At 40.9% G+C, this 57,671-nt stretch carries 41 protein-coding genes (1 of these 41 running past the window's edge); 23 read left to right on the forward strand and 18 right to left on the reverse strand.

Features of this window, described 5'->3' with window-relative positions; all coding sequences use genetic code 11:
* Positions 1 to 366: 366 nt before the first annotated feature.
* Both RMX89_RS15135 and RMX89_RS15140 read right to left on the reverse strand, forming a co-directional pair.
* Positions 367 to 2,565 (reverse strand): CHASE2 domain-containing serine/threonine-protein kinase, encoded by a 2,199-nt coding sequence (locus tag RMX89_RS15135; protein WP_322689532.1) that lies wholly within the window; start codon positions 2,563 to 2,565, stop codon positions 367 to 369.
* A 191-nt stretch (positions 2,566 to 2,756) separates the two neighbouring features.
* On the reverse strand, positions 2,757 to 3,041 hold the full coding sequence (locus tag RMX89_RS15140) for a hypothetical protein (protein ID WP_322682435.1): 285 nt from the start codon (positions 3,039 to 3,041) through the stop codon (positions 2,757 to 2,759).
* 248 nt (positions 3,042 to 3,289) lie between these two features.
* Here RMX89_RS15140 and RMX89_RS15145 point away from each other — a divergent pair, with 248 nt between their 5' ends.
* Together RMX89_RS15145 and RMX89_RS15150 are read left to right on the forward strand one after the other, a co-directional pair.
* Complete coding sequence (locus RMX89_RS15145; protein ID WP_322682434.1) at positions 3,290 to 4,042, forward strand: GAF domain-containing protein; 753 nt, start codon at positions 3,290 to 3,292, stop codon at positions 4,040 to 4,042.
* Between the two features lie 92 nt (positions 4,043 to 4,134).
* Positions 4,135 to 7,974 carry a PAS domain S-box protein gene (locus tag RMX89_RS15150; protein WP_322682433.1) on the forward strand — a complete coding sequence of 1,280 codons (3,840 nt, stop codon included), beginning with the start codon at positions 4,135 to 4,137 and terminating at the stop codon, positions 7,972 to 7,974.
* Positions 7,975 to 8,250: 276 nt separating this feature from the next.
* Here the strand turns inward: RMX89_RS15150 and RMX89_RS15155 are convergent, their stop codons facing one another.
* The 15 genes from RMX89_RS15155 to RMX89_RS15225 all read right to left on the reverse strand — a co-directional run bounded on the left by RMX89_RS15155 (position 8,251) and on the right by RMX89_RS15225 (position 27,414).
* Complete coding sequence (locus tag RMX89_RS15155) at positions 8,251 to 9,288, reverse strand: aliphatic sulfonate ABC transporter substrate-binding protein (protein ID WP_322669977.1); 1,038 nt, start codon at positions 9,286 to 9,288, stop codon at positions 8,251 to 8,253.
* Positions 9,289 to 9,501: 213 nt separating this feature from the next.
* Positions 9,502 to 10,587: a sulfonate ABC transporter substrate-binding protein gene (locus RMX89_RS15160; protein ID WP_322689474.1), complete on the reverse strand. Its 1,086-nt coding sequence runs from the start codon at positions 10,585 to 10,587 to the stop codon at positions 9,502 to 9,504.
* A gap of 90 nt (positions 10,588 to 10,677) precedes the next feature.
* Entirely contained in the window at positions 10,678 to 11,868 is a 1,191-nt protein-coding gene (locus RMX89_RS15165; protein WP_322689475.1) for an aliphatic sulfonate ABC transporter substrate-binding protein, read from the reverse strand.
* A gap of 284 nt (positions 11,869 to 12,152) precedes the next feature.
* Positions 12,153 to 13,016 (reverse strand): TauD/TfdA family dioxygenase, encoded by an 864-nt coding sequence (locus RMX89_RS15170; protein ID WP_322689476.1) that lies wholly within the window; start codon positions 13,014 to 13,016, stop codon positions 12,153 to 12,155.
* A gap of 37 nt (positions 13,017 to 13,053) precedes the next feature.
* Positions 13,054 to 14,160, reverse strand: a complete 1,107-nt coding sequence (locus tag RMX89_RS15175; protein ID WP_322689477.1) for an aliphatic sulfonate ABC transporter substrate-binding protein — start codon at positions 14,158 to 14,160, stop codon at positions 13,054 to 13,056.
* Between the two features lie 361 nt (positions 14,161 to 14,521).
* On the reverse strand, positions 14,522 to 15,550 hold the full coding sequence (locus RMX89_RS15180; protein ID WP_322689478.1) for an aliphatic sulfonate ABC transporter substrate-binding protein: 1,029 nt from the start codon (positions 15,548 to 15,550) through the stop codon (positions 14,522 to 14,524).
* Between the two features lie 468 nt (positions 15,551 to 16,018).
* On the reverse strand, positions 16,019 to 16,840 hold the full coding sequence (locus RMX89_RS15185) for a class I SAM-dependent methyltransferase (RefSeq protein WP_322689479.1): 822 nt from the start codon (positions 16,838 to 16,840) through the stop codon (positions 16,019 to 16,021).
* Between the two features lie 63 nt (positions 16,841 to 16,903).
* Positions 16,904 to 18,085 carry an acyl-CoA dehydrogenase family protein gene (locus tag RMX89_RS15190; protein ID WP_322689480.1) on the reverse strand — a complete coding sequence of 394 codons (1,182 nt, stop codon included), beginning with the start codon at positions 18,083 to 18,085 and terminating at the stop codon, positions 16,904 to 16,906.
* Positions 18,086 to 18,363: 278 nt separating this feature from the next.
* On the reverse strand, positions 18,364 to 19,845 hold the full coding sequence (locus RMX89_RS15195; RefSeq protein ID WP_322689481.1) for an amidohydrolase family protein: 1,482 nt from the start codon (positions 19,843 to 19,845) through the stop codon (positions 18,364 to 18,366).
* A gap of 182 nt (positions 19,846 to 20,027) precedes the next feature.
* Positions 20,028 to 21,512, reverse strand: coding sequence for an amidohydrolase family protein (locus RMX89_RS15200; protein ID WP_322689482.1), 1,485 nt, complete (start codon positions 21,510 to 21,512; stop codon positions 20,028 to 20,030).
* A gap of 57 nt (positions 21,513 to 21,569) precedes the next feature.
* On the reverse strand, positions 21,570 to 21,725 hold the full coding sequence (locus RMX89_RS15205; RefSeq protein ID WP_322689483.1) for a hypothetical protein: 156 nt from the start codon (positions 21,723 to 21,725) through the stop codon (positions 21,570 to 21,572).
* Positions 21,726 to 21,781: 56 nt separating this feature from the next.
* On the reverse strand, positions 21,782 to 22,840 hold the full coding sequence (locus RMX89_RS15210; RefSeq protein ID WP_322689484.1) for an ABC transporter substrate-binding protein: 1,059 nt from the start codon (positions 22,838 to 22,840) through the stop codon (positions 21,782 to 21,784).
* Positions 22,841 to 23,001: 161 nt separating this feature from the next.
* On the reverse strand, positions 23,002 to 23,331 hold the full coding sequence (locus tag RMX89_RS15215; protein WP_322678249.1) for a ferredoxin family protein: 330 nt from the start codon (positions 23,329 to 23,331) through the stop codon (positions 23,002 to 23,004).
* Positions 23,328 to 24,995, reverse strand: a complete 1,668-nt coding sequence (locus RMX89_RS15220) for an FAD-binding protein (RefSeq protein ID WP_322689485.1) — start codon at positions 24,993 to 24,995, stop codon at positions 23,328 to 23,330. The genes RMX89_RS15215 and RMX89_RS15220 overlap by 4 nt, the downstream gene beginning before the upstream one ends.
* Before the next feature lie 607 nt (positions 24,996 to 25,602).
* Complete coding sequence (locus tag RMX89_RS15225; RefSeq protein ID WP_322689486.1) at positions 25,603 to 27,414, reverse strand: iron uptake porin; 1,812 nt, start codon at positions 27,412 to 27,414, stop codon at positions 25,603 to 25,605.
* 880 nt (positions 27,415 to 28,294) lie between these two features.
* On the opposite strand from RMX89_RS15225, the gene ssuD reads away from it, so the two are divergent.
* The 6 genes from ssuD to RMX89_RS15255 all read left to right on the forward strand — a co-directional run bounded on the left by ssuD (position 28,295) and on the right by RMX89_RS15255 (position 34,195).
* Positions 28,295 to 29,443 (forward strand): FMNH2-dependent alkanesulfonate monooxygenase, encoded by a 1,149-nt coding sequence (gene ssuD / locus RMX89_RS15230; RefSeq protein ID WP_322689487.1) that lies wholly within the window; start codon positions 28,295 to 28,297, stop codon positions 29,441 to 29,443.
* Between the two features lie 98 nt (positions 29,444 to 29,541).
* Positions 29,542 to 30,369, forward strand: coding sequence for an aliphatic sulfonate ABC transporter permease SsuC (ssuC, locus tag RMX89_RS15235; protein WP_322669992.1), 828 nt, complete (start codon positions 29,542 to 29,544; stop codon positions 30,367 to 30,369).
* 116 nt (positions 30,370 to 30,485) lie between these two features.
* On the forward strand, positions 30,486 to 31,256 hold the full coding sequence (locus tag RMX89_RS15240) for an ATP-binding cassette domain-containing protein (RefSeq protein ID WP_322689488.1): 771 nt from the start codon (positions 30,486 to 30,488) through the stop codon (positions 31,254 to 31,256).
* A 255-nt stretch (positions 31,257 to 31,511) separates the two neighbouring features.
* On the forward strand, positions 31,512 to 32,006 hold the full coding sequence (locus RMX89_RS15245; protein ID WP_322689489.1) for a GNAT family N-acetyltransferase: 495 nt from the start codon (positions 31,512 to 31,514) through the stop codon (positions 32,004 to 32,006).
* A gap of 132 nt (positions 32,007 to 32,138) precedes the next feature.
* A complete protein-coding gene (locus RMX89_RS15250) occupies positions 32,139 to 33,086 on the forward strand; it encodes a D-2-hydroxyacid dehydrogenase (protein WP_322689490.1) in 948 nt (315 codons plus the stop codon).
* Between the two features lie 158 nt (positions 33,087 to 33,244).
* Positions 33,245 to 34,195, forward strand: a complete 951-nt coding sequence (locus tag RMX89_RS15255) for a D-2-hydroxyacid dehydrogenase (protein WP_322689491.1) — start codon at positions 33,245 to 33,247, stop codon at positions 34,193 to 34,195.
* A 130-nt stretch (positions 34,196 to 34,325) separates the two neighbouring features.
* Here the strand turns inward: RMX89_RS15255 and RMX89_RS15260 are convergent, their stop codons facing one another.
* Complete coding sequence (locus RMX89_RS15260) at positions 34,326 to 35,525, reverse strand: acyl-CoA dehydrogenase family protein (protein ID WP_322689492.1); 1,200 nt, start codon at positions 35,523 to 35,525, stop codon at positions 34,326 to 34,328.
* Positions 35,526 to 35,742: 217 nt separating this feature from the next.
* Here RMX89_RS15260 and RMX89_RS15265 point away from each other — a divergent pair, with 217 nt between their 5' ends.
* The 15 genes from RMX89_RS15265 to RMX89_RS15335 form a co-directional block, all read left to right on the forward strand.
* Entirely contained in the window at positions 35,743 to 35,931 is a 189-nt protein-coding gene (locus RMX89_RS15265) for a hypothetical protein (RefSeq protein ID WP_322682422.1), read from the forward strand.
* A 137-nt stretch (positions 35,932 to 36,068) separates the two neighbouring features.
* On the forward strand, positions 36,069 to 36,221 hold the full coding sequence (locus RMX89_RS15270; RefSeq protein ID WP_322669999.1) for a hypothetical protein: 153 nt from the start codon (positions 36,069 to 36,071) through the stop codon (positions 36,219 to 36,221).
* 1,661 nt (positions 36,222 to 37,882) lie between these two features.
* Positions 37,883 to 40,993 (forward strand): peptidase domain-containing ABC transporter, encoded by a 3,111-nt coding sequence (locus RMX89_RS15275; protein ID WP_322689493.1) that lies wholly within the window; start codon positions 37,883 to 37,885, stop codon positions 40,991 to 40,993.
* Positions 40,994 to 41,140: 147 nt separating this feature from the next.
* Entirely contained in the window at positions 41,141 to 42,685 is a 1,545-nt protein-coding gene (locus tag RMX89_RS15280) for an HlyD family efflux transporter periplasmic adaptor subunit (RefSeq protein WP_322689494.1), read from the forward strand.
* A gap of 175 nt (positions 42,686 to 42,860) precedes the next feature.
* Complete coding sequence (locus RMX89_RS15285; RefSeq protein WP_322670002.1) at positions 42,861 to 43,649, forward strand: peptidylprolyl isomerase; 789 nt, start codon at positions 42,861 to 42,863, stop codon at positions 43,647 to 43,649.
* A gap of 434 nt (positions 43,650 to 44,083) precedes the next feature.
* Positions 44,084 to 44,332 (forward strand): hypothetical protein, encoded by a 249-nt coding sequence (locus RMX89_RS15290; RefSeq protein ID WP_322689495.1) that lies wholly within the window; start codon positions 44,084 to 44,086, stop codon positions 44,330 to 44,332.
* Positions 44,333 to 44,874: 542 nt separating this feature from the next.
* Positions 44,875 to 47,967 (forward strand): tetratricopeptide repeat protein, encoded by a 3,093-nt coding sequence (locus tag RMX89_RS15295; protein ID WP_322689496.1) that lies wholly within the window; start codon positions 44,875 to 44,877, stop codon positions 47,965 to 47,967.
* Positions 47,968 to 48,039: 72 nt separating this feature from the next.
* Positions 48,040 to 48,480: a Nif11-like leader peptide family natural product precursor gene (locus tag RMX89_RS15300; protein ID WP_322689497.1), complete on the forward strand. Its 441-nt coding sequence runs from the start codon at positions 48,040 to 48,042 to the stop codon at positions 48,478 to 48,480.
* A 67-nt stretch (positions 48,481 to 48,547) separates the two neighbouring features.
* The gene (locus RMX89_RS15305; RefSeq protein WP_322689498.1) at positions 48,548 to 49,810 is read left to right on the forward strand and encodes a nif11-class peptide radical SAM maturase 3; all 1,263 of its coding nucleotides are present in this window, start codon (positions 48,548 to 48,550) and stop codon (positions 49,808 to 49,810) included.
* Between the two features lie 6 nt (positions 49,811 to 49,816).
* Positions 49,817 to 49,987 carry a hypothetical protein gene (locus RMX89_RS15310; protein WP_322670007.1) on the forward strand — a complete coding sequence of 57 codons (171 nt, stop codon included), beginning with the start codon at positions 49,817 to 49,819 and terminating at the stop codon, positions 49,985 to 49,987.
* A gap of 108 nt (positions 49,988 to 50,095) precedes the next feature.
* Positions 50,096 to 51,376, forward strand: coding sequence for a calcium-binding protein (locus RMX89_RS15315; RefSeq protein ID WP_322689499.1), 1,281 nt, complete (start codon positions 50,096 to 50,098; stop codon positions 51,374 to 51,376).
* Between the two features lie 387 nt (positions 51,377 to 51,763).
* The gene (locus RMX89_RS15320) at positions 51,764 to 53,764 is read left to right on the forward strand and encodes a tetratricopeptide repeat protein (RefSeq protein WP_322689500.1); all 2,001 of its coding nucleotides are present in this window, start codon (positions 51,764 to 51,766) and stop codon (positions 53,762 to 53,764) included.
* Between the two features lie 50 nt (positions 53,765 to 53,814).
* Positions 53,815 to 56,358: a glycosyltransferase gene (locus tag RMX89_RS15325; protein ID WP_322689501.1), complete on the forward strand. Its 2,544-nt coding sequence runs from the start codon at positions 53,815 to 53,817 to the stop codon at positions 56,356 to 56,358.
* Between the two features lie 3 nt (positions 56,359 to 56,361).
* The gene (locus RMX89_RS15330) at positions 56,362 to 57,390 is read left to right on the forward strand and encodes an SDR family oxidoreductase (RefSeq protein ID WP_322689502.1); all 1,029 of its coding nucleotides are present in this window, start codon (positions 56,362 to 56,364) and stop codon (positions 57,388 to 57,390) included.
* A 10-nt stretch (positions 57,391 to 57,400) separates the two neighbouring features.
* Positions 57,401 to 57,671, forward strand: the 5' portion of a protein-coding gene (locus tag RMX89_RS15335; RefSeq protein ID WP_322689503.1) for a class I SAM-dependent methyltransferase. It continues 995 nt past the right edge of the window; only the first 271 of its 1,266 coding nucleotides appear in the window; the start codon lies at positions 57,401 to 57,403; the stop codon falls past the right edge of the window.

Genomic DNA, 57,671 nt, shown 5'->3' on the forward strand with positions numbered 1-57,671 from the left:
TGATTAACTCAGCCTTGCTGGGTCATTTTGCATGGCTTAGTCTAAACTCCAGTAATCAGGTATTCGCTAAAATGAATAGCATTAATAATTAACGTAAGTTCGACAAGTCCCTTGCTTTTTTTGACCTCTTTCCCAACCCCTCTTGGACACCCAGAGGGGAGCCAAAACCCTAATTTCTCGTTGCTCCTCTCTTTACCGTAGGAGAGGGAGGTTGGGAGGGAGAGGTCGATCGAACTCACGTTAATAATTAATACAAGTATAAACCCTTGAGATTACAGATAAAACCCGCATCTGCGGGTTGCAAACCATTAATTTTTTGTATCGGCAAACGAAAGTATGTGTAGCCACGATTTCTAATCGTCAGGGCTACATCCGTTTTAAATCTTGTAAAACTGCGGTGGCTGATTGATAGCGATCGCTAAAATGATAGCAAACCATTTTATCTAAAATTGCCGCTAATTCTTCACTTACTTGCACGGTTTGCCGCCAGATCGCATTACCCGTTTCTGGATCTGGGTGGAGTTCTTGCGGTGGTATCCCAGTTATCGCTTGAATAGCAATCATTCCTAAAGCATAGATGTCACTGCATAAGCGGGGATGACCGGCAAATTGTTCTGGAGGTGCATAACCCCGCGTCCCAATGGCTACTGTGGCTAATTCTGTTTGCTCGCTACTCGACGGTTGCATCAATTTGACAGCACCAAAGTCAATCAATACCAGTCGATTATTTTGAGCGCACCTAATAATATTAGTCGGTTTGAGATCGCGATGAATCACTCGATGTTGATGAACAAATTCTAGAACTTCTAAAACTTGTTTGAGCATTTCCATCACAAATGATTCGTTTTGCACATTTTGTACGGGTGGTAATTCTTCACTTAGGGTATGTCCCTCAATATATTGTTGAATTAAATAAAATTCTTGATTATCTTCAAAATAAGCAAGTAGTTCAGGAATCTGATGATGTTTACCCAAAATCTCTAAAATTTCAGCTTCACTATGAAACAACCTGCGGGCGACTTGCAAAAATCGTGTATCTTGACGGGCTGGCATTAACTTTTTAACTACACAACTAGGATTACCGGGTCGTTGAGTATCCTGTGCTAAATAAGTCCGACCAAATCCACCAGCGCCGAGAGTTTGAGAGATTTTGTAGCGTCCACTCAAAAGCAAATCACCTGATTTTATTTCTGGTGAATCAACTGGAGGAGGAAAGTCAACAGACGAGTCGGGAATTGCTGTTTTATCTTCTAAGAGTATATTTAATTGGGCGATCGCTTCTTGTTGTTTTTCAACTTGCAGAACAATCACCTGAGTTTGCTGCTGATTTTGGTAGCTAGTATAAGCGATCGCACAGATACTACTGATCGCCAAAGCAAGAGCAGGAGGGATTAATGGCACCCATCCAGCTTGTAAAAACAAAGCAACGCAGATTACTACTAAGCCAAATAGAGTTATCCCTAACGCCACTAGCAAAAGCAGCGGATTTTGCCACCGCAATACTAAAACACCACCTAATAGCGACCAGCCCCACACCCAAATAAGTTCTACCCAGTCGGGCCAATACCAAATCAAGGGTCGCCTATCCAACACTGTACTGATGAGTTGACTTGCTATCTGTGCATGAATAAACAGAGCAGGCATTCTAGCTGGTTGATCTGGTAAAGCGCTGTAAGGCGTATAAAAGCCACCAGGAGGGATATTAGCTGCTGTAGTGCCAATAATTACCAGACGGTCTTTGAATAAACTGGGGTTGACTCGATCGCTAAGAACATCTGTGAGGCTTACTTGGTCGGCGAGGCTATTGGGGTGACGGTAATTTAATAATATTTGATAGCCCTGTGCATCCAAATGTTGGTAGCCACCAGAATTAGGTTGTAAACGCCGGAACAGGATTTTACCTAATATAAAATCTCCTTTTTTGGTGAAATCGTATGCGATACCTTGCTTTTCTAGATAATTAATTGCAATTAATGCACCAAATGCAAATTGTGTTGTACATTTCTTGTCTGTAGAGTTAGCAAATAATAAAGTGCGGCGGAGACTTTGGTCGTTTTCATTGTCAGCGACTACATCGCTAAACCCAACATTATCTATAGGGACATTCGGGGGTGGGGGAATTTCATCTCTACCCAAACTGCTGAACAAACAGGTAGTGACAATGTTATCTTGATTTTGAAGATTAGCCGCCAAATTATTGTCTTCTGGTCGGAAAAGATATAAACCAACAATTCGCGGTTGATAAGACTCTATTTTCTTTAATAGCTGATTGATTGTCCGATCTGATAGAGGCCATTTCTCTCGTTTGAGATCGTTATCAGTAATTTTTACTAGCACAATCCGCCGATCGGGTGCTTCTGATGGACGCGATCGCAACATCTGGTCATAAACTCTTAACTCCCAAGGCTGTAACCATTTGAGTTCCCGAACTCCCCAGATAAAGCCAGTGACTCCTATACTGGTAACAAAAATAATTGGCAGCCAGCTTTTGCTCTTAGAAGTTTCACGGGAATCCTGAACTTTAACAAAAGGTACGCGGAGTTTTTCTAATAGTCCACTAATCACGGCGTTGAGGCGGTAGCCTGAATTGGGTAGATGTTGTCGGCGCAAAAATCAATTTTGGGAATCTAGGTTAAAAGCTAATTAACCTAAAGCTCCTATTAATGTAGCAATTTACTTGTTAGTTAGAGACTTTGACGTATTCCTACTTTTAAAGCAAGTTTACGCCCAGCGTCAACCATAGAATCAGACAAGCTCTAATCATCTGTTGGAGATGTTTGAACGTCTTCAACAGGACTGGTAATTGGCAAAGAAATCGGATTAGTAGATGGAGTTAGTGAATCTAACTGAGGTTGTTCAAGTGATGCTTCAATGCTGGAATCAGCAGTGGCAGAGCCGACAATTTTATCATAGTTAGAAGCAACAGCTAAAAAAGCGCCACCTAAAATATAGATAGGTAATGGCAGATTAAATTCTTGCAACCAGTCAAACAGTTCTGCTAAGGCAAACAGCACTAAAAAGCAAGCAAGCCAAACCTTCATATTCTTATCCCCTGAATTGAAACAATTCTATTACTAGCTTAAATAGCTTGCATCATAGTTGATGTAATACATAATCACCAACTTACAAGGTCTATAGCCGTAGATAGATGGAGTCAAAGTTATAGCAGATGCTATATTCCAATATTTAAGTAGGTGGGTGGAAAAATTTATTGTTGAAATGAGGCAGGAGGCAAAAGGGAAGAGAGTTTTAGCCTAGTTAATTTTTCTTCACATAATTTGGTTTTATTATGCCGACTTACTTACTAGAAAAATTTACAGTAAATTTTGAGTATTTCTATCCAAAATGGCATCGCTGGTTGGAAAACTGCATTTATGCCTCAGAAAGTGGTGTATCAATCTTAATCAGAGATATTACTGAGTGCAAACGCAGCCAACAGCTTCTAACTGCACAGTATGCGATCGCTTACGTCCTTTCTGAGACAACTACGCTTGTGAATGGGGTTCTAGCTATTCTACAATCCTTGTGCGAAAGTTTAGGATGGCAAGCTGGTATTTTCTGGAGTGTAGACGATGAAGCTAATGTTGTACACCCCATGAGTACTTGGTATTCACCTGATTTGGAGAAAGAACCATTTAACCAGCACACAATTACTTTTAGTGAAGGTTTACCCGATCGGATTTGGGCAAGTGGTCAACCTGTTTGGATTTCAGAACCCGCCCAAGACGAGAATTTTTTTGCCACCGCCATCAGATTTCCGATTCGGCTGGGTAATAAAATCTTAGGTGCGATCGAATTTTTCAGCGCTCAAATTTTAGAACCTGACACCAATTTACTCCAAATGATGAGTGCGATCGCCAATCAAATTGGTCAGTTCATTGAGCAGCAGCGAAGCTCGTCATTACTGCAAGAAAGTGAGAAAAAATATGTCAGATTTTTGAAATTCCAGGTGTCTCGATTGGAGAGGAAAATTCTACCATTGTTAAATAGGTGGGTGGGAAAATTTATCGTTGAGATCGAGCAGGAGGGAAAAGAGTTTTAGCCTAGTTAATTTTTCTTTACATAGTTTGGTTTTATTGTGCCGACTTACTTAAAAATTTAATTGATAACCTGAAAGCTCGAGAGGTTACAGATTTGCGACAATATTTGGATGAACAGCAGCAAATAGAAGAAAATCTGCGTCATAGTGAAGCACGCTACCGCTCACTGGCAGAAGCAAGCGCATCCATCGTTTGGAGCGCTGGGCCTTGGGGCAACGTTGTTGACGAGATTCCGACTTGGGAGGCGTTCACTGGGCAAAGTCCCGAACAATACAAAGGATGGGGTTGGGTTGACGCACTACACCCAAATGACCGGACATCTGTAGCTGCCATTTGGAGACAGGCCTTTTTTGGACGCAGCGTTGCAGTTGCCGAGTATCGCGTTCTGCGGCATGACGGCGAATACCGTGACATGGCTATACGTGGTGTGCCCATACTTGATGAATCAGGCGAAATCCAGGAATGGGTGGGAATGTGTGTGGATATCAGCGAACGCAAGCAAGCTGAGGCAGAACGCGAGCAACTGTTGGCGCTACTGAAAACAGAACAGACTCGTTTGCTTGAAGCTAACGTTCTGCTTGATACCCTCTTTAATAACGCCCCTGTAGGTATTGGTCTATGGGATGAGAAATTGAGATACGTTCGCTTGAATGACGCTTTAGCTGAGATTAACGGTTTTCCTCAAGAAGCGCATATCGGTAAGACCGTCGCTCAAGTGCTACCTGGGGTAGATCCTGCGGTGATGGAAGCTTTACACCATGCGATCGAGACGGGAGAATCTATTACCCAAGAGGCCAGTGGAGAGACACCCGCTGCACCTGGAAAGCAACGGCACTGGTTGGTAAATTATTATCCGATTAAACTACCAAGTGATATTACTTGGGTGGGTGCAATCTGCCAAGAAATCACGGAGCGCAAGCAAGCAGAAGTCGAGCGGGAACATCTGTTTGAGCGAGAGCAAGCGGCTCGTGTTGAGGCTGAAACTGCCAAAGAGCAAGTTACCAAGATTTTAGAGAGCATAACTGACGGCTTTCTTGCCTTTGATCGTGAGTGGCGCTTTACCTATCTCAATCATGAGGGAAGCAGAACTCTGGGGCGTTCCTGCGAGGATCTGCTCGGAAAAAATTTGTGGTCAGAGTTTCCAGAACTGGCTAATACTAGCTTTGGTCAACTTTATCTCAGCGCAGTTGCTCTAGGAATGCCGCTTGAGCTTGAAGATTATTACCCACCCTTTGATGCATGGTTTGCGGTTCGCGCTTATCCTTCAGCCACAGGGTTATCACTTCATTTCCGTAACGTTAATGTACGCAAGCAGGCAGAAGCAAAACTGCGCGAGAGTGAGGCGTGTTTTCGGCTGCTGGCTGAGAATTCAACTGATATTATTTCCCGCCAGACAGTAGATGGAATTCTTCTGTACATTTCACCAGCTTGCTACACAGTATTGGGGTATCAACCAGAGCAACTAGTCGGTCATCCCAGCCAGGAGTTAGTTCACCCAGACGATTTGGCAGAGATTGCCAGGAATTACCCAGTCAATGCCGATTTACCAGATATTTATACCGTTACTCACCGCGCTCGTCACAAAGACGGGCATTATATCTGGTTGGAAGCAACTATTCGAGCTATTCGCGATCGCCAAACTCAAGAAATTTTAGAGATACAAGCGTCTTCGCGAGATATCACTAAGCGCAAACAAGTGGAAGAGGAGCAGCGTTTCTTAGCTGAAGCTAGTGGGATTTTGGCTAGATCGTTGGACTACGAGACAACCCTAGCAGGTTTGGCACGTTTAGCAGTGCCGGAAATCGCTGATTGGTGCTTAGTTGATATTATTTGTGACAATCAATTAGTCCGCCGGCTTGCAACAGCCCATGCCAATCCAGAGAAACAAGAATTGGTCGAAGAGTTACAAAATTATCCGCCTGATTTGGTACAAACAGCAGGAGTTGCGAAGGTAATACGGACAGGCAAATCACAAATTACTCATTTTATTTCTGAGGAACAGCTCCAAGGGTTAACCCACAACGCCAGTCACTTCAAAATCCTGCAAAAACTAAATCCAACATCTGGTATGAGTGTACCGCTAATCGTTCGAGGACGAGTGCTGGGAGCGATGACTTTGGCATCTTCTTCAGGTCGTTTCTACGATAACAAAAGCCTGATGTTAGCTGAGGAGCTAGCTGGCCGAGCGGCGATCGCAGTTGATAATGCCCGACTTTACAGAGAAGCCCAGCAATCTCAACAGGCGGCTTTACGCGCAGCATCTCGCACTACCCGTCTGCAAGCAATTACCGCTGCCCTTTCTGAATCTTTAACTGCAACACAAGTTGTTGAAGTAATTGTGGAGCAAAGTATAGCAGCTTTGGGAGCTAGTTTTGTTTTTGTCGCACTACTGACTGAAAGCGGTACTGAATTAGAACTTGTCCGAACTGTTGGCGGACAACAAGAAATAGTAGATTCATGGCGTCGATTCTCGATTAATGCATCCGCGCCACTGGCAGAAGTTGTAAGAACTAAGCAGCCTATTTGGGAAGAGCCAACAACAGCGAGGATTGCTCGTTACTCAAATCTTGCCAAGGAGTATGCTCAGTCCAACTACGGCGCTTGGATTTCGATTCCATTGCTCATCGAGGGACAAGCTATTGGTGGAATGTCTCTAGCTTTTACCGAAATTCAGAAGTTTAATCAAGACGATCGAGCTTTTATGCTGGCACTAGCACAGCAGTGCGCACAAGCGATGGAACGTGCCCGTCTATACGAGGCAGAACAAACCGCCCGGAAAGTAGCAGAAAACGCCAACCGGATAAAAGATGAGTTTCTGGCTGTACTTTCTCATGAATTGCGATCGCCACTCAACCCAATTTTAGGTTGGTCAAAGCTACTCCAAACCAAAAAGCTTGATGAAAAGACAATTCCTCAAGCGCTGAAGACTATTGAGCGAAATGCGAAATTACAGGCTCAACTGATTGAAGATTTACTGGATATCTCCCGGATTTTACAAGGTAAAATCAGCTTGAATATCTACCCAGTCGATCTGACATCTGTGATTTCGGCAGCAATGGAGACAGTGCGGCTATCAGCAGAAGCTAAATCAATTGAGATGCACATTAGTCTGGAACCAAATTTGGGACAAGTTTTGGGAGACTCCAACCGATTGCAGCAAATTGTTTGGAACCTGCTTTCAAATGCGGTTAAGTTTACACCAGAAGGCGGACGGGTTGATATTCGACTATCATCATGTTCTAATGTCAACTCAGCACCCAGCACTCATAACTCAGCACTAATTCAAGTCAGCGACACAGGAAAAGGTATCGACCCCAATTTTCTGCCTTACGTGTTTGAATATTTTCGTCAAGAGAATAGCAGCACCACCAGAAAATTTGGTGGATTGGGGTTAGGATTAGCGATCGTCCGTCACTTAGTCGAATTGCATGGCGGGACAGTCCAAGTAGAAAGTGAGGGCGAAGATCGGGGGGCAACTTTTACTGTAAGACTACCGTTAATCCAAAATCAATTAGAGATTAAACAGGAGAGTAGCAATTCTGAGCCATCTTCAAATTTGAATGGCATCAAAATTTTAGTAGTGGATGATGATACAGATACGCGAGAATTTATTGTCTTCTTACTAGAGCAGTATGGGGCAAATGTGACAGCAGTAACATCAGCAAATGAAGCCCTAGCTACTTTAGCCCAATCCTTACCAGATATACTTTTAAGCGATATTGGGATGCCAGAAGTGGATGGCTGTATGTTCATGCGACAGTTGAGAACACTGCCACCAGAGCAGGGAGGAAAAATTCGAGCGATCGCCCTTACCGCCTATGCTGGAGAAATGAACGCTCAACAAGTGCTAAAAGCCGGATTTAACAAGCATATTTCCAAACCAGTAGAGCCAGCCGAATTAGTAGATGCGATCGCTAACTTAATCGCTGAATAAACCTGCCTCTACCTGTTCGCCATTACTTGATATAGTTAAAACTATTTGTCAGTTTTAAATCATATCTGTAAAAATATTTGCGATCGCTTGTTCCTTTCTTGGTTTTTACTTAAACAAACAATAGGCTTAACAAGTTAGTTGAGCAACTTGTTAAGCCCCTTGTTCAAGTTAGGCAAACTTCCGCTACAGTGTAATAGCTAGCCAAGTTAATAGCTGAATAAACCACAAATGACAAATGTGTAATAGCTGAATAAACCTGTCTCTACCTGTTTACCATTACTTGATATTATCAGGTATGCTCGCTTTATATTCTAGATCGGAAAGAATCCCTTGTTTGATATCAATCTTACGCGAGATGACTTTTTCATCAAAATAAAAATCAGCAACGCGCTGCTGCTCGGCAACGATCGCAGGTGTAATTTTTCTCAATTTATAAGTACGACGGCTTGCCACCTTTAGCGCAACTGCTGGATCTAATTTCTGTTCATCAACTAAAATTTTGGCATAATCGCTTGGTTTTTTTTCAGCCGCTTCTCCTACTTTCTGTGCTTCCTCTAAAAACACTCGCACCAATTGCGGATTTTGGGTGACAAATGCACGCCTGCCAATATAAAACCCGCCGAGAGTATTAATTCCTTTTGCATTTCTCAGATTACGAATCGGGGTAGTACTTTCTACAGCAGCTAAAAGCGGATCGCCACCCACCCAGGCGTCAGCCTTGCCTTGAATAAAGGCATCGCGGGCCTCAGTTGGAGTCAAAGCAACGATTTGAATATCGCTAATTTTTAATCCTACTTCTTTCAACGCTTTTGTTAGTAAATACTGTGCATTGGAACCTACCTGAAAAGCAATTTTCTTCCCTTTAAGATCGGCTACTTTCTTAATAGGAGAATTAGCTTTCACCACAATACCTTGGTTTGTACCATCGCTGGGCGTGCGTCCAGTAAGATAGACAACTTCAGGGATGAGGCCTGGGCGTGCGGCTTGGTCAAATATTGGAGGTGTCTCTCCCACATTACCGATATCCACTTTACCTTCATTCAGCGCTTTGATCAATTGCGGCCCTGCTGCGAATGGCCCAACCCAATTCACGGTTATACCCAATGCTTTGAAACGTGGCTCAACAGCTTTTTTAGACTTGACAATATCACCAGAACTTTGATAAGCCAAGTTAATTACTTTAGCAGGCACTGCTTGGGTGGTTTGTATAAGGCTACCAGCCAAGGGAGATAATAAAGTAAACAGTCCCAATGCAGAATATTGGACAACACGCTTTAAGACTGTACGGCGTTGTGGTTGAAATGACTTGTTCATCAGTTATGATTTTCCTAGTAAGTTTTAGCTTTTACGTTGTCAATCTTACTTTCAAAAGCAAGTAAGATCATAGGAAGTTATTATTTAAACCTCCTAGAACACCAAATTATGGCAAAAAATTGAGATTCTGCTACTTAAACAAATCCCCTTGTACATTTAGTAAATTGGTATTCTAGTTTGTTTAAAAAAACAAACTTCATATTTGATTATTCTCTACTTTTCACTTATCAGTGTTGGTGGAGTAATAGCTGCATATTCTTGAGGCGTGAGTAATGCTTCTTTAACATCAATTTTTTTGGGTAAGATTTTTTCGTTATAGAACAAATCAGCAACATTTTGTTGAGCTTGCATTAGTTCTGGAGTAATTCCTTTTAGCCGATAAGTAGCACGGCTAGAAATTACTTCCTGAATAGGTAAATCAATTTTGAGTACAGGTGCTATGAGTTTCGCTACTTCTTTACGATTCGCTTCTGCCCATTCACCATTTTTCTCAATTTCTTCTAAAATGATCCGAACTAATTCGGGATTTTCCTTAGCAAATTCTCGTGTTCCTACATAGTATCCGCCTGGAGTACCTATATTGGTTGCATCTCTCAGCACCCGCGCACCGTGGAGTTTTTCTACCAAAGCTAAATGAGGATCGCCAGTTACCCAAACTGGAATAGTGCCTTGAATAAATGCGCCACGGGCTTCGACATTGGGCATACTTAAGACTTGAATATCACTATATTTTAAACCTACTTCTTTTAAGGCTTGGATGATAAAATAGTGAGAAGCAGAACCTTTTTGAAAGACTACTTTTTGACCTTTAATATCAGCTAATTTTTTAATTTGAGAGTTTTTCGGAACTGCGATCGCACTACCTTTACCTGAATTAGGCCCAAGTCTTCTGCCAGCCAAATAGATGATTCTTGCACCCGCAGCTTGAGCAAAGATGGGAGGCGTTTCTCCAACAGAGCCAATATCAATTTTGCCCACATTCATTGCTTCCATAAGTTGTGGCCCTTGAGCAAATTGTGACCACTCAACTTTCAAGCCCAAAGGCTCCAAACGTTTTTCTAAAACTCCTCTGACTCTAACTAAATCACCAGAGCTTTGATACCCTATTCGCAGTAACTTTGTTTTAAAAGCTATAGTCTTAGCGCCTGCTGGCTCTGCTTTCGGAACGCTTCCTGCATTTGTGTTAGATACAGTTGACGAACAACTGATTAAAGTAGTAGATACTACAAAACCAGGGATTACAAATAAGGCTATCTTACTGATTACTGTTGTCTTAGTTTTCACGAAAATATTAAACATTTTTGCCCCTCATTTTTTGATTAACTACTGATTTAAAAGCATTAGCTAATAACGTAAATTTTTCAGTTTCTTAAACTTGATTAGAGTTATTTACTTATTAGATTTAATTGAATCAGGTGTAAATGCTGCATATTCTTCTGGAGAAAGTACTCCATCTTTGACATTAACCTTTTTTGGTAAAAGTCGTTGTGCATACCATAAATCAGCTATTTGTTGTTGTTTTTTAACAACTTCATCGGTGATAGGTAACAGACCATATACTGCTTTACTATGAATTGTTTTGAGAGTAGGTACATCAATACCAACTTCACTAGTCTCAAGTTCTGCTAACTTATCAATATTTTTCTGCGACCAATCTTCAGCTTTGATAAACTCCTCTAGAAAAACTTTGAGAATATCAGGATGCTCTTTAGCAAATTTACGTGAGCTAGTATAAAAGCTACCAATATCCTGAAGTCCTTGCCCATCTATTAATACACGACCAAGATTTTTTTGGACATTTCTGGTAATGTAAGGTTCCCAAATTACCCAAACATCAATTCCTCCCTGACTAAAAGCCACATTTGCATCTGGAGGTGGGAGAAAAAGAGATTTTACATCACTCAGTTTTAGTCCCTCTTTTTGTAATGCTTTTAATAAGACATAGTGAGCAATAGAGGCTTTTTGAAAAGAAACTTTTTTGCCTTTAAAGTCAGCAACACTTTTAATCAGAGAGTTTTTTGGTACTAAAAAAGAAACTCCTCTACCATTAAATCGAGTCGTTGCAATATACACAAGAGGTGTACCTGCGGCTTGAGCAAATATAGGTGGTGATTCAGCTGTGGCTGCGATGTCAAGGGAACCAGCATTTAACGCTTCTAAAGCTTGTGGCCCAGCAGCAAACTCTAGCCACTTGACAGTAAAATTCTTTGCCGCCAAACTTTTTTCTAGAGTTCCTTGCTTTCTCATCACTGCAAGAGAACCAAGCTTAGAAGAAACAACTCGTAACTCTTGTTTTTGGGGAGTATTAGAGACTGTTTTACTTTGAGATTGTGTACTAACTGGGGATAGTTGGTTTTGAGTATTTTTAGTTTCTTGACTACAACCAACTATGCTCATTGGTATAGTGAGAGTGCAAGCAGCAATTAATAAAGATATATGTTTAGGCTCAATTTTATATTTGGCTTCTATAAGTTTAATATTTAGGCTAGATTCACATACTATCTTGGTATTTTTGATTTTTGATTGCAGAAATTTATTGCTAGACAAATTTAGCCTTTGCAAAGATTTGAAAAGCTCCATAATATTTTTCTAGTTAAATTTAATAATTTTCGTATTAGCGCTTTTAATGAGTGCTAACAACTCTGATTTTCAGTCTAGAGTCTATCAAGTTTGGTCTAAAAATAAAGTATTCATGAACACTTGTTTTTAACCAAAAAAATAATTTTTAGTATTTTTGATTTACAAGCATAAAGTATGATATTTAGACAAGTTTTATTGGTCAAAAGTCCAGAATAACTCTTGACTTTTGACCAATAAAAGGTATATTTAAACGCCCATCAACTCAATCTTCTGAGCTATAAATCCTAAAAGGGACGACTACCTGCGAGGCTAACCCGCTTTAATACTCGTCGCTCATTCGGATCGAATGCTTGACGATAATGTAAGGTAGCTTGATTATCCCAGTAGACAATATCACCTACAGACCATTTGTGTTCGTAGTAGAATTTGGGTTGATTTAGATGTTGTCTCAACTGTTCAATCAGTTTAGATCCTTCTTCCGGCTCTAAGCCGACAATTTCCACTTCTGTAGCAGCATCCAAGTAAAGATGCTTTTTCCCACTCTCTGGATGGGTTCTAACTAAAGGATGGGGAAAGATCGGACTGATTAAAGGAATAGTTTTGTCTAAACGATACAAAGACCGGGGTGCATTCCGATCTCGCAAAAATGGGTTGTAGGTAATTAACTGCAAATCTGCAATCCGTTCTTTGGTGGCTTCATCTAATGCCTCATAAGCTAAATTGGTATTTAACCAATAAGTATCTCCACCATGAGTTGGTATTTCCAACGCATAAAGAAGCGAACCACTAGATGGGATAGGAGTCCATTTGTGATCGGAATGGAAAGTGAGTTCTCCAGTACCGGTATAGCCACCATCAACATTGGAAATCGGAATCACTACCGGAGTTTCTCCTGGTTTAGAAGCCAATACTGGAGTTTCATCAGATGGTACAAAAAGCGCGCCAAAGTATAGAGAAAAGTTCAAAAGTTGTTCATCAGAGAGCTTTTGGTCTTTGAAAATTAGGATGTGGCGATCGCGCAGAGCTGCTTTAAGTTGTAAGATGACTTCAGGCGCGATCGGTTCACTGGCATCAAGATCGGTAACTATCGCTCCCAAAGGAGCATCAATAGACCTAATTTTCACCTTTGTCAAAGTCGAGGTAGACATAATATTCTCCTGAATTTTAGTTTCTTCTTGGGAATAACTACTTATTCGCTAGAACCTCTGAAGGAGTAATTTTGGCGTACTCTTCAGGTGTCAAAAAACCGTCTCTAACATTTACCTTCTTGGGGATAAGCCCTAAGCTATACCACTTATCTGCAACTTCCTGTTGTTTAGTAATAGTTTTATCAGTGATTGGTAGCAACCCATAGTCATATTTTTTATGCATTATTTCTAGAGTTGGTGGGTCTAGTTGAGTTACAGGAGCAAGAAGTTGTGCAACTTCTTTGGGATGATCCTTAGTCCAAATTTCTGCCTTTTCTAGTTCCTCTAGAAACACTTTGATCGCATCAGGATGAGCCTGATAAAACTGGCGTGAAGTTGAATAAAAGTTGCCAGTATCTCGCAACTTTCCACCATCTGCTAAAACACGAGCTATTTTATTTTGTACATTTCTGGTAGCAAATGGCTCCCAAATATACCAAGCATCCACCTTATTCTGACTAAATGCTGCATTTGCATCTGGCGGCGTTAAAAAAACTGATTGGACATCACTCAGTTTTAGTCCGGCATCTTCTAAGGCTTTAACTAATAAGTAGTGACCGATAGAAGCTTTCTGGAAAGCTACTTTTTTACCCTTCAAATCAGCAACACTTTTAACAGGAGAGTTTACAGGAACTAAAAGTGAAATAGCTTTACCACTGGGGCGTGTAGTAGCTAGATAAACAAGAGGCGCTCCGGCTGCTTGTGAAAATACAGGAGGCGATTCGGCTGTAGATGCGATATCCAGTCCGTTTGCATTTAGGGCTTCTAACTGTTGTGGCCCAGCCGCAAACTCAGCCCACTGTACTTTAAAACCCAGAGGCTCTAATCGCTTTTCTAAAGAACCCTGTTTTTCTAAAACTGCTAAAGCGGAAAGTTGTTTTGAACGAACAATCCGTACTACTTGTTTCTCAGTTGATTTCTCTGTAGTGCTAGATGCAGCTACAGACTCAGGGGAAGCTGATGATTGCTGAGTGTTATTTTTGGCTTCACCACAACTCGATAAGACCGTCGATAGCATTAAGCAGTAGCCCAAAGCAAACAACAACGAACGACGCGTTGTTCTCTGGTTTTTCCTGAATTCAAACTTTCCTTTTGAAGCTGGCATAGGTTATTTTCTTTATTCTTCGAGCGGTGGTCAGAACAATTATGATTAATTGCGGTCTCAACAAGCAAAAAAACTTTTGTTTATTAATAATATAGTTGAAAACTAGACTAGTTAAATATTTTTTTAACTGTAAACATCTATCAATAAGTCACGGTATTACTTTACGTCAAGCTATTATCAATATTACTATTAAATTATGTTAATTTATTAAAAGTAAATAAAAAATTGCATAATACTGTTGATTGTAAACAGCTATAACAGTTTGTTAAATACTTCTCAACTGCATCGAAAAAATAATCCAGTGTTTGGGTCTAAATTTGCGACTGATTGCATTCATAATTATGACTTCTCTTTTAATAAATCAACTCTTAGGTTTCCATACTGCATCTTTGATTTGAAAAGTTTTAGGAATCAGCTTTTGACTGTAGAAAAGTTCAACTACCTGCTGTTGTTCAGCGACAAATTCATCAGTTATATCAAATACCCCTAAGATAGGTCGCCTTTCTAAAGCCCATTTCCAGACTCCTGGTTCTTGTCTAGTTTGCGCTGCTAACAAATTAGCAACTTCATTGGGATTAGCTTTAGCCCATTCTTCTACTTTTCTTTGTTCTTCCAAAATTATCTTCACTAAGTCGGGGTGATTTTCAGCAAAATTGCGTGTAGCGATATAGTAAGCTCTTTGGGGAGCGACATCAGAACCTTTGGCTATAACTCGTATTTCATTTGCTCGCTCTTTGCGAGCATAAAACGGATCGCTAGTAGGTAAAACATCAACTCTGGCACTTTCAAAAGCAACCTGACTTTCTGGAATAGTTAGGTAAACAGGTTGAATATCATTGAGAGTTAATCCAGTACTTGCTATAGCTTTCAAAAGCAAATATTGCAGAGCAGTTCCTTTTTGAATCGCAACTTTCTTACCCTTGAGTTCTGCAAGAGTTTTGATTGGTGAATCCTTACGAACAATAACTGCTTGAGCGCCTGCGTTAGAACCAGTTGCAGCAACATAAACAATGGGATTATCACCAGCTTGAGCAAAAATTGGTGGCAGATTTCCAACGTTGCCAATATCAACACTGTTTGCGGCCATTGCTTCCATCATTGGCGGGCCGCCCCGAAATTCTATCCACTTGATAGCAATACCATCAGCAGCAAAGCGCTTTTCCAAATAGCCTTGAGCTTTAAGTAGGTTCAGACCAGGTGTACCACTCTGATGACCAATGTTGATAACCTCTATTTTTTTTGAGCTTGCAGTAGTTGGCTCAACTTGGGAATTATTGCTTTGAGTGCTTGGAGAGTTACAGCCTGTAACTAACAGGAAAGTCGTAAATGCTAGCAAAAAATAACGAACTATATTCGCAAATAACCATGACTTTCTGTAGCTTATGAACATGATTCAATGTAATTTATCGAAGTAAGTGGATATTTTTATTTTTTATTTTGTTGGACTGAATCTTATAGAGGATTCAACTTTTAAAAATGTTATGTATTAATACATTTTAGCAAAGATTGTTGGTGTGGATGATTGGTTTTTAAAGACGCGATTCATCGCATCTCTACAAGGGGGGGTTCAATTTTTTGTACGATTTATAGATATTTTGACCCATTTTATAAAACTAGTTTTATCATATTTAGGCATCATAGGGAACAGTTTTTTAATAAATGAAAATATTTTTTGGGAATGTCTAAAATAAAAAAGAGAGTGGGTATTACCCACCCTATAACGACTCTAGGAACTGAGAATTTAAGAGTTGAAAGGAAAAAATTTAGGAAGTGGAGTGAGTAGTACCCACTCCAAGGGGGTGCTAGTGGAAGATTGAAACTTATGAGTGAAACTCTGTCTTATTCGCGTTCAATTTTGCTAGTGCTTCCAAGCGACTAAAATTGTAGCTTTGAGTTCTTCTGTAAAATGTCCAGACGGCTCAACTGCTAGTAGCGCTTCTCTAAGATCCTTTTCAAATGCTGGGGCGTTATCGCCATAGAAAATTTTCAGAGAGAAGGCTGTAGTGTATAAATAGCCGAGGTAGCTATCGACAGTCCAAGATTTTTCAAATAGCACTTCATAGTTTTCTTGACGAGCAAAAGCTGAATTGCCAATTACAACTTCATGAGGAGGATCGAGTGGTTTACGAATGCCTTGTCCTCGTTGTCCAGTCCGGCGTTCTTCACCTAGCCATTTTTTCACTACTCCAACAGCAGCTTGTTTCCAAGGTAGATTGCTTTCCCAAGGATTGTCACCAGTCTGAAGCAGTGCTAATGCACCATCATCAGTTAACAATTCATAAAGGCGTTCAAGTACTAATTCGCGTTCCATCCAGTGGAAGGCTCTACCAATAGTGGTTAACTTAAATTTCCCTAAACTAGCGTCGATGAATTCTGCGCCTTGTTGTAACCAAGTGATATTATTTGCTCCGACTGCTGCTGCTTGCCGTTTAGCTTCTGCAATCATTTCGGGATCGGGATCGATCGCAACAACTTCTTCAAATTTGGTTCGCAGACCAATTGAAATTAACCCTGGGCCAGTACCTAAATCAAGGAGTCGTCCTTGACCATTGAGATGAAATATTTCGGCTAGTTTGTCGAATACAACAGGTGGGTATTTGGTTCTATATTGAGCGTAGCCTTCTGCGGCTCCCTCAAATAAACTTGGGTCGTAGGTAGGAAGTGTTTTGAGTTGAGTCATATCAATTTTAGATTTTGGATTTTAGATTTTGGATTGTAGAGACGCGATGAATCGCGTCTTTGGCTAAGAATATTGCGTGATAACGGGTAATTCATCATTGAGTACCCAATCACCGATCGCACGCAATTTGTAATCCACAGGATCGTGTAGGGTAAAGGTTCGTAAATCCCGCCAGTAACGGTCAAATCCATATTTGGTTGCTGTGGCGCGAGTTCCAGTAACTTCAAAGATGCGATTGGTAATATCTATACCTACACGAGTCGCTAATGCCTTGGCTGCGGAAACTGCGATCGCTACTTCTCCCCTTTCTTGATGAGTCAGTTCTACATCTTTATCCCACGCTGCTTGTACTTTCTCGGCTGCTTGGTCAGCTAGTGCGATCGCAGCTTGAATTTCAACCCAAAAGTCTCCGTAATGATGCAGAATATATGGGTCTTGAGTAGCACTATCTACCCCTGATGTAATCCACGGTTGAGTAGTAGTTTTAGTATATTCACGAGCGGCGGCGAAAGCTCCTTTAGTAATTCCTAAATAAACGTTGGTTTTTGTTAGCTGGGCAATAATCCCAAGAAAAGTTGAGAAGGCACTATCAGAGGGATTTGGTGGCCCCAAAATCTCATCTTTTTCTACTAGAACATTGTTAAATGTATAACTACCGCTATCAGTGCGACGTTGCCCAATATTATCCCAATCTTGATTAGAAATTAAACCTTCCCTGTCTTTGGGAATTATGAATATGAAAGGCAATTCTACGCCATCTTCCAAAGCGGAGAATACGCGGTAATCTGCAACGGAAATACCTGTACCAAAGCTTTTAACACCATTAACCCGAAAATTCTCGCCTTCTGGGTTAATCTTCAGCCTAGTATCCTTTGTATTAATCGCATTTGCCCAAAATAAGTTATTTTTAGCAGTTTCTCTATAGTATTTTTCCTTTTGGGCTGGTGTGCCGGAAACGTGACCCAAAGCCGTTAAATTGAGATGATTACCATATAACTGACCAATTGAACCATCTGCTTTTGATAGCTTTCTGACAATTTTTAAAGCATCAATCCAAGTTGCACCAATGCCGCCATATTGCTTAGGTACAATCAGTGGCAACAAACCACTTTCACGCAGTTTATTAATTTCCTCTTCTGGAACTCCAGCTTTAGCATCCCGTTCAACTGCGGATTGAGCAAGTTCCTTGGATAGAGAAGTTGCTAGGTCAACGTAATCCTTCGGTTTTGTAATATCTAGTACCATAATCAAACCGTCCTAATAATTCGTAATTCGTAATTCGTAATTCGTAATTAAGGCAAACAAAAATGCTTATGAATATAACCAGTTTCTCTGTGAAAGTGAAACAATGTCTTGTTTCATAATTTGCGATTAGACACAGAATTTAGAGAAATGTAGAGTGGGCCTTGCCCACGCTACAAGTGAACAGAGGAAATGGAACATGGAACGTTGTAATGTCTTTTGTCATTAGTCCTTTGTCCTTTGTCCTTTGCAAATGACTAATGACTAATGACCAATGACAGTTATTTCTTAGCCGCTAGATATTCGTTTGCGGCTTTCTCAACACCTGTACCCTTGAAGAAGTCTTGATTGAGACTGGTGTACAACTCTAAGGGATGGATTGAGAGGAAGTAGCGGAGGTCTTCTTCGGTAATGATTTCGCGTTCTGCCATTGAGTAGGCGTTGGCTGTAACGGCGGTGATATCAGGCACATCCCAGTGACCGGAATCTGAACCTAAGAAGGCTTTAACGCGATCGCCAAAGGGATTAGCGGCACGATTAAAAGCTTGAGCTACACGGGTATCATCTGATTCTGTACCGAAGTAGAAATGATTCAAGAAGCGATCGCGCACATCTTCTGGTTTCTCTATTCCCGCTAGTTCAAATTCATCGAGTTCGCCCGGATTTTCTGGCGCTAATAATTGATGGTGAAATCCTAAACCGTCACCAATTTTATCTAAGCGTCCGTCTACAAGTTCGCCACCGTAGCGAGTATACAACTCTACTAGTGCTTCCTTGTCGATAATCGCAGGATTGTTATTTGACAACAAATGTTGTTTGTTGCGGGTTTCCCAATGCCAAATAATATCAGCGTATAGACTAGCACCCCAAGCTGAACCACCTTCTAAGAAGGCAAACTTTAATTGTGGGAAGCGGCGGGTAACTCCACCAAAGAACAGCGATTTGCATAATGCTTCGGCTGCAAAGGCGAAGTGATTAATGTGATTGTACTGGGCGTTGGTGACAGAACGCTGAGTTGTCCAACCTTGGCTAGAAGCGTGAGTTGTGGGTACAACTTTCAGTTCTACGCACTTCGCCCAGAATGGATCGTAATCATACTGGCTATCTAAACCAAAGTTATCAATCCAAACCACTTCGTTAGCGACTTCTTTACCATACTTCTCAAAGGCAGGAATTGGACGACGGACGTAACCGGGGATTTGAATTGCTTTGAGTCCCAAAACATTCACTGCATATTCCAATTCTTCAATCCCTTCTTCGGGAGTATGCAGGGGAATGGCGGCGATGGGTGTTAAGCGATCGCTATAAGGACGGAAAATGTCAGCATGGTAAGTGTTAACTGCCCGACAAACGGCCCGCCGCATTTCTTCGTTGCCGATATTCGGGGCCATTGTTGCCAAATTGGGATACACAACGGCAAAGTCTGTACCTGCTTCTTGCAAGCGTTCGTGCAACAACTTAGGCAAGCTAATGGTAGCCAAATTCAAAGTATTTTTGGTCGGACGACCCCACCAGTTAGGGCGATTGGTACGATAAGCAAAACGTTCTTCCCAACTTTGCTTGTACCACTTAAAGCGAGAAGATCCTGGTAAATTCTCTTTAAAACGTTCGACAAGTGCAGTTCCACCAACTTGTTCTAAATAATCCAAGACTGCTGGTTCAAATTCTTGGGTATGTACATCGGTGTCAACGATTGGATAACCAAGTTTTTCCCGAATTTGAGCAGACCTAGTTTTTTGTGGGCGGTCTAGAGCGATCGTCATGATAGTTTACCCTAAATTATTCAAATGTTTATGGGCATTGGGCATAACTTCGTTAACCTCGTTCCCAGTCTCAGACTGGGAATGCAGTACTGGAGGCTCTGCCTCCCTGACTGGCGGCAGAGCCGCTTTGAGAGCATTTCCAGGTAGAACCTGGAAACGAGTTAAAAGTGGACATTAGGCAATTAACGGTCGGCTTTAGCCAAAAATTCATCTGCGGTTTGCTCCACAGCCGTACCTTTGAAGAAGTCACGATTCAGGCTGGTGTACAACTCCAAGGGATGAATTGACAGGAAGTATTGCAAATCTTCTTCGCTGATAATCTTGCGTTCTACCATTGAATAGGTATTAGCAGCGATCGCAGTAATATCAGGTACATCCCAGTGACCAGAATCAGAACCCAAAAATGCTTTAACGCGATCGCCATAAGGATTAGCTTTCCGGTTAAAGGCTTGAGCTACACGGGTATCATCCGATTCTGTCCCGAAGTAGAAGTGATTCAAAAAGCGATCGCGGATATCTTCTGGCTTGGTAACTCCTGCAACGGCGAATTCATCCAAATCACCTGGTTCTAGGGGAGATAACAAATCAGCGTGGAAACCTAAACCACTACCTAGCCGATCCAAACGACCATGTACTAATTCACCACCGTAACGGGTATATAGTTCTAACAGTTCTTCGCGATCGATATTGGCAGGATTGTTATTTTCCACCAAATGGTCTTTATTGCGAGTATCCCAGTGCCAAATCAAATCGGTGTACAAACTAGCACCCCAAGCTGCACCTCCTTCTAAAAAGGCAAACTTGAGTGTGGGGAAGCGGTGAGTTACACCACCAAAAAATAGAGATTTACACAGTGCTTCTCCAGCCGATGCAAAGTGACCAATATGGTTGTATTGGTAATTGCTAATGGAACGCCGATTGATCCACCCCATACCGGAAGAGTGGGTGGTGGGTACAACTTTCAGTTCTACACACTTCGCCCAGAAGGGATCGTAATCATATTTACTATCCAAGCCAAAAGTATCAATCCAGATGGCTTCGTTGGCTACTTCTTCGCCATACTTCTCGAAGGCGGGAATCGGGCGGCGGATATGTCCGGGGATTTGAATTGCTTTGAGTCCCAGCACTTTCACTGCATATTCCAATTCTGCGATCGCCTCTTCGGGCGTATGCATTGGAATAGCGGCAATGGGTGTTAAGCGATCGCTATAAGGACGGAAAATATCAGCGTGATACGTGTTAGTTGCACGACAAACAGCCCGCCGCATTTCTTCATTACCGATGTGTGGAGCCATCGTTGCCAAGTTGGGGTACACAACAGCAAAGTCTGTACCAGCTTCTTGTAAGCGTTCGTGCAGCAACTTCGGCAAACTAATGGTAGCTAAATTTAAGGGATCGTTAGTGGGACGAGTCCAGAAAGGAGGGCGGGCGGTGCGGTAAGTGCGGCGTTCATCCCAAGATTGCTTGAACCATTTAGAACGAGATGCACCGGGTAAATGCTCTTGAAAACGCTCTGCGATCGCAGTTCCAGCAACTTGCTCTAAATAGTCCAAGAATGCTGGTGGAAATTCTTGGGTATGTACATCAGTGTCGATGATGGGATAACCCAGCTTTTCCCGAATTTGAGCAGACTTAGTTTTTCTGGGACGGTCTAATGCAATAGTCATAGGTTCTACCTTATTTTTCAATTGGATTGGGTAGATAGTACTGATTAAGAAGGTTGTCTACTTTCTTCTTACCAGCATTTTTTTGAAGAAGTTGAGATTTTTCTTTACATATAATGTGGCGGGATTAGTAAAGGCAAAATCTCGAAAATCAGCAAAGCTGATCGTATCCTTCTCCACAAACTTGTATATATTAGCTGCAACAGCAATATTCATAAAATCTTCCTCTAAAGTGAGGAGTATCTTTGTGTAACAAGCTCAGACAGATAAAATTAACGAGGCTGTTTTTTAGCAACCCAATCTGTTAATTTAAAGTCGGATTTTGCTAAACCTTGCGAGACTAAAAATTTCTTTGTCCCTTCTAAAAGTTTCACGCCTTCGGCTGGTAATGGTTCTTCTGATACCTGTTTGAGTGGGAATGATACTTTAATGATGTTGATGGGATATTTAGTAGTTTGAGCGTGATACTGATAATATTCTTCAGAATTAGCTTTTAAATCCTTGGCTGCTTCTGTGAGAATTGCATTAAATTTCTGCGGAAAATCAGGCTGTTTCGCCAAAAAGCTTTCGGTTGCAACAACTAATGATGTCCCTGATAAACCTTGATGATTTGCCGAAGAATCAATCACTGGAAACCCTTGTGATTTCAGAAAAGGCCCGAGATCGCTGGAAGTTGCATAAGCAGCTACATCACCACGTTCTAAAGCCGCTTTTGCCTCAGTAGTCATTAAGTGAACAACTTTTACATCTTTGGCAATTTTAGCTTCAGCTAATAGACCCAGCAGGTATCTATGCATATAAGAGCCTTTTTGGGTAGCTATTTTCTGACCTTTCAGTTCAGCGAGCGATCGCGCACCATTTTTTTTCGCCACTAACCAGGCGGTTGTATTAAATTGAGTAATTCGCAGCAGTCGCGTTTCCTGACCCCTTGCTCTCAAAATTATGGCTGGTGTATCGCCTAAAGAACCAACATCTAGCTGTCCAGCAACAAGCGCCTCATTTAGATCCGGCCCGTTAGGAAATCTTGCAAAAGTAATGTTTTTAAATCCTGCTTTTTGCAACTCCCGATCTAAAATTCCTTTTTTCTTTGCCCAACCAAGTGGCCCTGTCGGTGCTGAACTACCTACATAACCTATACGTAGTGTAGAAATATTATTGGATGCAGCAACAGTGTTATTGACATTAACAGCCTCAATGGATTGAGCAGATTTAGTTTCGCCTTGGCTACATCCTGTAGTTACTAACAGTAGGATACAAGCCACAGAGGTTGATAATCTGGAAGTAAATTTATTTTTACTAATAGAACCTGTTACTACTGAAAACGACAGCATAACTTTTTTCTCCGCCGTACTATACGCGGTGTACAACTTTCTCTCAGACCTAACCCCCAACCCCTTCCTTTCTAGGGAAGGGGAGCAGGAATCAAAGCCTCTCTACCTGCGGGGGAGAGGAATGGAAGCAGGGTTCTAAGGATAAGTTGCACATCGCGTTACTATTTCATCTGCTTCAAAATTTGGAATGTTTCATCGGCTTTTGCTGTTGAGGTGCGTTTATGTCCCCAACCAACATTTTCACGATAACTACCCAGTAGCCCTACTTCTGCCAATTCTGCCTCGTTGACTGAAGTCGTTACATCGCTTTCTGGTGCAACATAAAGAGCATCAACTGGACAATACAATTCGCACATATAACAGGTTTGGCAGTCACTCTGTCGAGCAATGGTTGGCGGTGCATCAGGTACGCGGTCAAATACGTTGGTTGGGCAAATATTCACGCAGATATTACATTTTATGCACCGCGACTCGCTGACCAACTCAATCACACTGCTGCTCCTATTTTGGATTTTAGATTTTGGACTTCGACTTCGCTCAGTCGAGCGATTTTGGATTGGAAAATATCTTCTGCATTCAGTAAAGGCTGAGTTTTTACCCAGACTCGATCTAATCCGCCACTAATCAAGTGATGTTGCTGGTTAGCATCAAGTTCTGGATAGTCTTGATGTTTGTGCATACCACGAGTTTCTTTACGTTCAATGGCACTGCTGTACATCCATCGCGCTGTGGCTACCATTGCCGCAGCTTCTCGCGCCCTGGGAAGCTCTTTCTCTGATGTTACCTGGCTACTGCGAAGTTCTTGCCAAAGATGATTTAGCTTACTCAAAGACTCGGTTAAGCCTTGTTCTGTACGGAAATAGTTCTTTTCGTAGGGGAATACTTCAGCTTGGACTGCTTGAATAATTTCATCAGTTGCTAAGGAGCGATCGCTCCCACTCTCTAATACTACCTCTCCAACACCCTTAACTTGTCGTTGAGTTTTCTGTTCCCCCAAACTACGGCTATATTCAGCAGCCGATTTCCCTGACCAATAGCCAGAAGATATTGCCCAAGCAGCATTATGACTACCACCGCCAGTAAATCCGCCACAAATTAGTTCGCGTGTAGCGGCATCTCCAGCCGCATAGAGTCCCCGCACAGAACTGGCACAACTCTCATCTACAATCCGAATTCCCCCCGTACCGCGCACAGTTCCCTCTAGGCGCAGAGTTACAGGAAAACGTTGAGTAAATGGATCGATACCCGCACGGTCAAAGGGTAAAAAGAAGTTGGGCTGTGCTAAACGCATAGATGGCCGCATTGATTCCGCGGCTTTGTCTATGATGGCGTAAACTGGCTGTTGCAGTAATGTCTGGGCTATTACTGAACGTCTATGAGAACTTGCCCCTGGAATTACAGTACCGTCTTCGTAGGTGAAAGTTGCCCAATTATAAAACAGGGTTTTGGTGACTGAAGAAAAGGCGGGAGAGATGCCATAAGCATTAGAAAATTCCATACCCGACATCTCAGCTCCGGCTTCTGCCGCCATCAGATAACCATCCCCCGTCAGGACGTTGCATCCTAACGCTTTACTCAAGAATGCACAGCCACCTGTGGCGATAATTGTGGACTGCGATCGCACTATCCATTTCTCACCAGTTTGACGGTTTACACCTGTTGCACCAGCAACAGCACCATCGTCATCAACCAGTAATTCTAAGGCGGGGCTGTTGTCTAAAATCTTGACTCCAGCGCGTTGAATTTGCCGCCGCATCAGTCGCATATACTCCGGCCCTTGCAGCGATCGCCGGTAGGGTTTACCTTCATCGTCGGTAGGGAAGGGATAACCCCACTCTGCTAACTGATTGACGTTTGCATAGGTCTGATCCAGTACTCGATCCATCCAGTTGCGATCGGATAAAAACCCACCCAACGACTCCCGACTTGCCTTTGCTGTTTCTCTTGCTTCGGGATCGGGTGGCACGTACCACACACCATTTCCAGATGCAGCAGCGCATCCAGTTGTGCCGCAATATCCTTTGTCCACCAAGACAACTTTAGCTCCACTTGATGCAGCACTCCATGCCGCCCAAGTTCCAGCCGGCCCACCTCCAATCACAAGTACATCTGCTTCTAAGTCGAGTTCAAAATCGTTTGTTAACGTCTTTAGCATCTACCATTTCCCTCCATCAATAAACTCTTAAGCATCAAGTCTTCACCCCATCCATGCTGCAAAATAAATATTTAAAAATCTAGAAATTGCGATCGCTTAATACAGGTTCTATAGCACAAGCCTTGGTGGTTAGGACATCAACAGACGATAAAACTTAGATACAAAAAGGCTTTTCACCCAGTCCCCAGTCCCCAGTCCCTTGCTATAACTAGCTTGACATTGATTAAATACTTTATCTTGATCGGCAAACCGTAGTTTTTGACTTAATAAAGTCTTTCACAGTTTTCGGCAAAAAGCAAGCATTTTACCAAACAACTTCAAACGTAAATTTATGTAAAATCAACGGAATTATCTTTCTCAAGAACTTGCTTTGTAACGTCTTTTGTGTGGTAGTCGAATTTTAGTTCATAAGATACTTAAATTCGATAAGTTTGCCGTAGTTTAATAAATTTTTCTAAACGGTTTTGTCTAGATAGAAAAGACACGAAATTGAATTGTCTTTGTCTTGCGGCACTAACATTCGCTCCCTTAAGACTCAAGAATCCCCGGACTTTTGATTAAACGAATGTAAGTCCTGTTTTTATTCAGTCCGGGGAGTGCCATTCGGTTAAAACCTAAAGACAGTACGAACCCAAGCAAATAAACTATCAGGATTGCTGGAATCCGAATCAGGTGCAGTAATCCAGATCAAACCTGGCGTAACCTCAATATTATCTCCGATTTTATATTGGTAGAATGCTTCAACGTGCAGAGAAGTATCTCTGTCCGCTTGTCCTAGACCTTTTCCCAAATTTATATTATTACTAAGACTGGTGAGTTTTGGCTCCATACCAACTAAAATCCCCCCTAAAGCACCTTCACTAAAAAGATCCGGGAATGCCAGTCCTACGGCCCAATCCATAGCTTCACCATTTCCGCGCCCCAAATAGGTGTGTACCCCATAACTTATCCACCCATTGATTGCCAACTTGGAATTAACTTGATAGAACGCCTGTAAGCCATAAAGGTTGCCTAGAGTTGCTACTCCATCCACAGTGCTGTTTACCAGGTTACTCCCGACTGCTGGGCCAAAATTTGTCCCACTAAAACCTATTGTCCTTGGTGGGCTATAGGTATTAACGTAAGTTGCAGCTACCCGAAAATTCCGATTACCGGAGTAGTATATTAACTGTGCTAAAGCTAAATATCTGCCTGTAAATAAGCCATTATTAAGTGTCGGATTACCACCGTTTGGTGCGCTATACGCTATCCCGAATTGAACCTGTTTGCCTAATCCCTGGAGTACAGCAATTCCAGGGCCGCTATCTCCATAGTTATAGACCAAAGACCGCCGTGAAAATCGCGAAATCCCATTAGCACCAGTCGCAGAAGACGATTCAAAATATGGGTTAACCGGACCAGAAAGACCTATCTCACTAGCTCCGTCAGACAAGGGATAAATGTTGACTTGGGTATTTGGAAAAGGTAGAAACCGATAGCGAACACCACTGAGAATAAGAGTGTTGCGTGCAAAAGTAATACTGGAGTTATCAGCAGTTCTCCCCTCATAAGTTCCCAATAATCCAGCTCTTGTTTGTCCGAGTGATTCAATATTTCCACCTCCTATTGTTATACCTAGTGAATCTTTACCGTTAAAACTGGTGTTTAACCGTAAAGTCGTTGAGCCTTGAAGTGTGAGATTGTTAGGTGCTGGTCTCTTAGTCTCGACATTATTACCCGCCAGAAGTTCGCCAGCAACAATCTGAACTCGACCTATAAGTTTGGTTGTGGTCGTAAACTGAGTTGATTCTAACTTCGCATTTCGTGCTTCCAGGCTATCTACGCGTCCCCGAAGTTGAGCGAGTTCTGGAGAAAATTGTTCTTGTAGTTTTTTGATGGTATCCAAGTCTTCGCGTTTGACTAAATCTGTCGTTGAAGTCGCTATTAGTTCATTGAGGCGATCTAAAGCTGCATTCAACCCAGCGGCAAATTCATAGCGCGTTAGGGAGCGATCGCCTTTAAATGTACCATCTGTATATCCTGCAATTACACCGTAGCGCTCAACTAGAGACTGTAATGCTTGAAATGCCCAATCTGTCGGCTTAATATCAGATAGTTGTGAGACGGATGTTACTTGCCCTGCTCCATTATTTGGAGCTTTTTTGTTAGTTGGCGGTGTAGCTTGCAACAATTGTGATACAGGTATCACTCGATCTTGCAGCTCGTTTGGAGCTTTTTTAACAGTGACTGGTGCAATTGAAGTGTCTACTGTTTGATTGACAACTGCTTCTGGAGCTTTGTTCTCTTCTACAATAGTAGATACATCAGATTTAGGTAATTCAGCCTGACTTTTAGCTGGATGAAAAACCAGTATAGCTAGAATATCTAGCACCGAAAGCAGCAACACTATGGATCTATAATTCCAGCGAAATTTCGACATGACTCCTTAACTCCTCAACCTTAAAGATGAATAAATTCGCCCTTTATTTGACATAAAAGACAAGACAAATCATTGCTCTAATGTTTACAAAAAACGATTAGAACATAGATTCACCAGGGCTTTAGCCGCTAAAAAAAAGTGCAAAGTTCTGATAAGTATCGAAACCAGTACTAAGTAGTTAAATGCCCAATCCAAAATTCGCAGCAAACTAAGAATTCTGACGTTTAAAATAATCCTAAAAACATCTAGAATCAGACAATGACTGCCTTAGCAAGGACTTCTCTACTTTTAAGGGAAACTCAACCACACGCTATATGAACTGATCCTTCTAATACATCCTAAAATCCTTTTTTTGGGTTATGCTGTATAAAGTTCATCAATGGCTATTGACATTGACTCAAGCTTGATTTAGATTCGATTATTTGCCAATTAACATTAATTGAAAACACTATTTTCTAATCAGCTATATTTTGACAGCATCAAGCGTTACTGAAGTACGATACTTCTATCGACTTACCGTACATTCGTAGCATTATCTTTGCATAGAGCTTGGTACAATGCAAGACCTAGTACTTTTTCATCTTTAGAAAGTGCAAATTAGCAAGGTTTCTGTCGATGAAACCAGAAATGAACACTTCAAAGTCGCAAAAAGGCGAGTAATTGACACAAAACTTGTATTCTTCACGACAGCTATTGTTGCAAAAAAAGTGTCATGATGATTGGCATTGTGCGTAAAAACTCAATCTTGTGGGCAGTTATTGTTTATGAATCGTTAATCTATACTGGCGTTTTAAATAATTTCCTGTAAAATGCTGACTATAAACTACGGTAATTCGATCGACCTACCGTAGGATATATACTTGTACCCTGTCTGACACAAATGCAAATTCTCTGGTTTATTCCTACTGGATCTCATGACGGACGCTATTTAGGCACAGATATTGGCTCTCGTGTTGCCACACCTGATTATTTGCAGCAAATTGCCCAAGCTGTGGATAGTTTAGGCTACACAGGCGCATTATTACCTACAGGGAGTTCTTGTGAGGACGCTTGGATAACCGCCGCCGCTTTTATATCTGTCACCAAGCAGATGAAGTTTCTCGTGGCAATTCGTCCAGGAATTACTTCCCCAGGTGCGGCTGCACGGATGGCAGCAACATTTGATCGGATTTCTAAAGGAAGATTGTTAATTAATGTAGTGACGGGTGGAGATCCGGTGCAGCTGGCTGGGGATGGTTTGCATCTTAGTCATGACGATCGCTATGATTTAACCGATGAATTTCTTACAGTTTGGCGGGGTATCGTCAGTGGGGAAACGGTCGATTTTAAAGGAAACTACCTCGATATTAAAGGCGGTAAACTCCTATTCCCACCAGTTCAAAAACCCTATCCACCTTTGTGGTTTGGTGGTTCATCTGCTGCCGCCAAGCGGGTTGCTGCTAAACATATAGATGTTTACCTGACTTGGGGTGAACCTCCACAACAAGTAGCCCAAAAGATTGCCGAAGTTCGGCGACTAGCGGCTGAACAAGGTAGAACAGTCCGTTTTGGGATTCGCTTGCATGTAATTGTGCGAGAAACCGAGTCAGCTGCTTGGGATGCAGCCAATGAGCTAATTAAGTATGTGGATGAGGATGCGATCGCTAAAGCTCAGAAAGACTTAGCTCAATCTGATTCTGAAGGACAGCGGCGCATGAGTCAACTACATAGCGGTAGCCGAGAAACCTTAGAGATTAGCCCCAACCTTTGGACAGGAATTGGATTGGTGCGGGGTGGTGCTGGTACGGCTCTAGTTGGAGATCCCGACACTATTGCCGCTAGGATGCTGGAATATCGCAATTTGGGGATAGAAACATTCGTTTTTTCTGGATATCCCCATTTAGAAGAAGCGTATCGCACTGCTGAATTATTATTTCCCCGCCTACCTTTGCAAAGTGAACCTGCACCTTTAACACCACCAGTCTTGAGTTCTGTTGGCGAAACCGTCGCCAATGAAAAATTTGCGAAACAACTCACAAGTGCTTCATGACCTAATAATTAGTAATTTGTAATTAAAGAGTAAATTACTAATTTTGTTGGTGATGCTTCTAGATTCATCCTTTGGAACAATCTAAAATCCCAAATTCCATGACTATTACCTTTAAAAGCACCAAAAGCAAAAACAAGATATCCCTGAGCGAGGTGTTAGACAACCCGCAAATCGAGAAAATAGTTCCTTGGATTGTGCCTGTTACCATATTAATTCTTTGGGAACTTGCTTCTAGGACTGGTCTACTTTCAACCAGGATTTTACCAGCCCCTAGTGGTGTAATCGCTACAGCAATTAAACTTGGCTCAACTGGAGAACTTTTCCAACATATAGGAATTAGTGCTGGGCGGGCGATATCTGGTTTTATAGTTGGTGGCAGTATTGGGTTCGGTTTGGGATTGCTCAATGGCTTTTCCCGTGTAGCAGAAAAGTTATTGGATAGTTCCTTACAAATGCTCCGTACTATCCCTAATTTGGCATTAATTCCGCTAGTGATTCTCTGGTTTGGTATTGGCGATCAAGCTAGATTATTTCTAGTATCTATGGGGGTATTTTTTCCGATATATCTCAATACATTTCATGGTATCCGTAGTGTTGATCCTGGACTGATTGAAATGGGAAAAGTTTATGGATTAAAAACACCACAACTTCTGTGGCAAATTATTTTTCCAGGAGCTTTGTCTTCGATTCTCGTTGGTGTTCGTTTTTCGTTGGGGATTATGTGGCTGACACTAATTGTGGCAGAAACGATCGCAGCAGATTCCGGACTTGGTTATATGGCAATGAATGCCCGTGAGTTTATGCAAACCGATGTTGTGGTTTTGAGTATTGTAATTTATGCACTACTAGGTAAATTAGCAGATGCTGTTGCCAGAGGATTAGAAACAAAATTCTTGGCTTGGAATCCCAATTATCAAAAGTCATAAATGCTAAATTCACCAGAATCATAGGTTGAAAAATCTTGATTTTAAATGTGGTTTGCTTTCTTAAACATCTCATCAAATAATTAAATTCCAATTGTTCTCAAAAGGAGGTTTTGCAAGTGAGTTCAAATGTACAGGGTACACAACTAAGTATTTTGGATTTGACGAAATCTTTTGGCAAGAAAACTGTCTTAAACTCGCTGAATTTAGAAGTTGAAGCAGGTGAGTTTGTCGCTATTGTCGGACGAAGTGGTTGTGGTAAGAGTACCTTATTGCGTCTTGTGTCAGGATTAGATAGAGCAACTTCAGGTGGAATACTACTGGATGGAGAACCACTACATAGACTCAGCCGCTCTGTAACAGTGATGTTTCAAGATCCCCGCTTGCTGCCGTGGAAGCGCGTTATTCAGAACGTGGGGTTGGGCTTAGAAGGTAATTGGCGTGAAAAAGCTTTGTGGGTACTCAATAAAGTCGGACTCAAAGATAGAGCTGATGAGTGGCCTTATGTTTTATCTGGAGGACAACGGCAACGGGTATCATTGGCCAGAGCATTAGCTAGTCAGCCTCGTTTGTTGTTGCTAGATGAACCTTTGGGAGCATTGGATGCTCTAACTCGCCAAGAAATGCAGCATTTGATTGAAAACTTGTGGCAAGAGCGAAGGTTTACTGCGTTTTTGGTTACTCACGATGTGGAAGAGGCCGTGGCGTTGGCAGACCGAGTGATAGTGATTGATCAAGGAAAGATTTCTATGGATTTACCTGTGAGACTTTCACGCCCGCGAGATCGAAGTAGCGAAGTGTTTATCAATATCAGAGAAGCTGTTTTAGAACGAGTAATGAGCAATGATAATACTCAGGTAAACAACCAGTTATTACAGCTGAGTAGTTGAGATTTAAGCTTTTTGTAGTCAATCAATATTAAACTTGAGGTAGCTGCGGTAAATAGGCTACTTCGAGATTAAAGCCTGCTCTTAAAAAGCAGCTATCTATAACAATAAAAAAATTATTAATGAACAATAAAAATACCTCCCAACTCTTCTCTATACTGGTTTGGGTGATTTTTCTATATTCACGTTCTAGATAAACTAAAATATAATAAATAATCTATATTGCTTTATTGAAAGTAAATAATACATAAATATCTAATGATCGTCAAACAATTAACAAAACATGATGCAGAAGATTATAGACAGATCAGATTAGAAGCTTTAAATAAAAATCCAGATTTTTTTGGCACAACATATCAAGAAGAAGTAATTAAGACAATAGAACAATTTTGGGATAGAATTCCCGTAGATAGTAATAACTTTATTTTGGGATGTTTTGAGGATAAAAATTTAATTGGAATAGTCACATTTAACCAAGAATCAAGAATAAAACTCTGGCATAAAGCATATATCATTAGTATGTATGTTCAACAACAATATCGCGGAAAAGGTGTAGGTAAATTATTACTAAATGAATTAATTGAAAGAGCAAAAGCTATTAACGAGGTAGAAATATTATTACTTGATATTGTTAAAAATAATGTTTTAGCAAAAGCACTTTATTTATCATTGGGATTTCAAATATATGGAATAGAGAAAAGAGCGTATAAATATAACAACCAATATTTTGATCTAGAATTTATGTGTTTATAGATTAAATAATCAGCGATGAAATCTTAATAAATATTATCAGAATCTGTGCCAAGGGAAAATGGCACTCAATTTTTTGTCAAGTATAGGCAATTTCCAGATATAGCCTTGTAAATAAAGAAGAGGTAATCTACAATGAAGCTCATTTTGCCGCTCGATTTGGTTGCTGACATTGAGCCACATCTACCACCCAATACACAGATTGTACGAGTAGATGTTGAAGGAAATCTAGATGGGGATGCTAGCGATGCTGAAGTTTATTTCAGTTGGTTTTTATCGAGAAGTCCTATACTGCATAAAATACTAGAATCAGCACCAGCATTGCGTTGGCATCATGCACCAAATGCAGGAGTGAATCACATCTTGACACCAACTTATTTGCAAAGAGATATTATCCTCACTAATGGGGCTGGAGTGCATGGAATTCCGATCGCAGAATTTGTCATTACTTACATACTGGCTCATGCCAAACACCTGCCAGAATTATATGCTTTACAGGCTGAACGTCACTGGAAAAGAGGCTTTGCCATCCAAGAATTAACAGATGCAACCTTGCTAATTATTGGCGCTGGTGGTATTGGTCAAGAAATTGCCGCCCGTGCTAAACCCTTCGGCTTAAGAATTATTGGCAGCCGTCGTCATCCCCATGAGTTACCAAACTTTGATAAAGTAGTGGGTGCTGATGAATGGCGATCGCTCCTGCCAGAGGTAGATTATGTAGTTATTGCAACACCTCTAACTCCCGAAACCAAAGAATTTATTGATGAATCTGTATTGCGATCGCTCCCAAATCATGCCTACCTAATTAATATTGCTCGCGGTGGCGTAGTCGATGAATCGGCATTAACAAAAGCGCTCACAGAAGGTTGGATTGCAGGTGCAGCATTAGACACAGTTAACTCAGAACCGTTACCACCAGAAAGCCCTTTGTGGTCACTTCCTAACATCTTTATCACTCCTCATACTTCCGGTCATTCACCCAAGAGTAAACAGCGTTCAATAGCTCTATTTATCGACAATCTAAAGCGTTACCAAGCTGGTCAGCCATTACGAAATGTAGTAGATAAAGAAGCAGGATACTAAACATTGGGCATTGGGCATTGGGCACTTGTACTGAGCGAAGTCGAAGTATTGGGCATTGGGCATTGGGAATTGGTAAAGAATTTAACTTTTAATCTTCTGTCTTTCTGCCCTAATACCCAGTCCCTTTGAAAATTCAAAATGAAATGGAAGACTAACAAATGGTGAAACTAATTTTACCCGATCATCTCATTGCAGATATAGAGCCACACCTACCATCTAATATCGATGTAGTAGAGGTGGATAGTGAAGGTAATCTCGATGGTGATGCCAGTGATGCAGAGATTTATGTCAATGGATTTTACCTGAAAACCTCTACTCTTGACAAAGTACTGACAGCAGCACCCACGCTGCGTTGGCAACAGTCACCGAGTGCTGGCGTAAATCACATCCTCACGCCAACTTTTTTGCAAAAGGACATCATCCTCACTAATGGTGCAGGAGTTCATGCAATTCCAATTTCGGAATTTGTACTGGCATTTATGCTCTATCACGCCAAGAATCTGCGGAAATTGCAAACTTTGCAGAATGAGCACACTTGGGTAAGAGGAGTGTTTCTTGAAGAGTTGGCAGACGCAACTTTATTAATTCTCGGCACAGGAAATATCGGTCAAGCGATCGCATCTCGTGCTAAAGCCTTTGGAGTGACAGTTTGGGGTAGTCGCCGCCATCCCGAACCCCTACCGAATTTTGACAAAGTTGTAGGCGCTGATGAGTGGCGATCGCTCCTCCCAGCCGCAGATTATGTAGTTATTGCCACACCTTTGACTCCAGAAACTAAAGGCTCGATCGATGAAGCTGCGTTGCGCTCTATGCGTCAGTCTGCTTACCTAATTAACATTGCTCGTGGTGCGATCGTGGATGAAGCCGCATTGCTGACTGCACTACGTGAGGGTTGGATTGCGGGTGCTGGATTAGACACTGTTGCAACCGAACCTCTGCCGCCAGAAAGTCCCTTATGGTCGTTACCGAACGCTTTTATCACTCCCCATTGTTCAGCCTTGTCGCCACGCCTGAGAGAGCGCATAGCACAACTATTTATCGATAATCTTCAACGCTACCAAAACGGTCAGCCCTTGCGGAATGTTGTAGACAAGCAAGCTGGATACTAAATATTGGGGATTGGGGATTGGGGATTGGGAATTGGGCATTGGGCATTGGGCATTGGGAAGATGAGAGACAAGGTGACTCTAATGAGAACTTGCAACAAGTCTTCCCCCATACCCCATGCCCCATGCCCAATCACTTAACTTTCAACACAGACTTTCCTAAAGATTGGCAAATAACATCATTTTGTGGCGTATGTATACGGCTGCATAAAACGTCACGGTAGTGACGCTCTAAAGGATTTCTTTTTAATAAACCAGGATTGCCAGTTAATTCCAAGGCAATTTCTACAGCACGAATTGAGTTAGTTGTGGTAAGGTATTTAACAGCCTGTGCCTGTAATCCTACGTTAGGCTCATATTCGCTCTTGTCAATATCTTGAGCCAAACTATAAATCAATCTATTATTAGCAAATAGCAGTGCTTCTATCTCACCCACGGCAGTTTGGAAGCGTGGCAGAGTTGCCAGTGGCTCTTGAAGATTAGAAGGCGATCGCTCCCAAAGATATTTAACAAGCCAGTCTCGCGCACTACTAGCAACACCGAGATATAAGGCACTCACTGTCAAACTGCCCCAAGTGGAAATTATCGGATCGAAAGATGGTGCAACTGGTATGGGGTTGATATTTAGAGCATACTCTGAGGGAATTAATACATTCTCTAAAATGAGGTCATGGCTGCCTGTAGCTCTCATCCCCAAGTGATCCCAGGTTTCGACAATTCGCAAACCTGGCAGATCGCGCGGAACTAGAAAATTCCCAACTTGTGGTTCATCTTCAGTTGTCCGTGCCCAAACGACAAAATAGCTGAGGATGGGACTGCCTGTGGTGTATTGCTTATGTCCTGTTAAACGCCAGCCCTCTGTTGTTCGTTCGGCAATTGTCGCTGGCAATCCGCCTCTGGCTGGCGTTCCTAGCTCTGGTTCAACACGGGCAGCATTCAGCAGGGCAATGCCTTCAATTGATTCACGACACAGCCGTTTATACACTTCTGGATGCCAGCGACGGCTACGGGCTGCATGAGCGTGTTGAAGATAGTGCATTGTCAGTACTAATGCGGTCGAAGCATCGCCACGTGCTATCCCTTCAATCACCCGACAGATAGTTGCCAAACCCAAATCCTGGCCACCGAATTCACGTGGAATGGTGAGGTTGAGTAATCCTGCCTCATGCAAAGCTGTAAAATTCTCGAAGGGAAAGGAAGCATCTCTATCGTGTGCCCCTGCGCGGGTGGCGAAATCTTTGGCCAAAGCCTCAACTTGGTCGAAAATATTGGGGAGAGTTTCTAGACCTTGGGCTACAAAGGTGTTTGGCACTGCTTGCTCCAACTGTGACATAAGTACTCCTTCGTAATTCACTGTACTACTAAATCAGAGATGTTTTTCAATATGGAAGCATCTCAAGTTTGTAGGAATATCAATTTTTCGCACGACGCCAGTCTCCCCTCACCCCCAATCCTCATTGCCCTAACTGTATTACTTCTAATGCTCCCTAATGCCCTGTAAATACTACTTAAAATCGACCGAGATTTAGTAATTTGTGGTTTTTGTAAGTATGACACAAACTCCTTTCATCGAGCAAGCCAAGGGGAAAATTCAGCGATCGCGCCACAACTTAGGAACTGAATTCCTTACCGGTTTAGGACTTACGCAAAATATCTCTCAAACTCTGATTTCTCTGTGTTCTCTGCGCCTCTGCGGTTGGTTATTTCGTAACTTGTGCGTAAGTCCTATGGTCTTTTAAGCTAATTACCATTTAAATTAAATCTTTGCGTTTAGAACTAAGCACGAAGAAACAAGCATTTAAATATTCTCTGTTGAGAGTAATATAAAGATCCCTAGATTACACAGGGATAATTTTCTCATCAAGTAGATTTTCCAATGGATAAATATACAGCAACAGCATTGGCGATCGCAACCAAAGTGATATTGGTTGCTTTTATAGCGGTTCCTCTGCAACTGAGGTATAACTGGACTGGATATATTTTTAACTTTGAGGATGTACCTTATCTGATTAAGAACCGCTATGGATGATTTTCTATATTTTACCAAATCGATGGTGTTACACTTTGTCAGGGCACTGGCTCTATAACCACCATTCAATTTATCCATTTATTACTTGACTAGATCGGATGGTAATCTTAGGTTTTAAAAGACGAATTGGCGATTTATTGTCATTTTTTGAACTATAGACTCATTTAAACATGATGGTTATTTCTCAACTTCTATCAAGCTGTAATATGTATTGCTGCTATACCCTTGATGGGAAAAATGCTAAGATTGCCTTAGTCAACTAGTGTGTGTGCCCGATCACAACATTAATGTGTTTTACCTCACAGCTAATTTAAACAACTTAAATATTACCTCTAAGCAAACAATAGTCGCCGTTATGACTAGCATCATGTTATGCCACCTCGCTATTTAAAGATTTAATGTATAAATGGTTGTTAAATATATTTTTTTTGTTAAATATCATCTATTAGGTGACTTGTCAGAAAATTTACATTAAGAAACTACTAAAATATCTAAATTTAAGAACAGAAAGAGTGTAAGCTAATTATGTAAATATCATGTTTGTATGTAAATATGATGATGTTCGCAAGTCTCTTTTAGTCACTTGCATTTGTTACACTATAGGAGGTATAATACAAACGTTAAATAACTTGCTAGATGCTCCCTAAAAGATACTAAGCAGTGCTGGAAAAAGATCCATTCTGGAATCTCCAAGCAAACTTAAGCAATATTTGTTTAAGTGTAATTTAGCTTAATTGGTAAAATACTACTTAAACAAAATTACGATGTGCTTTTATAGCTTTATAGTTTTTATAGTCTTCTGTTTCTTGTAGCCTACTCAAAATCTTCTTTTGTTCCAGGTTGCACGAGCGGGATGAAGCTATCCCGGAGACTATCCCCTAGACTCGCCAAAGTACTAGGGAATATGCTGGGAGCTAATTGCACATTGTGTAAATTTCTGATTAACACTACAACGTTAGTCAGATGTGTAGTTGTGTTTTTTTTTGCTGTCAGGCTTTGTTCACACAACTGCTAATGAATTACGTTTTCACATAATTTACGAATCAATGCAATTTCTAACTACAATTATGTCACACCATTTAAGTCAAGACAAGGCTGTTAAAAAGTTAGGAATGTTTGAAAACATTCTTTTAAAAATTCTTCCGAGTCAGGTGTTGTTCGAGATCATGAAATAACTTTCAGCTATAACATTGTCCTGAACTAAAAAAAACTTCAGTTTGTGATTGAGGAATGAAATACTTTGCATAGCTCTTGCTGCATACAGCAAATTAGATTGCGAAAATAATTCCTCTTAACGATCGCTTACAACCACTGCTGATTGCAAAAATGAGCAATCCATATTTGTGCGGAGGCTGTCAATGCAGTTAGTTGCTTTTGAAGCTAAATGTCGTTAAACAAAGCTCTAGCTCGATATTCTAGCATTTACACTAGTTATTGCCACATCAATAACTCGCTGCAACAACTTCTTGTAGATTGCCCACTCAATAAAAATACCTTGTATGTAAAAAATAGATGCTTTACTAGCAGACTGTTTCTTTCTCAACTCTAGTTTAATCAAGCTGAGAGTTTCCTCGGTGAAAATACGGGATTAAATAATATTTTTAATGAAGTTTTGAATTGGATTCGACTGATAAGTAAATTTTTTTTGTGGAGATGAAAAAATGCCATCAGTGCTTTCTGAGCAACATCTGGGTGAAAGAATTTTGTACACCTTAGATACAAAACTCTCAGAAAAAGAATTAGAGGACTTCTTGGCAGAAATGGAGATTGTGGAGCCACCATCAGCAAAGCAATTCTGGGAATCTGCACAGGCGAATCCTGGTATATATATTATTCTTACAGGTAAAGTCCGACTATTAGATAGCTCTGAGAATTTAATTACTACCTTTGGTGCGTGGTCTGTTTTTGGTGAATTGACCTTGTTTCCCGAAGCTAACTTTAGTCCTTATGTAGTTAGAGCTTCGACAAGCTTGAAACTTGGCTATTTCAGGCAAGAAGCATTGCAAAGGTTGATAGACAAGTATCCTAACATTCGCGATCGCTTATTTGCCCGTGCAGAACTTTGGGATTTGTTGTTGTTATGTCGCCAAGTATCACAATTCCCCCGCCATACATCACAAGTTTCAGGAATGCTCAAAGCCTTATCTTTGTTTGAGCGACACCAGTTAGAAACTGGCTCTGTCAGTCCACAAATATCCCAAGATTCACAGTTGTGGCTATTGTACAAAGGTCAACTGCGGCATTCTGAAGGCGATTTTTTGACACCAGGTACAATCTTTGCTCAACCAAAACAAGGAGATTGGCAAACAACGCAACCAACGATTGCTTACATTCTGAAAAACGACCAAATGCAAACAGCACTAGAATACTTCCCGGAGTTAGGGGAGTGGTCTTTTGGCATGAGTGTCAGCGAAACGGAATTGGAGACTGAGGACGCAACGATCGGCTCAGTGCGTCGCAGGGGATTAGGTACTAGAGAAAAAACTTCCCAATCTCCAAAATCTAAAATTATTCCTTTTCCCCAAAGAGAGAAGCCGTCACAACAACAGCCAACAAAAAAATCACGTTTTTACTTTCCCAGTCCGAAAGTACAAATGGGACATTGGTGGAAGCGGATTACCAAAAGCTATCCCTTCTATGCCCAACAAAGTGCAGCTGATTGTGGTTCTGCTTGCTTGGTGATGATTGGTAACTATTGGGGCAAACATTTTAGTATCAATCGCCTACGGGATATGACCAATGTCACTCGCAACGGTGCATCCCTAAAAGCAATGGCAGCAACAGCAGAATACTTGGGCTTTGCTACTCGTCCAGTGAAAGCTACTCTTGATAAATTAGCAGAACAACCTTTACCTGCAATTGCTCACTGGGAAGGTAAACACTTTATTGTTGTCTATGAAATCACTCCTAAGCGGGTGATTGTATGTGACCCGGCTCTTGGTCAACGCAGTTTGACAAAAGCTGAATTTCAAGCAGGTTGGACTGGTTATGCATTGTTACTACAACCGACAGCTCTACTAAAAAGTGCTAAAGACGAAAGTAGAAGCTTCTGGAAATTTTTTGAGCTAGTCAAACCTCACTATCGAACACTGGTAGAAATTTTCATAGCTTCGATAGTCATTCAATTATTTGGGTTAGTAACGCCAGTATTTACCCAGTTGTTGCTCGACAGAGTACTTGTGCAACGCAGTGTTCCAACCTTAAACGCCATTGGTTTGGGAATGATTGTTTTTGGGTTGTTTGGTGTTGCTGTCAACGGTGTACGGCAATATCTCTTATTTCACACTGCTAACCGCATTAGTATCGCCTTACTCGTAGGCTTTATCAAACATACCTTCCGTTTACCCCTTGCTTATTTCGAGTCGCGTTTCGTTGGGGATATAATCTCGCGCATCCAAGAAAACCAGAAAATTCAGCACTTCCTTACTGGTCAGACACTCTCGATTGTGTTGGATATGCTGACATTAGTGGTTTATCTGGCTTTGATGTTCTCCTATAGCTGGCGGATGGCATTATTCGTGCTGTGTACTGTACCGCCATTTTTTATCTTGGCGCTGGCCAGCACAAGTATTTTGCGCCGCATCTCCAGAGATATTTTTAATGCAGCTACCAAAGAACAAAGCTATCTCATAGAATCCCTGAGCGGAATTCGTACTGTCCGCTCATTAGCAATTGAACAGACAGTGCGTTGGCGTTGGGAGGAATTGCTGAATGATTTAATCAAAAAAGACTTTAATGCTCAAATAATTGACAATCGCTTGCAGATTATCAGTGGCGTCATCCACACCTTTGTAAATACTTCATTGCTGTGGTATGGAGCAACCCAGGTAATTAATAACGAACTAACTATTGGACAACTAGTTGCTTTCAATATGTTGGTGGGTAACGTCTTGAGTCCTTTCCAACGGCTAGCTTTGCTGTGGAATGAATTACAGGAAATCGTGATTTCTACCGAACGGATTAATGATGTATTGGAGGCGGAACCAGAAGAAGACTTAGCAATTAAACCCCGCAAATCGTTGGGTAAACTTCGCGGTAACATTTGTTTTCAAAATGTTACTTTTCGTTATCACTCAGAAAGCGACACTAACGTATTAGAAAATCTCAACTTTGAAATTCAGCCAGAACAGATGGTTGCAGTCGTAGGGCGCAGTGGTTCTGGAAAAACAACTCTCAGTAAATTAATTTTAGGTTTATACCCACCGACAGATGGCAAAATACTCATTGATGGTAACGATATCACCAGTGTATCTATGCGATCGCTCCGTTCCCAAATCGGCGTTGTAGACCAAGATACTTTCCTGTTTGGTGGGACTGTTCGTGAAAACATTGCGATCGCTAATCCAAATGCTTCTTCAGAAGAAATTAGCCAAGCAGCAAAATATGCTGGAGCGGATGAATTTATTCAAAAACTACCCCTGGATTACGAATCCGAAATTGGTGAAAGCGGTGGTATGCTTTCTGGTGGACAGCGCCAACGCCTAGCTATTGCTCGTGCTTTGCTTGGAAATCCCCGGTTATTACTGTTTGATGAAGCCACTAGTCACCTAGATTCAGAATCAGAACGAATTATTCAAAACAACCTCAAAACAATTCTTAAAGGACGCACAAGTGTAATTATTGCCCACCGCCTCTCTACAGTCCGCAACGCGGACTTAATCCTGGTTTTAGATCAAGGTATTTTGGTAGAAAGCGGTACCCACGACGAATTAATCGCTAAAAAAGGTCATTATTACTACCTGAATCAACAACAGATGTCTCAAGTTAGTTGATGGGGCATTGGGCAGTCTTTTTCTTCTTTACGAGACTCTACACGAACAATTTTGAATTTTGAATACTTCGGCTACGCTCAGTACAAGTTTTGAATTTTGAATTGATTTCTCCCTCACTCCCCATCTACTGTTATCGGAAATAAAACCATGCCACATCCCAACAGATCGTCCCCACTTCCCCCAGATGAGCAAGATGAATATCAAAGTTACAAACAGCAAGAGGAATCGGTATTTGACGAGCAAACAGAGGTAGAAAATGAAAGTCAAGATTTGTACTACGGTACAGAAAAACTACTCGATGCCTTACCTCGAATTTGGACTCGTGGTTTGTTATATACGCTCATCGGCTTTGCTGGTCTATTTTTGCCTTGGGCAACTCTTTCAAAAGTCGATGAAACTGGTAGCGCCAGAGGGCGTATAGAACCTAAAGGCGCAACTCAAAAATTAGACGCTCAAGCTGGTGGAAGTGTCAAAGCAGTTACAGTCAAAGAAGGAGATACAGTTAAAGCCGGCCAGGTTTTACTAGAACTGGATTCTGAGTTGCTGCAAACGGAACTGCAACAAGTCCAGAGCAAATTGCAAGGGCTACAAAATCGGCAATCCCAACTGGAAGTGCTGAAAAATCAACTCTTAATGTCAACGAGTCTTTTAGAACAACAAAATAAATCCCAAGAATTAGAAAAATTGGCTCAACTCAACCAGGTGCAGCAAAACTTGGATGCCAAACTGAGTAGCTATAACCTCCAAAAGTTAGAAAAAGAATCATCAGTTAAACAAGCACAGCAGCAAATTTCCACCAGTCGCGACGATCAAGAATCGACTAAAAAACTTTTGGGTATAGATTCTAAGCAAGTTGAAACTTATAGCCAACTCGTTCACGATGGTGCAGTGTCTACAGCCCAAGTCGATCAACTCAAAAAACAAGAGGAAGAAAGCAAACGACTTTATAAAAAGTCTCTATCAGATATTAAACAAGCCGAATTGCGTTTAGCCCAAGAGGTAAATAATTATCAGGTAACTATCAAAACCTTAGAGTCTGATATCAAACAAGCAAAACTCCGACTGCAAGAAGAACAAAGTAGTTATAAAAGTGCCACGCAAGCCGGACAACTAGCTGTAATGAAAAATCAGGAGCAGCTAAAAGATTTACAAGCACAAATAACAGCAACGCAATCAGAAATCGCTCAGACAAAAAGCCAGCTTCTATCTACAAGATTGCAAATTCAGCAGCGCGTGGTGCGATCGCCGCTTAATGGGGTGATTTTTGAATTACCCACAACTAAACCAGGAGCAGTGGTACAAGTCGGTCAAAGGATTGCCCAAATTGCACCCGCAACAACAGACTTCGTACTCAGAGCCAATATGCCTAATCAGGATAGCGGTTTCTTGAAGGTAGGAATGCCAGTAAAAGTCAAGTTTGATGCCTATCCCTTCCAAGAGTATGGCATCGTGCCAGGAAAAGTTACTTGGATCTCGCCTGACTCGAAAGTTAGCCAAACACCCCAAGGCAACATCGAAACCTATGAATTAGAAATCACCTTAGACCAGCAGTATGTCCAAAATGGCAACAAACGTATTCCATTAGGTGCCGGTCAGACAGCAAATGCTGAAGTGATCATTCGTCAACGCCGAGTAATTGACTTTGTTCTAGATCCGTTCAAAAAACTGAAAAAGGGCGGTTTGGAGATGTAGTTAAAGATATCGCATCCAAATCAGGAAATAGGACAAGGGAGATTGGAGGAATAATTAATGCCGCGTGCTCACTTGCCCTGAGCGACTTGTGCCAAGCGTTGCGAGGTAAGCCGTTCGCCTAGCGTCTCGCAGAGAAGGGATACCCAATCCGCTTAATTATTGGAGATATAGTGTTATGCCCCACAATCTGACCATTTCTACCTCAGATATCATTCACAGTCTTAAACTCTCCTGTCAGATACCTGCTGTTGTGGAGGCGATCGCGTCGCAAAGTATTATTACCGAAGCAGCTCAAGCGGCAGGAATTACAGTCACGCCAGAAGAATTACAGCAAGAAGGAGATAACTTAAGGTTCGCCAAGAAGCTTGTCAAAGCTAAAGACACCTGGTCATGGCTAGAAAAACATCACCTCTCTGTGGATCAGTTTGAAGAATTAGCCTACAACAACATCCTTTCGCGGAAGTTAGCGAATCATCTATTTTCCGATCAACTGGAAAAGCACTTTTACGAACATCAGCTAGATTATATCGCCGCCGTTACCTACGAAGTTGTCTTCGAGGATCGAGACTTGGCTTTAGAGCTTTTTTATGCCCTAGAAGAAGGCGAAATCAGTTTTCCAGATATTGCTCGTCTATATATCTCAGAACCAGAAGCTCGTCGTGCTTATGGATACAAAGGACTCCGATACCGCAAAGATTTTCGTCCAGAGATTGCAGCTGCTGTATTTGCTGCTGCACCACCAGAAGCTCTTAAACCGATAACGACTCCCAAGGGAGTGTATTTAATTTGGGTGGAAGAAGTCATTCAACCCCAATTAGATGAACAGTTGCGCCAAAAAATCATTACAGAATCCTTTTCTGATTGGTTAAAGCAACAAATCACCATGATGAAAATAGTCACTCAAATAGACTCAGACGGTTCACAAGAGGAATTAATAGATATGTTATACACCAAGACTAAATAATTTAATAATTATCAAATGTTTTTGTCGCTAAGTATCTACCTAAGTTATGGGAGATTCCTGGAAGCTTCAAAAATATTGCAGATACAGATTTATATACTTAAAACTTAATAAGTTTTCCTTTTGAGTGTTTTGTGAATATATCTATAAAGTGCTGTATTTGCGTTACTTCAAAATTAAATTCAATCGCTATAACTCTTGCTAGGCAGTAATTATTTTCATTTCTGCTTAAATTTGTCATGCAGTTTTTTCTAACTTCAAATAGGACTATATATAATGATTTTTCAACATAAATATATTAGTTTTTTTAATCAAAAGTTCCTCAAAAAAGCATTGACTTTTTTGAGGAATAAAGTATATTAGATGTATAGCCAAACAAAACAAGTTGGTTAGACCAAATATTCCCAACAACAGTTACAAATTTTAGGAGAACTCAAATGATTATTTCTGATCTTAACTACTTGGAAAATACCACTGAAGAAATTATTGGTGGTACTAAGGGTAAGGTAATCGTCATTGTTGTGCCCAAGCCCAAGCCCCCCAAATTCAACAGCGTTGCACAAGCTGATGCAGATGCTTCAGCAAGTGGCGGCCTCAACAACGTAGCTGTAACCTTTACTAACGCCACCGTTACTCCTAATAGCGCTACTGCTTCGTCATCAAGCTATGCTTCTACTTCTAACTAACAAGTAGTAATAATTAAACTCTACTTACAAAAAGTATTAACTTCTGCAAGTAGAGTTAGGCTCGAAAGCTTAGTATATTGATAAATGCCGAAGGCTCTTTGCTCATTTGAGCCTTCGGCTTTTACCAAAAATACACCCTTTGGTCTTAAAAAAATGTTTTTGCAATAAAGTTTTACAACTTAGAACATTTAATCCTCAACCCAGTTGCAACCTGTGTTATTTACCCGCCCTGAATTAAAACTCTGGGCTAATAGTCATAAGAGAAAGATTTTACCGTAGCCTTAAGCTTCTCTTAGACCCCCGAAAGGTAGAGAAGAGTAAAATTTCTGTTAATTAAGTTTAAGAAGTAACCAAGCAGATATGATATCAATCGATATCAGTTATAAGTTTCAAAAGCTTGAGTTCCTTGCAGATATAGAAACAAAAGACATTTTAAATAAAAAAGATTGTATTTATAGCCCATAAAAGCCCATAAATGAAAGGATATAAGCTCCTAAATCTATTAATGGGGATTGTTAATTTTGAATTTGGAGCAAAGCGACGTGACGACAATTCCTGATGCTCTCCAACTCGCAAGTCAATATTATCAAAGTAAGCGCTTCACCCAAGCCGAAGAGATTTATCGTCAAATTATAGACTTAGATTCCCAGCAGTCAGAAGCATTATATGGATTAGGTCTGCTGGCGCAGCAACGGGAACAATATCAAAATGCAGAACAATTTTTTCAAGCAGCCCTGCAATTACAACCTGAAGCAGGGGCAATATATAACAGTTTGGGGTTTAGTCTGCAACAACAGGGTAAGCTAGAAGAAGCGATCGCCTGTTATGAAAAAGCACTCTTAATTCTCCCAGACAGCATAGAAGTACAAATTAATATCAAAAATATTCTTCACATTCAAGGTAAGCTGTCACCAGAAGAACAAGCCCACTATGCAGAGTTGAACGAGCAGTTTGCTTTAGGTAAGCAAAACGCAGGCGATTTCAAGATAGCAGAATTATATTATCGCCAAGCTATTGCATTGCAGCCAGATTTGGTATCATCTCATACTAATTTAGGAGAAGTACTCCAAAAACAAGGGCGATTCAATGATGCCATCGATTCTTACCAACAAGCACTGAAAATTAAACCAGACTATCATTACGCCTATCACAACTTAGGGTATCTTTTCCAGGAAAAAGGAAAATTTGCAGAAGCAATAGAAGCTTATGAAAAAACTTTAAGTATTCAACCTGATTTTGCAATCACCTATAATAACTTAGGAAATATTCTCAGGGCGCAAAATAAATTTGATGCTGCCATAGAATCCTATCAAAAAGCGATTAAAATTCGACCTGATGTTGATTACATATATTCCAACTTGGGAACAGCATTGAGAGATGATAACCAAATAGAAGCAGCAGTCCAGGCATTTGAGCAAGCCGTAAAAGTGAACCCAAACTATAATATGGCTAAATTTGGTGCTTGTATGAGCCAACTACCAGTTATCTATTCTAATATTGATGAAATTGCATTCAGACGAAATCAGTATCAACAGTATTTGCAAGATTTAGCTAAATATTATGAATTAACTAATCGGGAAGGACAGGCAAAAGCATCGGAAGCTGTGGGAGCATTTCAACCTTTTTATTTGACATATCAAGGTTTAAATGACCGAGATTTACAGCGAACTTATGGAGAAATGATTTTCCAAATTATGTCGAGTCGCTATCCCCAAGATTGCCAGCCGCTTGCTCTGCCAAATTTAGATAAAAATCAAAAGGTTCGTATTGGGATCGTTTCTGGGTTTTTATCTAGTCATTCTAATTGGAAAATCCCGATTAAAGGTTGGGTAGAAAATATAGATCGAAGTGAGTTTGAATTATTTGGTTATTATACTGGAGACAAAAAAGATTACTCAACAATGAGTGCCACCAAAACTTTTGATAAATTTGTTCAAGGTGTTCGCTCAACTGAACAATGGTGTGAGGTAATTACAAAAGATCGATTACATATCTTGATTTTCCCAGAATTTGGGATGGACCCAATGGCTCTCAAACTGGGTTGTCTGAGATTAGCGCCAATTCAAATGACATCTTGGGGACACCCTGAGACTAGTGGACTGCCGACAATTGACTATTACTTGAGCAGTGACTTAATGGAACCCGAAAATGCTCAAGAACATTACACAGAAAAATTAGTTAGATTACCCAATCTATCTATTCATTATATGCCTTTAGCAATTCCACCCGAAGAAATTAAGAAACCAGATATAGGTTTAAAAGAGGATGATATTTTCTTCTGGTGTTGTCAATCATTATATAAATATTTGCCTAATCATGATGATGTTTTTCCTTCTATTGCTAAAGAGCTAGGAAATTCTAAGTTTGTGTTTATTAAAAGCAAAAGTGAAGAAATAACAGAAAAATTTCGCCAGCGCTTAAATCATGCTTTTGCAGAATTAGGATTAGATTATCAAAATCACTGTTTGTTTTTGTCTTTCCTCAATGACAGGAAGTTTGCTGGAACTACAGCTATAGCAGATGTCTTCTTAGATAGTATTGGTTGGTCTGGATGTAACTCCACACTCGAATCTATTGCTCATAATATTCCGATTGTAACTTTACCTGGAGAACTGATGCGATCGCGCCATTCTCTAGCAATTTTACAGATGATGGGTATCGAAGAGACGATCGCTTCAAATAAATCAGAATACGTCAAAATTGCCATCCGTCTGGGGAAAGATGCTAAATATCGGCAATATATTTCTCAGCAAGTTGCAGAAAATAAACATAAATTATATGGCGATTTAAAGCCCGTTAGAGCGCTGGAAGATTTTATTTTGCAGTTGGTTAATAAACCAAGACAATTTAACGCTAAAGAAGTTGCTGAACTGTTTCAACTTGCACTTCAGGAGCATCGAGCTAATCGCCTAGATACAGCCGAACAGCTATATCGTCAAGCGATCGAAAAACAACCAGACTATTCAGAAGCATTATACAATTTAGGGATGCTGCTACAGCACAAAGGTGAATTGCAGGAAGCTCAGAAGCATTTGAGTGCAGCTTCGCAAGTTCAGCCTAACTCCGTGAAAATTTGGTTTAGTTTAGGCAATTTGCTGCAAGGCCAAGGACAGTTACCAGAAGCTGAAGCAGCTTACCGAAAAGCTATTGCTTTGCGACCAGATGCAGGGACAATATACAACAATTTGGGCTACACCTTGCAACAACAAGAGAAGTGGGAGGATGCGATCGCATCTTATGAAAAAGCTCTGGAATTTCAGCCCAACTGCATAGAAGCAGAAATCAATTTAGCGAATGCGCTGTTTGCTCAAGGGAAGCTTTCGCTAGAAAAACAAGCCTATTATGCAGAATTGAATTATCAGATGGGCTTTGCCCACCAAGAAGGAGCTGATTGGCAAACTGCTGTTGTTTACTATCGAACTGCGATCGCAATACAGCCTGATTTGGTAGAAGCCCATTATAACTTGGGGGTGGCACTGCAAGAACAAGGGGAGCTAGAAGAAGCGATCGCTTGCTATCAAAAAGCTTTAGAGTTCAATCCCCAACACCAGGAGGCCAATATCAAATTAGGAGAGATTTACCAAAATCAGCAACAAAAAGTTACACAAGTTGACTCACTAAAAGTTTCTCGCTAAACGAGTTATTTGATGCGATCGTCAATTAACATCAATCTAAACTTCAACTTTCAAATTAAGGGGGTAAAATTTATGTCATTAACAATTTTCGAGAAAGTTAAAGAGTTCATAGTCAGATTAGTTAAAGAGGAGGCTTTTTACACTCAATTGATGAGTGATAAGGTTGAGGAAGTGATAAAAGTCATGGAAGAAGGTGGCTATAATTTTTCTCAAGAAGAATTTGAAACAGCCTCAATTAAAATCTTGGAGTTAAAAGAACTAGGCCAGTTTGACGACCTTAGTGAAGACGAATTACTAGGAGCCTTTGGCGGGCTTACAAACAATAAGGATTCAGTCCTTCAGCCATTGTATGGTGTTGTAGTCTCACCTCCCGAAGAAGGTGGAAAACCACCAGTTAAAAAATGTAAATGGATTCCTAAACCAAATCCAAAGCCATGGCCACTTCCCATAGGAAAAATTCCACCTGTACAACCGTTATATGGAGCAGTTCTTAGTTCAACAGAAGTACAATAACCCGATAAAGCGATGAAGAAATAGAATTCGTTCGTTTATTTCGAGGGTTGAGATTGAGAGTTAACCTATGACATATCAGCGCAAAAGCTACGCAGTTTGGGAAATTACCTTGAAGTGCAATCTAGCATGTAGTCACTGTGGTTCCCGTGCAGGACATGAGCGCGCCAAAGAACTTTCCCCAGAAGAAGCTTTGGATCTCGTCAAGCAGATGGCAGAAGTTGGAATTAAAGAAGTTACTCTCATTGGTGGTGAAGCATTTCTGCGTCCAGACTGGCTGGAAATTGCCAAAGCTATCAACGAGGCAGGAATGTTATGTGGTATGACTACAGGCGGTTATGGCATTTCCTTAGAAACCGCCCAAAAAATGAAGTCAGCGGGAATTCGTACCGTCTCTGTTTCTATTGATGGCTTGGAAGCAACTCATGACCGCCTGCGGGGAAAGAAAGGCTCTTGGAAATATGCATTTAAGACCATGAGTCATCTGCGAGAAGTGGGTATTTCTTTTGGTTGCAACACCCAAATTAATCGCCTCTCAGCGCCAGAGTTTCCGTGCATCTATGAGTGCATTCGTGATGCAGGTGCGTGTGCTTGGCAAGTTCAATTAACTGTACCAATGGGAAATGCAGCCGATAACGCAGATATCCTCCTCCAACCCCATGAACTGCTAGATATATACCCCATGCTTGCGCGTGTGGCGCGTCGTGCTTACCAAGAAGGCGTGCAACTTCAGGCGGGAAATAATATTGGTTACTACGGCCCTTATGAACGACTGTTGCGGGGACGGGGAAAGGAGGATGACTTCTCATTTTGGCAAGGTTGCGGTGCAGGACTTTCCACTTTGGGAATTGAAGCTGACGGAGCGATTAAAGGTTGTCCCTCACTGCCGACTACTGCCTATACAGGTGGTAACATCCGAGAACATACCTTGCATGATATTATCGAGGGTGCAGAAGAACTACGCTTCAATCTAGGGGCAGGCACACCTGAAGGCACAAAACACCTATGGGGTTTCTGTAAAACCTGCGAATATGCTGAACTTTGTCGTGGGGGTTGCAGTTGGACTGCCCATGTTTTCTTTAATAAGAGAGGTAATAATCCTTACTGTCATCATCGCGCTCTTGTTCATGCCAAACAAGGTATGAGAGAGCGTGTAGTTCCCAAAGTAAAGGCGCAAGGATTGCCATTTGATAATGGCGAATTTGAGCTAATTGTCGAGCCTAGAGATACTTTATTGCCAGCAAACGACCGATTACACTTTACTGCTGACAGCATTCAGTGGTCGGAAAGTTGGCAAAAAGAACCCGATCGTTATTACTCTCTCGTGAGATAATAAATTATGGCAGAAAATTCCGAAATTAACACAATTTCAGCGGAAAAAACTGACCTTGAGTCATCACCATCTCAAGAATTAGAGAAAATCCCACTACTTCCACGTTCCGCTTGGAATAGTCAACTAACCTATTTCAAAGTGCTGTTAAAAGCGAAGCAAATCCTGGATAAAAGCTAACAGCTTCATTAGGGATATCAAGAGATTTAGCTCGTAAATTAGGAGAGAATTACTCCCCAAATATTTACGCGCAAATTTGTTAACTCACAAAATCAACACAGTTTTTTTATGGCATCAAGAGTAAGTCTAACACTGACAGTTCCAAAGTTACTTTCTTTTAATGGTAGAACTAATCTCAACAATAGACCCGATCCCAAGCCCGATCCTAGTCCTAATTTTGTTACCGCTGAAGGTGATGCTACTTTTTCTAACTATAGTGAAAGTGCTGCAAGCATTTTAACTACGACTCAGGCAGATACCTTAGTTAAAGGTGGTATAACTGCTGCAATTGCTGAGGCTCAAGCAAGTTTTGATCCAACTTTTTCATCACTTTTCACTAAGGCTGCTGTAGTTGGATTAAGTGGTCAATTTGAAGGTACTTCCAACAGCGAAGCAAAGGTACTTGCTAGTTTTGCGGTTGGTCGTAATGACAGCTTCTCTTTTGATTTTTCAGCAAATTTAAAATTGGCAGCTAAAGAAATTGAAAATCCTGACGTTGAATATAACAAGGGCCAGTCGACAACAACTTTTTTGGTATTAGATACCACAAATCCTAATCGGGCCAAAGTTTTAGATTATTTTGGCATCCAAGGTAAATTAGTCTCCTCCGATCAAATCGGGGATCTAACATTTGGTCGTAGTCGCAATGTCACAATCGAGAGTCGTGACAAAGATGATGATATTGATGGCGACAATGGTACTGATTTCCTCAATGGTAGTGCTGTTGGTACTTATGAACGGAATTTTAATCGTAATACCAACTTAACTATAGTTAAAATTAATACTACTTCTGTTGAATTGGCAGGAGACACTTTAATCGGCAACCTGGGTAGAGATGTTATCTACGGCACGATTCGCAAGGATAATCTGACGGGAACCAACGGGGCAGACAAACTTTATGCTAGCTTAGGGGATGATAAGCTATCTGGAAAAAGAGGTAATGATAACCTCGACGCCGGCCAAGGTAATGATTCGCTAGATGGTGCCGAAGGCGATGATACACTCTATGGCGGTAAAGGCAATGATACACTCTATGGTGGTAGTGGTAATGATGTCTTAATTGGTGGCGAAGGTAATGACACATTTACTTTCAAACGTAGCGATTCTTTGTTGAAAAAAGATTTTGATGTCATTCAAGATTTTCAAGTTGGTGTTGACAAGCTTGTATTAGATGGCTGGGGAAGTCGAGGTAACATCACAGATACCAGCGATGGCGCTCTTCTCACCTTAAATTCTTTGTCTCTCGGTAATACTTTGTCTATTGGTAACACTTTGTCTATCGGTAATAATCCTCAACAAAGCATACTATTTTCAAACGTGAGTGCAAGCGATATCAGTTCGATAATATAATTTGCTTCAGGTTAATTGCTTGTTTCATTTCCTAACAGACTCTGACTTACAAGCATCTCAGTCAAAACAATCGGGTGCCTAAAAAAAATCTGATTGTACAATAAAATTTCGATACCTTTTCTGGGAGAGGTTTTGCCAACAGCAAACACTATGGTGTACGCACTGAAATTACTTGACTTGGTAATGTTCGATCGCTAGCTTCAGGCTTATTTCTCGTCCATACTGTTGACAAAATCTCTCCCTTATTTTAATTAAATAGCCTTGCTTGATTAACAGGCAAAAATAGGGAAAATATTTTATTAATAGTTATCACTTATCTTCTGAAATTATAGTAATCTATAACAATATAATATCAAATTCAAATATAGTTATAGATACTACAGAGTTATGAATGCTACAAATATTTCAGCATCTAGAGTTAAATCTTTTATTCAAATTGCGATACAAAAGCATCAGTCAGGTGACAAGGATGAAGCTGAATCGCTAAATCAAACAGAAGTAGCTGAAATCCTTGAACTAGCAGTTCAACAGCAACGAGATAATAGTTTATTGGAGGCAGAGCTGCTGTACAGTCAAGTTCTGGAAAAACAGCCCGATAACCATGAAGCTTTATATGGTTTAGGGATGTTAGCACAGCAGATGGGGCAACTCAAAACTGCTGAACAGTGGCTAAGTGCGGCTTCACAAATTCAACCAAATTCTGTTAAAACTTGGTTCAGTTTAGGTAATTTGCATTTAGTTCAAGAACAGTTTTCCGAAGCAGAGAAAGCTTATCGGGAAGCTTTAGTTTTATTACCTAATTCATTACCAATTTACAACAACTTGGGCTATACTCTGCAACAACAAGGATTATTTGAAGAAGCAATTAACTATTATCAAAAAGCTCTAGAGTTAAAGCCAGACTTTATCGAAGCAGAGACTAATTTGGGTAATGCGTTACACGCTCAAGGTAAGCTCTCGATCAATCAAAAAATATACTATGCACAATTAAATAATCAATTGGGTGTTGCACGCAAAAAAGCAGGGGATTTGAAAAATGCTGTTACTTGTCACAAGCAAGCGATCGCACTACAACAAAATTTCCTAGAAGCTCATTATAACTTGGCTTTGGCGCTGCAAGAACAAGGAGAATTAGAAGAGGCGATCGCATCCTACCAAAAACTATTAGAACTTAATCCCAACGATGAAGAAATATACCTCAATTTAGGCAAAATTTATCAACAACTCAACCAATATCAAAAAGCTGTTTCTGCCTATCGACAAGGATTAAAGCTAATTAATCCTCACTATGCCAAAGCATTAGTATCTAGTGAGGATGCTGAAATTCCTCAACAAGTACCAGTCACGCCCTCAATTCCCCAAAGAGAGGTAATTGTAGGGGAATACAGCTTTCCGACTATTCCAACCGTAGCAAATACAGGTAAGCGTCCTTTCTGGAGTGTGGTGGTAACTGTATACAACCGCATAGATTATCTACTCGAATGCCTTGTTAGTGTATTGACCCAATGGCAAGGAGAAGAGCAAATGGAAATCATCGTCATGGACGATGCCAGTACAACGCCAGTATTTGAACTGGTGAATAGTATCGGACAAGGCATAATCAACTACTATCGCAATCCGCAAAATCTCGGTTTGCCAGGAAATTGGAATGCCGGAGTTGCTCTAACTCGCGGTCATTGGATTCATTTACTGCACGACGATGATTATATTCTCCCAGGTTTTTATTCTCGGCTACAAGAAAGTCTAGAAGGGTCTTCAGATTCTATAGGAGCCGCTTTTACAGGTTATGAAAATATTAACGAGAAAGGAGAAGTAATTTTCAGCCAACAAGTCTATGGAGAGCAGCGAGGAATTGCCCAAAATTGGTTGCAAATTATCGGAGTTAGTAACTCATTGAATATGCCTGCGGTAGTGATTCGTCGAGAAGCACACGAACAATTGGGCGTATATCATCCTGAACTGACCTATACAAGCGATTGGGAAGTTTATAAACGCATTGCCTCTGTTTATGATTGGTGGTATGAACCAGAAATTTTAGCTCGTTACCGCGAACATGCTAACAATGTCACCAGCCAACTGTTACTCTCTGGGAAACAGATGATATCCATCCGCCGTGCAATTGAAATTTCAAAGAGTTATTTTCCTATTGAATACTCGGCACAAATTACCGCCCAATCTCGGAGTCATTATTTTCTTTATTGTCTAGAATCGCTGATAATTCCCCTACAGACTGGGAATATGGCTGGAGTTTGGCAAGGGTTAGAAGAAGCTTTAAAAATAGATCGTAGCTCGGAAGCAGTGGCAAAGTTATTCCGATGGTTAACACAAGAAAAAGCAGCTCCTCTGCGTGAAGAAATTGCCTCAAGATTTATCTCACTTCCTTTATAAAGACTTGTTTAGGAAAAAGCAAAAATTTTCTAGTTTTGGACTAAAAAACTATGTCAATTAGTCAAGTAGAGCATCCTACTATAAATGCTTCATCTTTTGAGCCACAAAATCGACAAGATGGGATCAGCGGTCTAATGCGAGTTCGTAATGAAGAGGAGTTTTTGGCACCAACAATCGAATCTTGGATTGATTATGTTGATGAATTGGTAATAGTGTTTCATCAGTGTACAGACAAAACTCCTCAAATAATAGAGGCATTTGCACAAAAATACCCTCAGAAAATACGAGCTTTTCATTACTTACCTCACGTCTATTCGTTTAGTACAAAAGAACAAGTTGAATTGGATGTAAACAACATTCATTCTTTCGTTTTTTATTCTAATTTTGGTCTTAGTCAGACGCAGTATAAAATTTGCGTTTATATCGACGGCGATTGCATAGGTATTCCTGATAAATTAAAAATTATTTATAATTATTTGAAGCAAAATCATCTGCAAAATACAGCCTTATTTTTTTCAGGAGTAAATTTATATCAACGTCCAAACGATCCCAACTACTACACAAATTTAAAATGTGTTGCTTCTGGTGATGGAGATGTGGCATATTGGACAGTTTCACCGCAAAATATTTTTGATAAAAATGCCAAAATTCCATTTTGTGAAGCAATTCAATTTGAAGGGATCACAGCTTATTATTTAGGCTTTATTTTCTGGCATACACATTGGTTAAAGAAGAACGCATTTTCGAGAAATGGCGGCAGAGAATTAGATGGTGAGCTTTTAGAAAAACTGAACGATATGGAGAAAAGGAATAGAGATAAGGAATTAATTTTACTATCTCCAAAATTTAAGCAAGAAAATAAAAACTTTCAAAATATTCCTTACCAAAAGTTTCTCTTGTATTTCGATTTTGCTTCTTTGCCTGATGTAATAGCCCTAGAGTCAAAGCTAGTAGCAAGACATAATAATTTGGGTTATACTTTGGAACAACAAGGTAAGTTTGATGAAGCAGTTACTTGTTATCAAAAAGCCTTAGAACTCCAGCCTAACTTTGCCGAAGCAAAAGTTAACTTAGGCAACACCCTGAACGCGCAAGGTAAACTATCAAAAGCTCAACAAGCAGACTACGCGGATTTGAATCAGAAATTTGCACATACTTGCACGATCGCAGGGGATTTTAAGAAAGCAATTAATTATTATCGTCAAGCGATCGCTCTTGACCCAAATTCGCCAGAGACATATTATAGCTTAGGCAATAGCTTGCAAGAAGTAGGTCAGTGGGAAGAAGCGATCGCCTCATATCGCCAAGCCCTAAAACTCAATCCCTTAAACTGGAAAATCTACGTCCGTTTGAGTCAGGTTTACCAAGCTCAAAACAAGAGAGCAGAGGCGATTTCTGTGTATCGTCAGGCATTAACTTTACTCAATCCTCACTATGCCAAAGCCGTATCTGCTTACTTTGATGCTGCCATCACTCCAGAAATGCTCGTTACTCCCTCCATTCCTCAAGCTGAAGTTACTATTGGCGACTATCAGTTTCCAGCGATTCCACCTGTAATAGAGCCAGAGAAACCTCGACCATTTTGGACTGTAGTGATTCCGGTATATAACCGCACCGATTATCTCCTGGAATGTCTGGCTAGCGTCTTAGTGCAATGGCCTGGGGCAGAGCAGATGGAAATTCTGGTAATGGATAATGCCAGTACAACACCGTTGTTCGATCTAGTAAACAGTATTGGGGGAGGAGTAATCCGCTACTACCGCAATCAAGAAAATATTGGTGGAGCGAGAAATTATAACGCCGGGATTGCCCTGAGTCGCGGTCAGTGGGTGCATGTTCTCCATGATGATGACTGTGTACTTCCAGGTTTTTATGAACGCCTTCAGCAAAGTCTGGCAACTTGTCCAGATACAGTTGGAGTTGGTTGTACGGGTTTTGAATATATTAACGAAAAAGGAGAAACGATCAACACTGGAGAAGTAGTTTCGGTGTATGGAGAACACAGGGGCATCATGACAAATTGGCTGTCCAACATAGGTGTCTGTGGTCTAGTAACCATACCTGCAATAGTCATTCGTCGAACCGCTTACGAACAGTTAGGAGGACATTACCCGAACTTAACTGAAATTTCTGACTGGGAAATATTTAAACGCTATGCTGCTAATTACGATTGGTGGTACGAACCAGGCATTTTGGCACGTTATCGCGAACATACCCAAAAATTGACATCTGCAAATTGGCTTTCTGGAAAGATGCCAAAAGCTATCCGCCATGCGATTGAAATTTCTGATACCTATTTTCCCATTGAGCAGCGCGCCAAGATTACCAGAGAAGCTCGCAGCCAAAATTTCAACTATTGTCTGACACGAGCAGCAATTCCTCTCCAGGTGGGCAATATCGCCGGAGCTTTGTCTATACTGCAAGAGTCCCTCAAAATAGATCGCTCCCCACAAGCAGTAGCAAAGTTATTCGCTTTGTTGACTCAAGATGAAGCCGCTCCCCTACGCGAAGAAATCATTGCTAAGTTGCTATTAGCACCTATAGACAATATTCCTACTGAATTAAAACCCCCACAAACTGTGATCGCACTATAGGATATGAAAATACTTGTAACTGGAACTGAAGGCTATATCGGCTCATTATTAGCTCCCCTGTTGATCCAACAAGGTCATGAAGTTATTGGTTTGGATACTGGCTTTTATAAAGTAGGTTGGCTATATAACGGCACCAAACTAACTGCCAAAACCCTCAACAAAGACATCCGCCACATTACAATAGAAGACCTACAAGGTGTAGAAGCAGTAGTTCACATGGCAGAACTCTCTAACGACCCTTTAGGTCAGTTAGCTCCTGATATCACCTACGATATCAACCACAAAGGCTCAGTACATATAGCGAAACTGGCAAAAGCAGCAGGAATCCAACGCTTTGTTTATACATCATCATGCAGTGTCTATGGTTTTGCCACTGAAGACTACGTTAGCGAAGAGTCTACCATCAATCCCCAAACAGCTTATGCCAAATGCAAAGCACTTGTCGAACAAGATGTGAAACTCCTTGCTGATGATAGCTTTTCTCCCACCTTTCTCCGAAATGCCACAGCCTATGGCGCTTCTCCCAGAATGCGCTTTGATATTGTCTTAAACAATCTAGCCGGTTGGGCATGGACAATTAAAGAAATCAAGATGAACAGTGACGGTACACCTTGGCGTCCCTTAGTGCATCTGTTGGATATCTGCAAAGCAATTATCTGTACCTTAGAAGCTCCGCGCGATCTAATTCACAACCAAATTTTCAATGTCGGCGATACAAATAGCAACTATCAAGTCAAACAAATTGCTCAAATAGTTGCAGAAGTTTTTACAGATTGTCAATTGAGCTTTGGTAAACACGATCCTGACAACCGCAGCTATCGAGTTTTATTTGATAAAATTAACCAAAATTTACCAGGATTCAAATGTGAATGGGATGCCCAACGCGGTGCTCAACAACTATATAATGTCTTCCAGCAAATTGATATGGATAAAGGAACATTTGAGTCTAGAGGTTTTACTCGCCTGAAACAACTGGAATACCTCATTCGCACCCAGCAAATCGATCGAGATTTCTTCTGGCAGACTGTTTAAAATATAAATTATGAATTTATCAAAATCAACAAATAATCAACTAATAACTGGTAACTGTCTGTTCTGTGGAACAGGGTTGCGCCATACCTTCGTAGATTTAGGGATGTCTCCTCCCTGCGAAAGCTATCGCAGTCTCAAACAACTCAATGAAGTGGAGCCATTTTATCCTCTGCATGTCTATGTTTGTGAGGAATGTTTTTTAGTTCAACTCCAAGAATACATTAGCCCGGAAAATATTTTTAGTGACTATGCTTATTTCTCTTCCTACTCTGATAGCTGGT

Origin of the sequence: Nostoc sp. DedSLP04, assembly GCF_034530775.1 — a bacterium.
Classification (GTDB): domain Bacteria; phylum Cyanobacteriota; class Cyanobacteriia; order Cyanobacteriales; family Nostocaceae; genus Nostoc.

What these genes read in the sequence shown, in the direction of transcription:
- RMX89_RS15140 (WP_322682435.1), bottom strand. Translation starts at nt 3,041, where the DNA reads ATGAAGGTTTGGCTTGCTTGCTTTTTAGTGCTGTTTGCCTTAGCAGAA.
- RMX89_RS15145 (WP_322682434.1), top strand. Translation starts at nt 3,290, where the DNA reads ATGCCGACTTACTTACTAGAAAAATTTACAGTAAATTTTGAGTATTTC.
- RMX89_RS15155 (WP_322669977.1), bottom strand. Translation starts at nt 9,288, where the DNA reads ATGAACAAGTCATTTCAACCACAACGCCGTACAGTCTTAAAGCGTGTT.
- RMX89_RS15160 (WP_322689474.1), bottom strand. Translation starts at nt 10,587, where the DNA reads ATGTTTAATATTTTCGTGAAAACTAAGACAACAGTAATCAGTAAGATA.
- RMX89_RS15165 (WP_322689475.1), bottom strand. Translation starts at nt 11,868, where the DNA reads ATGGAGCTTTTCAAATCTTTGCAAAGGCTAAATTTGTCTAGCAATAAA.
- RMX89_RS15170 (WP_322689476.1), bottom strand. Translation starts at nt 13,016, where the DNA reads ATGTCTACCTCGACTTTGACAAAGGTGAAAATTAGGTCTATTGATGCT.
- RMX89_RS15175 (WP_322689477.1), bottom strand. Translation starts at nt 14,160, where the DNA reads ATGCCAGCTTCAAAAGGAAAGTTTGAATTCAGGAAAAACCAGAGAACA.
- RMX89_RS15180 (WP_322689478.1), bottom strand. Translation starts at nt 15,550, where the DNA reads ATGTTCATAAGCTACAGAAAGTCATGGTTATTTGCGAATATAGTTCGT.
- RMX89_RS15185 (WP_322689479.1), bottom strand. Translation starts at nt 16,840, where the DNA reads ATGACTCAACTCAAAACACTTCCTACCTACGACCCAAGTTTATTTGAG.
- RMX89_RS15190 (WP_322689480.1), bottom strand. Translation starts at nt 18,085, where the DNA reads ATGGTACTAGATATTACAAAACCGAAGGATTACGTTGACCTAGCAACT.
- RMX89_RS15195 (WP_322689481.1), bottom strand. Translation starts at nt 19,845, where the DNA reads ATGACGATCGCTCTAGACCGCCCACAAAAAACTAGGTCTGCTCAAATT.
- RMX89_RS15200 (WP_322689482.1), bottom strand. Translation starts at nt 21,512, where the DNA reads ATGACTATTGCATTAGACCGTCCCAGAAAAACTAAGTCTGCTCAAATT.
- RMX89_RS15205 (WP_322689483.1), bottom strand. Translation starts at nt 21,725, where the DNA reads ATGAATATTGCTGTTGCAGCTAATATATACAAGTTTGTGGAGAAGGAT.
- RMX89_RS15210 (WP_322689484.1), bottom strand. Translation starts at nt 22,840, where the DNA reads ATGCTGTCGTTTTCAGTAGTAACAGGTTCTATTAGTAAAAATAAATTT.
- RMX89_RS15220 (WP_322689485.1), bottom strand. Translation starts at nt 24,995, where the DNA reads ATGCTAAAGACGTTAACAAACGATTTTGAACTCGACTTAGAAGCAGAT.
- RMX89_RS15225 (WP_322689486.1), bottom strand. Translation starts at nt 27,414, where the DNA reads ATGTCGAAATTTCGCTGGAATTATAGATCCATAGTGTTGCTGCTTTCG.
- ssuD (WP_322689487.1), top strand. Translation starts at nt 28,295, where the DNA reads ATGCAAATTCTCTGGTTTATTCCTACTGGATCTCATGACGGACGCTAT.
- ssuC (WP_322669992.1), top strand. Translation starts at nt 29,542, where the DNA reads ATGACTATTACCTTTAAAAGCACCAAAAGCAAAAACAAGATATCCCTG.
- RMX89_RS15245 (WP_322689489.1), top strand. Translation starts at nt 31,512, where the DNA reads ATGATCGTCAAACAATTAACAAAACATGATGCAGAAGATTATAGACAG.
- RMX89_RS15250 (WP_322689490.1), top strand. Translation starts at nt 32,139, where the DNA reads ATGAAGCTCATTTTGCCGCTCGATTTGGTTGCTGACATTGAGCCACAT.
- RMX89_RS15255 (WP_322689491.1), top strand. Translation starts at nt 33,245, where the DNA reads ATGGTGAAACTAATTTTACCCGATCATCTCATTGCAGATATAGAGCCA.
- RMX89_RS15260 (WP_322689492.1), bottom strand. Translation starts at nt 35,525, where the DNA reads ATGTCACAGTTGGAGCAAGCAGTGCCAAACACCTTTGTAGCCCAAGGT.
- RMX89_RS15265 (WP_322682422.1), top strand. Translation starts at nt 35,743, where the DNA reads ATGACACAAACTCCTTTCATCGAGCAAGCCAAGGGGAAAATTCAGCGA.
- RMX89_RS15270 (WP_322669999.1), top strand. Translation starts at nt 36,069, where the DNA reads ATGGATAAATATACAGCAACAGCATTGGCGATCGCAACCAAAGTGATA.
- RMX89_RS15275 (WP_322689493.1), top strand. Translation starts at nt 37,883, where the DNA reads ATGCCATCAGTGCTTTCTGAGCAACATCTGGGTGAAAGAATTTTGTAC.
- RMX89_RS15280 (WP_322689494.1), top strand. Translation starts at nt 41,141, where the DNA reads ATGCCACATCCCAACAGATCGTCCCCACTTCCCCCAGATGAGCAAGAT.
- RMX89_RS15285 (WP_322670002.1), top strand. Translation starts at nt 42,861, where the DNA reads ATGCCCCACAATCTGACCATTTCTACCTCAGATATCATTCACAGTCTT.
- RMX89_RS15290 (WP_322689495.1), top strand. Translation starts at nt 44,084, where the DNA reads ATGATTATTTCTGATCTTAACTACTTGGAAAATACCACTGAAGAAATT.
- RMX89_RS15300 (WP_322689497.1), top strand. Translation starts at nt 48,040, where the DNA reads ATGTCATTAACAATTTTCGAGAAAGTTAAAGAGTTCATAGTCAGATTA.
- RMX89_RS15305 (WP_322689498.1), top strand. Translation starts at nt 48,548, where the DNA reads ATGACATATCAGCGCAAAAGCTACGCAGTTTGGGAAATTACCTTGAAG.
- RMX89_RS15310 (WP_322670007.1), top strand. Translation starts at nt 49,817, where the DNA reads ATGGCAGAAAATTCCGAAATTAACACAATTTCAGCGGAAAAAACTGAC.
- RMX89_RS15315 (WP_322689499.1), top strand. Translation starts at nt 50,096, where the DNA reads ATGGCATCAAGAGTAAGTCTAACACTGACAGTTCCAAAGTTACTTTCT.
- RMX89_RS15320 (WP_322689500.1), top strand. Translation starts at nt 51,764, where the DNA reads ATGAATGCTACAAATATTTCAGCATCTAGAGTTAAATCTTTTATTCAA.
- RMX89_RS15325 (WP_322689501.1), top strand. Translation starts at nt 53,815, where the DNA reads ATGTCAATTAGTCAAGTAGAGCATCCTACTATAAATGCTTCATCTTTT.
- RMX89_RS15330 (WP_322689502.1), top strand. Translation starts at nt 56,362, where the DNA reads ATGAAAATACTTGTAACTGGAACTGAAGGCTATATCGGCTCATTATTA.